This window comes from Streptomyces sp. NPDC104106, assembly GCF_055584345.1.
Map to the genome: position 1 here is coordinate 56234 of NZ_JBVJMF010000001.1, position 56054 is coordinate 112287.

At 73.2% G+C, this 56054-nt stretch carries 50 protein-coding genes, 5 pseudogenes and 1 riboswitch (2 of these 56 running past the window's edge); of the genes and pseudogenes, 34 read left to right on the forward strand and 21 right to left on the reverse strand.

What is annotated here, in order from left to right:
- The 9 genes from ACZ60X_RS00280 to cobI all read left to right on the forward strand — a co-directional run.
- A protein-coding gene (locus ACZ60X_RS00280) for an inorganic phosphate transporter (protein ID WP_469591711.1) crosses the window boundary here: on the forward strand, positions 1-484 show its end. Its footprint begins 809 nt before the window's first position; only the last 484 of its 1293 coding nucleotides appear in the window; its start codon lies off the left edge, out of view; the stop codon is at positions 482-484.
- Between the two features lie 35 nt (positions 485-519).
- Complete coding sequence (locus ACZ60X_RS00285; protein ID WP_469591714.1) at positions 520-747, forward strand: hypothetical protein; 228 nt, start codon at positions 520-522, stop codon at positions 745-747.
- Positions 748-877: 130 nt separating this feature from the next.
- A riboswitch (cobalamin riboswitch) is annotated at positions 878-1018 on the forward strand.
- Between the two features lie 104 nt (positions 1019-1122).
- Positions 1123-2085, forward strand: coding sequence for a cobalamin biosynthesis protein (locus ACZ60X_RS00290; protein ID WP_469591716.1), 963 nt, complete (start codon positions 1123-1125; stop codon positions 2083-2085).
- Positions 2082-3590: a cobyric acid synthase gene (locus ACZ60X_RS00295; RefSeq protein ID WP_469591717.1), complete on the forward strand. Its 1509-nt coding sequence runs from the start codon at positions 2082-2084 to the stop codon at positions 3588-3590. Before ACZ60X_RS00290 ends, ACZ60X_RS00295 begins: the two co-directional genes overlap by 4 nt.
- Positions 3587-7240, forward strand: coding sequence for a cobaltochelatase subunit CobN (gene cobN / locus ACZ60X_RS00300; RefSeq protein WP_469591719.1), 3654 nt, complete (start codon positions 3587-3589; stop codon positions 7238-7240). The genes ACZ60X_RS00295 and cobN overlap by 4 nt, the downstream gene beginning before the upstream one ends.
- Positions 7237-9228, forward strand: coding sequence for a putative cobaltochelatase (locus tag ACZ60X_RS00305; protein WP_469591721.1), 1992 nt, complete (start codon positions 7237-7239; stop codon positions 9226-9228). Before cobN ends, ACZ60X_RS00305 begins: the two co-directional genes overlap by 4 nt.
- Positions 9228-9836 (forward strand): cob(I)yrinic acid a,c-diamide adenosyltransferase, encoded by a 609-nt coding sequence (cobO, locus tag ACZ60X_RS00310; protein WP_469591723.1) that lies wholly within the window; start codon positions 9228-9230, stop codon positions 9834-9836. Before ACZ60X_RS00305 ends, cobO begins: the two co-directional genes overlap by 1 nt.
- The gene (locus tag ACZ60X_RS00315; RefSeq protein WP_469591725.1) at positions 9836-11185 is read left to right on the forward strand and encodes a cobyrinate a,c-diamide synthase; all 1350 of its coding nucleotides are present in this window, start codon (positions 9836-9838) and stop codon (positions 11183-11185) included. The genes cobO and ACZ60X_RS00315 overlap by 1 nt, the downstream gene beginning before the upstream one ends.
- The gene (gene cobI / locus ACZ60X_RS00320) at positions 11182-11913 is read left to right on the forward strand and encodes a precorrin-2 C(20)-methyltransferase (protein ID WP_469591727.1); all 732 of its coding nucleotides are present in this window, start codon (positions 11182-11184) and stop codon (positions 11911-11913) included. Before ACZ60X_RS00315 ends, cobI begins: the two co-directional genes overlap by 4 nt.
- 50 nt (positions 11914-11963) lie before the next feature.
- Here the strand turns inward: cobI and ACZ60X_RS00325 are convergent, their stop codons facing one another.
- Positions 11964-12698, reverse strand: a complete 735-nt coding sequence (locus tag ACZ60X_RS00325) for a ZIP family metal transporter (RefSeq protein ID WP_469591729.1) — start codon at positions 12696-12698, stop codon at positions 11964-11966.
- Between the two features lie 117 nt (positions 12699-12815).
- On the opposite strand from ACZ60X_RS00325, the gene cobM reads away from it, so the two are divergent.
- The 7 genes and pseudogenes from cobM to cobC all read left to right on the forward strand — a co-directional run bounded on the left by cobM (position 12816) and on the right by cobC (position 19796).
- Positions 12816-13658, forward strand: coding sequence for a precorrin-4 C(11)-methyltransferase (gene cobM / locus ACZ60X_RS00330; protein WP_469591731.1), 843 nt, complete (start codon positions 12816-12818; stop codon positions 13656-13658).
- Positions 13655-14134 (forward strand): annotated as a pseudogene (gene cbiE / locus ACZ60X_RS00335) (precorrin-6y C5,15-methyltransferase (decarboxylating) subunit CbiE); the annotation flags it as partial. The gene cobM and the pseudogene cbiE, both read left to right, overlap by 4 nt.
- A gap of 633 nt (positions 14135-14767) precedes the next feature.
- A pseudogene (cbiT, locus tag ACZ60X_RS00340) lies at positions 14768-15532 on the forward strand (precorrin-6Y C5,15-methyltransferase (decarboxylating) subunit CbiT); the annotation flags it as partial.
- Positions 15529-17229: a precorrin-3B C(17)-methyltransferase gene (gene cobJ / locus ACZ60X_RS00345; protein WP_469591733.1), complete on the forward strand. Its 1701-nt coding sequence runs from the start codon at positions 15529-15531 to the stop codon at positions 17227-17229. The pseudogene cbiT and the gene cobJ, both read left to right, overlap by 4 nt.
- Complete coding sequence (locus ACZ60X_RS00350; protein ID WP_469591734.1) at positions 17226-17816, forward strand: precorrin-8X methylmutase; 591 nt, start codon at positions 17226-17228, stop codon at positions 17814-17816. Before cobJ ends, ACZ60X_RS00350 begins: the two co-directional genes overlap by 4 nt.
- Entirely contained in the window at positions 17813-18751 is a 939-nt protein-coding gene (locus ACZ60X_RS00355) for a sirohydrochlorin chelatase (RefSeq protein WP_469591736.1), read from the forward strand. Before ACZ60X_RS00350 ends, ACZ60X_RS00355 begins: the two co-directional genes overlap by 4 nt.
- Positions 18741-19796 carry an Rv2231c family pyridoxal phosphate-dependent protein CobC gene (cobC, locus tag ACZ60X_RS00360; protein ID WP_469591738.1) on the forward strand — a complete coding sequence of 352 codons (1056 nt, stop codon included), beginning with the start codon at positions 18741-18743 and terminating at the stop codon, positions 19794-19796. Before ACZ60X_RS00355 ends, cobC begins: the two co-directional genes overlap by 11 nt.
- 515 nt (positions 19797-20311) lie before the next feature.
- Here cobC and ACZ60X_RS00365 read toward each other — a convergent pair.
- The 6 genes and pseudogenes from ACZ60X_RS00365 to ACZ60X_RS00390 form a co-directional block, all read right to left on the reverse strand.
- Complete coding sequence (locus ACZ60X_RS00365; protein WP_469591740.1) at positions 20312-20542, reverse strand: MmyB family transcriptional regulator; 231 nt, start codon at positions 20540-20542, stop codon at positions 20312-20314.
- Between the two features lies 1 nt (position 20543).
- Positions 20544-20774, reverse strand: a pseudogene (locus ACZ60X_RS00370) (SCO1860 family LAETG-anchored protein); the annotation flags it as partial.
- A 157-nt stretch (positions 20775-20931) separates the two neighbouring features.
- Positions 20932-22023, reverse strand: coding sequence for an amidohydrolase family protein (locus ACZ60X_RS00375; RefSeq protein ID WP_469591742.1), 1092 nt, complete (start codon positions 22021-22023; stop codon positions 20932-20934).
- 18 nt (positions 22024-22041) lie between these two features.
- Positions 22042-22836: an amino acid ABC transporter ATP-binding protein gene (locus tag ACZ60X_RS00380; protein WP_469591744.1), complete on the reverse strand. Its 795-nt coding sequence runs from the start codon at positions 22834-22836 to the stop codon at positions 22042-22044.
- On the reverse strand, positions 22833-23666 hold the full coding sequence (locus ACZ60X_RS00385; RefSeq protein WP_469591746.1) for an amino acid ABC transporter permease: 834 nt from the start codon (positions 23664-23666) through the stop codon (positions 22833-22835). The genes ACZ60X_RS00380 and ACZ60X_RS00385 overlap by 4 nt, the downstream gene beginning before the upstream one ends.
- The gene (locus ACZ60X_RS00390) at positions 23663-24511 is read right to left on the reverse strand and encodes a transporter substrate-binding domain-containing protein (RefSeq protein ID WP_469591748.1); all 849 of its coding nucleotides are present in this window, start codon (positions 24509-24511) and stop codon (positions 23663-23665) included. Before ACZ60X_RS00390 ends, ACZ60X_RS00385 begins: the two co-directional genes overlap by 4 nt.
- A 170-nt stretch (positions 24512-24681) precedes the next feature.
- Between ACZ60X_RS00390 and ACZ60X_RS00395 the strand changes: the two genes are divergently transcribed.
- The 5 genes from ACZ60X_RS00395 to thpD all read left to right on the forward strand — a co-directional run bounded on the left by ACZ60X_RS00395 (position 24682) and on the right by thpD (position 29859).
- Positions 24682-25791, forward strand: a complete 1110-nt coding sequence (locus tag ACZ60X_RS00395) for a pyridoxal-phosphate-dependent aminotransferase family protein (protein WP_469591750.1) — start codon at positions 24682-24684, stop codon at positions 25789-25791.
- Between the two features lie 887 nt (positions 25792-26678).
- On the forward strand, positions 26679-27185 hold the full coding sequence (ectA, locus tag ACZ60X_RS00400; RefSeq protein ID WP_469591752.1) for a diaminobutyrate acetyltransferase: 507 nt from the start codon (positions 26679-26681) through the stop codon (positions 27183-27185).
- A 51-nt stretch (positions 27186-27236) separates the two neighbouring features.
- Positions 27237-28508 (forward strand): diaminobutyrate--2-oxoglutarate transaminase, encoded by a 1272-nt coding sequence (gene ectB / locus ACZ60X_RS00405; RefSeq protein ID WP_469591754.1) that lies wholly within the window; start codon positions 27237-27239, stop codon positions 28506-28508.
- A 46-nt stretch (positions 28509-28554) separates the two neighbouring features.
- The gene (locus tag ACZ60X_RS00410) at positions 28555-28959 is read left to right on the forward strand and encodes an ectoine synthase (RefSeq protein ID WP_469591756.1); all 405 of its coding nucleotides are present in this window, start codon (positions 28555-28557) and stop codon (positions 28957-28959) included.
- 6 nt (positions 28960-28965) lie between these two features.
- A complete protein-coding gene (thpD, locus tag ACZ60X_RS00415) occupies positions 28966-29859 on the forward strand; it encodes an ectoine hydroxylase (RefSeq protein ID WP_469591758.1) in 894 nt (297 codons plus the stop codon).
- Positions 29860-29935: 76 nt separating this feature from the next.
- On the opposite strand, the gene ACZ60X_RS00420 is transcribed toward thpD, so the two are convergent.
- The 4 genes from ACZ60X_RS00420 to ACZ60X_RS00435 all read right to left on the reverse strand — a co-directional run bounded on the left by ACZ60X_RS00420 (position 29936) and on the right by ACZ60X_RS00435 (position 33386).
- Positions 29936-30997: an aminotransferase class V-fold PLP-dependent enzyme gene (locus ACZ60X_RS00420; RefSeq protein WP_469591760.1), complete on the reverse strand. Its 1062-nt coding sequence runs from the start codon at positions 30995-30997 to the stop codon at positions 29936-29938.
- 96 nt (positions 30998-31093) lie between these two features.
- Positions 31094-31813, reverse strand: coding sequence for a DsbA family oxidoreductase (locus ACZ60X_RS00425; protein ID WP_469591762.1), 720 nt, complete (start codon positions 31811-31813; stop codon positions 31094-31096).
- Positions 31814-31890: 77 nt separating this feature from the next.
- Complete coding sequence (locus tag ACZ60X_RS00430; protein ID WP_469592951.1) at positions 31891-32364, reverse strand: GNAT family N-acetyltransferase; 474 nt, start codon at positions 32362-32364, stop codon at positions 31891-31893.
- Between the two features lie 41 nt (positions 32365-32405).
- On the reverse strand, positions 32406-33386 hold the full coding sequence (locus tag ACZ60X_RS00435; protein WP_469591764.1) for a GlxA family transcriptional regulator: 981 nt from the start codon (positions 33384-33386) through the stop codon (positions 32406-32408).
- A gap of 70 nt (positions 33387-33456) precedes the next feature.
- Between ACZ60X_RS00435 and ACZ60X_RS00440 the strand changes: the two genes are divergently transcribed.
- A complete protein-coding gene (locus tag ACZ60X_RS00440) occupies positions 33457-34851 on the forward strand; it encodes an MFS transporter (protein WP_469591767.1) in 1395 nt (464 codons plus the stop codon).
- Here ACZ60X_RS00440 and ACZ60X_RS00445 read toward each other — a convergent pair.
- Entirely contained in the window at positions 34805-35413 is a 609-nt protein-coding gene (locus ACZ60X_RS00445; protein WP_469591769.1) for a DUF1349 domain-containing protein, read from the reverse strand. The two genes, ACZ60X_RS00440 and ACZ60X_RS00445, sit on opposite strands and share 47 nt — an antisense overlap.
- A gap of 20 nt (positions 35414-35433) precedes the next feature.
- Positions 35434-36963 (reverse strand): aldehyde dehydrogenase (NADP(+)), encoded by a 1530-nt coding sequence (locus tag ACZ60X_RS00450; protein ID WP_469591770.1) that lies wholly within the window; start codon positions 36961-36963, stop codon positions 35434-35436.
- A gap of 157 nt (positions 36964-37120) precedes the next feature.
- Between ACZ60X_RS00450 and ACZ60X_RS00455 the strand changes: the two genes are divergently transcribed.
- Entirely contained in the window at positions 37121-37894 is a 774-nt protein-coding gene (locus ACZ60X_RS00455; protein ID WP_469591772.1) for an IclR family transcriptional regulator, read from the forward strand.
- Positions 37895-38000: 106 nt separating this feature from the next.
- Complete coding sequence (locus ACZ60X_RS00460; RefSeq protein WP_469591775.1) at positions 38001-39455, forward strand: peptidoglycan D,D-transpeptidase FtsI family protein; 1455 nt, start codon at positions 38001-38003, stop codon at positions 39453-39455.
- Between the two features lie 18 nt (positions 39456-39473).
- On the opposite strand, the gene ACZ60X_RS00465 is transcribed toward ACZ60X_RS00460, so the two are convergent.
- Positions 39474-40871, reverse strand: a complete 1398-nt coding sequence (locus tag ACZ60X_RS00465) for an NCS2 family permease (RefSeq protein ID WP_469591776.1) — start codon at positions 40869-40871, stop codon at positions 39474-39476.
- A 246-nt stretch (positions 40872-41117) separates the two neighbouring features.
- On the opposite strand from ACZ60X_RS00465, the gene ACZ60X_RS00470 reads away from it, so the two are divergent.
- Together ACZ60X_RS00470 and ACZ60X_RS00475 are read left to right on the forward strand one after the other, a co-directional pair.
- The gene (locus ACZ60X_RS00470) at positions 41118-41687 is read left to right on the forward strand and encodes a SigE family RNA polymerase sigma factor (protein WP_469591778.1); all 570 of its coding nucleotides are present in this window, start codon (positions 41118-41120) and stop codon (positions 41685-41687) included.
- Positions 41684-42514 carry a hypothetical protein gene (locus ACZ60X_RS00475; RefSeq protein WP_469591780.1) on the forward strand — a complete coding sequence of 277 codons (831 nt, stop codon included), beginning with the start codon at positions 41684-41686 and terminating at the stop codon, positions 42512-42514. Before ACZ60X_RS00470 ends, ACZ60X_RS00475 begins: the two co-directional genes overlap by 4 nt.
- A 109-nt stretch (positions 42515-42623) precedes the next feature.
- Here ACZ60X_RS00475 and ACZ60X_RS00480 read toward each other — a convergent pair whose 3' ends face one another.
- From ACZ60X_RS00480 to ACZ60X_RS00500, 5 genes and pseudogenes are all read right to left on the reverse strand, one after another.
- A complete protein-coding gene (locus ACZ60X_RS00480; protein ID WP_469591782.1) occupies positions 42624-43421 on the reverse strand; it encodes an HAD family acid phosphatase in 798 nt (265 codons plus the stop codon).
- A 131-nt stretch (positions 43422-43552) separates the two neighbouring features.
- Positions 43553-43708: pseudogene (locus tag ACZ60X_RS00485) on the reverse strand (right-handed parallel beta-helix repeat-containing protein); the annotation flags it as partial.
- An 87-nt stretch (positions 43709-43795) separates the two neighbouring features.
- Positions 43796-43912, reverse strand: a pseudogene (locus ACZ60X_RS00490) (hypothetical protein); the annotation flags it as partial.
- A 386-nt stretch (positions 43913-44298) separates the two neighbouring features.
- Positions 44299-44880 carry a TIGR03086 family metal-binding protein gene (locus ACZ60X_RS00495; RefSeq protein ID WP_469591784.1) on the reverse strand — a complete coding sequence of 194 codons (582 nt, stop codon included), beginning with the start codon at positions 44878-44880 and terminating at the stop codon, positions 44299-44301.
- 7 nt (positions 44881-44887) lie between these two features.
- Positions 44888-45346 (reverse strand): DUF6010 family protein, encoded by a 459-nt coding sequence (locus ACZ60X_RS00500; protein ID WP_469591786.1) that lies wholly within the window; start codon positions 45344-45346, stop codon positions 44888-44890.
- A 156-nt stretch (positions 45347-45502) separates the two neighbouring features.
- Between ACZ60X_RS00500 and ACZ60X_RS00505 the strand changes: the two genes are divergently transcribed.
- Positions 45503-46744, forward strand: coding sequence for an MFS transporter (locus tag ACZ60X_RS00505; RefSeq protein WP_469591788.1), 1242 nt, complete (start codon positions 45503-45505; stop codon positions 46742-46744).
- Here the strand turns inward: ACZ60X_RS00505 and ACZ60X_RS00510 are convergent.
- Positions 46672-47844, reverse strand: coding sequence for a hypothetical protein (locus tag ACZ60X_RS00510; RefSeq protein WP_469591790.1), 1173 nt, complete (start codon positions 47842-47844; stop codon positions 46672-46674). The genes ACZ60X_RS00505 and ACZ60X_RS00510 overlap by 73 nt on opposite strands.
- Entirely contained in the window at positions 47841-48782 is a 942-nt protein-coding gene (locus ACZ60X_RS00515; protein WP_469591792.1) for a 5-dehydro-4-deoxyglucarate dehydratase, read from the reverse strand. The genes ACZ60X_RS00510 and ACZ60X_RS00515 overlap by 4 nt, the downstream gene beginning before the upstream one ends.
- Positions 48783-48993: 211 nt before the next feature.
- Between ACZ60X_RS00515 and ACZ60X_RS00520 the strand changes: the two genes are divergently transcribed.
- The 7 genes from ACZ60X_RS00520 to ACZ60X_RS00550 form a co-directional block, all read left to right on the forward strand.
- Positions 48994-49803 carry an NAD-dependent epimerase/dehydratase family protein gene (locus ACZ60X_RS00520; RefSeq protein WP_469591793.1) on the forward strand — a complete coding sequence of 270 codons (810 nt, stop codon included), beginning with the start codon at positions 48994-48996 and terminating at the stop codon, positions 49801-49803.
- Between the two features lie 328 nt (positions 49804-50131).
- Complete coding sequence (locus ACZ60X_RS00525) at positions 50132-50902, forward strand: DeoR/GlpR family DNA-binding transcription regulator (protein WP_469591795.1); 771 nt, start codon at positions 50132-50134, stop codon at positions 50900-50902.
- Between the two features lie 78 nt (positions 50903-50980).
- A complete protein-coding gene (locus ACZ60X_RS00530) occupies positions 50981-52351 on the forward strand; it encodes an ABC transporter substrate-binding protein (RefSeq protein ID WP_469591797.1) in 1371 nt (456 codons plus the stop codon).
- On the forward strand, positions 52348-53286 hold the full coding sequence (locus ACZ60X_RS00535) for a carbohydrate ABC transporter permease (RefSeq protein ID WP_469591799.1): 939 nt from the start codon (positions 52348-52350) through the stop codon (positions 53284-53286). Before ACZ60X_RS00530 ends, ACZ60X_RS00535 begins: the two co-directional genes overlap by 4 nt.
- Positions 53283-54110 (forward strand): carbohydrate ABC transporter permease, encoded by an 828-nt coding sequence (locus ACZ60X_RS00540; protein WP_469591801.1) that lies wholly within the window; start codon positions 53283-53285, stop codon positions 54108-54110. Before ACZ60X_RS00535 ends, ACZ60X_RS00540 begins: the two co-directional genes overlap by 4 nt.
- Positions 54107-55096, forward strand: coding sequence for a zinc-dependent alcohol dehydrogenase family protein (locus ACZ60X_RS00545; protein ID WP_469591803.1), 990 nt, complete (start codon positions 54107-54109; stop codon positions 55094-55096). The genes ACZ60X_RS00540 and ACZ60X_RS00545 overlap by 4 nt, the downstream gene beginning before the upstream one ends.
- 101 nt (positions 55097-55197) lie before the next feature.
- Positions 55198-56054: the 5' portion of a TerD family protein gene (locus ACZ60X_RS00550; protein WP_469591805.1), read on the forward strand. It continues 352 nt past the right edge of the window; 857 of the gene's 1209 nt are visible here — the first part of the coding sequence; it begins with the start codon at positions 55198-55200; the stop codon falls past the right edge of the window.

The window sequence follows — 56054 nt, forward strand, 5'->3', positions numbered from 1 at the left end:
CCACCTGGGCTTCTCGCTCTCCACCACGCACGTCGTCTCGGGCGCCGTGATGGGCACCGGCCTCGGCCGCAAGGGCGGCGTGGTCCGCTGGTCCACCGCCACCCGCATGACCGTCGCCTGGGTCCTCACCCTCCCGGCCGCCGCGCTGGTCGGCGCCGGCGCCGAGTCCGTCACGGACCTCGGTGACTGGGGCACCGCCGCGGTGCTCGTCTTCCTGGTCGCCGCGAGCGCCGCGATCTGGAGGATGTCCCGCCGCGAGGTGGTCGACCACACCAACGTCATGGAGGAGGCCGCGGAGCCGGCCGGCGTGGTGACCGCCGCCATCGCCGCGGTGGCCCCGCCCCCGGCGGGCACGATCGGGGACGACCTGACGGCCACGATGGACGACCTGACGGCCACGATCGCCGCCCCGGCCGGCACCGGGACCGCGGCGTCCGCCACCCCGGCCGCCGCCTCCGCCACTCCCCCGGCCGCCACGGTCTGACCCCGGCCGCCCCCGGTTACCAAGGAAGCATCCCCATGAAGATCGACTGGTCGGCCATCGGCTCCGTCTTCGGCGTCAGCCTGCTGTTCACGGTGGGCCTCGTGGTCCTGTTCACCCTGGGCATCAGGGGGCTGACCCGGCGCGAGCAGGCCACCGCCCAGGGCGCCTCCGCCGCCCTCGCCGTCACCGGCGCCTACGTCTGCTTCGCGGCCTGCGCGGCGGCGGTGGCGTACGGCATCTTCCTGATCGTCTCCAAGAGCTGACGACGGCGCACCCGCTCCCGGCTCCCAGCTCCCCTCCGCGGTCGCGGAGGGGAGCTTTCTCATGCCCCTCGCGCCCCGGAATGTGGGGATCGGCACACTCCCCCCTCCCAGGTCAACGGCAAGTTGACGGCCGTTCCGGACGCGTGGTGGACTGCCCAGGCCATGTACGGCGGCAGGAGAGGAAGCCGGTGCGAATCCGGCGCGGTCCCGCCACTGTCACCGGGGAAGAACCCCGGGAGCCAGGAACTCTCACCGCCGAATCTCGTCGAACCAGGGCGCGGACACCCTGAGTGAGGACATCGATCGCCATGCCCGGCTGCCGAAGGACAAGGACCCGTACCAGGCCCGCTCCTGCACCCACGGCCGGCTGAGCCGATGGGTGCCGATCGCAGTTACGCGTACGGCGCCGCCGCCGGCCTCCTCGGCGATCTGCTCCTCGGCGATCCGCGCCGCGGGCATCCGGTCGCCGTGTTCGGGCGGGCGGCCGCGGCCGTGGAAGGCGCGTTGTGGCGCGACCACCGCGGCTGGGGCACGGTGCACACGGTCGTGTGCGCGGGCGGCGCCGTCGCGCTCGGTACGGCCGCCGCACGCGCCGTACGCCCCTCCCCCACCGCCTCCGCGGCGCTGACCGCCGCCTCCGTCTGGGCGGTCGTCGGCGGTACGTCGCTCGCGCGCGAGGCCCGCGCGATCGGGCGTGCCCTGGCGGCCGGTGACGTCGAGACCGCCCGCGCGCGGCTGCCGCACCTGTGCGGCCGCGACCCGCAGTCGCTGGACGCCGACGGGATCGCCCGGGCCGTGGTCGAGTCCGTCGCCGAGAACACCTCCGACGCCGTCGTGGGCGCCCTGGTGTGGGGAGCGGTGGCCGGCGTGCCGGGGCTGCTCGGGTTCCGGGCGGTCAACACCCTGGACGCGATGGTGGGGCACAGGTCCCCCCGCCACCGCCGCTACGGCTGGGCCTCCGCGCGCCTCGACGACGTGGCCGGCTGGCCGGGGGCCCGGCTGACCGCCGTACTCGCCGCCGCGGCCGGACCCGATCCACGCGGCGCCCTGCGTGCCTGGCGGACGGACGCCCACCGGCACCCGAGCCCCAACGCCGGGCCCGTGGAGGCCTCCTTCGCGGGCGCGCTCGGCGTCCGGCTGGGCGGCACGCTCTCCTACGGCGGCCGCGTCGAGCACCGGCCCGTCCTCAACGGCGACACCGGCCGGGCGGTCCGGGTCACCGACATCGACCGGGCCGTACGGCTCTCCCGCCGCGTCGGCCTGCTCGCGCTCGGCACCACGGTCGCCGCGCGCCTCCTCGTCAAGGGTTTCCAGGGTCTGAAGGGACGTGGGAAGTGAACGGGGGACTCCTCGTCGCCGGCACCACCTCCGACGCCGGCAAGAGCGTCGTGACGGCCGGGATCTGCCGGTGGCTGGTGCGCCAGGGGGTGAAGGTCGCGCCGTTCAAGGCGCAGAACATGTCGCTCAACTCCTTCGTGACGCGCGAGGGCGCGGAGATCGGGCGGGCCCAGGCCATGCAGGCCCAGGCCTGCCGGATCGAGCCGACCGCGCTGATGAACCCCGTGCTGCTCAAGCCGGGCGGCGAGCGGAGCAGCCAGGTGGTGCTGCTCGGCAAGCCGGTGGGCGAGCTGAGCGCGCGCGGCTACCACGGCGGCCGGCAGCAGCAGCTGCTCGGCACCGTGCTGGACTGCCTGGCGGAGTTGCGGGGCACGTATGACGCGGTGATCTGCGAGGGGGCGGGCAGCCCGGCCGAGATCAATCTGCGCCGGACCGACATCGTCAACATGGGGATCGCGCGGGGCGCGCGGCTGCCCGTGCTGGTGGTCGGGGACATCGACCGCGGGGGCGTCTTCGCGTCCTTCTTCGGCACCGTCGCACTGCTCTCGCCCGAGGACCAGGAGCTGGTCGCCGGGTTCCTGGTCAACAAGTTCCGCGGGGACGTCTCGCTGCTGGAGCCGGGGCTGGAGATGCTGCACGGCCTCACCGGGCGGCGGACCTACGGCGTGCTGCCGTTCCGGCACGGGCTCGGCATCGACGAGGAGGACGGACTGAGGGTGTCGCTGCGCGGCACGGTCCGCGAGTCCACCGTGACGCCGCCCGTCGGCGAGGACGTGCTGCGCGTCGCCGTGTGCGCGATCCCGCTGATGTCCAACTTCACGGACGTGGACGCGCTCGCGGCCGAACCGGGCGTCGTGGTGCGGTTCGTGGACCGCCCGGAGGAGCTGGCGGACGCGGACCTGGTCGTGGTCCCGGGGACCCGGGGCACGGTCCGGGCGCTTCGGTGGCTGCGGGAGCGCGGGCTCGCGGACGCCCTCGTACGGCGGGCCGCCGAAGGGCGCCCGGTCCTCGGCGTGTGCGGCGGCTTCCAGATCCTCGGCGAGCGCATCGAGGACGAGGTCGAGTCGCGCGCCGGCGTGGTGGACGGGCTCGGGGTGCTGCCGGTGCGGGTGCGGTTCGCCCCCGAGAAGACCCTGACCCGGCCGGCCGGCGAGGCCCTGGGCGAGCGGGTCGAGGGATACGAGATCCACCACGGGATCGCCGAAGTCGGCGGCGGGGAGGCCTTCCTGGACGGCTGCCGCGTCGGCCAGACCTGGGGCACCCACTGGCACGGCTCACTGGAGTCGGACGGCTTCCGGCGGGCCTTCCTGCGCGAGGTGGCCGCCGCCGCGGGCCGCCGCTTCGTGCCCGCGCCGGACACCTCCTTCGCCGCGCTGCGCGAGGAGCAGCTGGACCGGCTCGGCGACCTGATCGAACAGCACGCGGACACGGACGCGCTGTGGCGGCTCATCGAGTCGGGCGCGCCGCAAGGACTGCCTTTCATCCCACCGGGAGCGCCCGCATGAGCACAGTGTTGTTGTTGTCCACCGCCGACACGGACCTGCTGGCGGCCCGTGCCTCCGGCGCGGACTACCGGATCGGCAACCCGACGCGGGTGGACGTCGAGCAGGAGCTGCCGGGGCTGCTGGAGGGCGCGGACCTCGCCGTCGTACGGCTGCTGGGCGGCAAGCGGGCCTGGGAGGGCGGGCTCGCCGCACTGAGGGCGGCCGGGATCCCGACCGTTCTGCTGGGCGGCGAGGCCGTGCCGGACGCCGAGCTGATGGCCGAGTCGAGCGTGCCGGCCGGTGTGGTGGCGGAAGCACTGAAGTACCTGGTCGAGGGCGGTCCCGCGAACCTGCTGGAGCTGTCCCGGTTCCTGTCGGACACCGTGCTGCTGACCGGCGAGGGCTTCGAGGAGCCGCGGAAGATGCCGGAGTACGGCGTCCACGGCTCGTACGAACTCCGGGACGGCCGCCCGACCGTGGGCGTGCTCTTCTACCGGGCGCACGAGCTGAGCGGCAACACCGCCTTCGTGGACACCCTGTGCGAGGCCGTCGAGGCGGCGGGAGCCAACGCGCTCGCCGTCTACTGCGGTTCGCTGCGTGGCGCGGACGCCGGGCTGTACGAGCTGCTGGGGAAGGCCGACGCGCTGGTCGCGACGGTACTGGCGGCCGGCGGCACGCACGCCTCGCAGGCCTCGGCGGGCGGTGACGAGGAGTCCTGGGACATCGGTGCCCTCGCCGACCTCGACGTCCCTGTGCTGCAAGGGCTCTGCCTCACCTCCTCGCGGGCCGCGTGGCAGGAGTCGGACGCCGCCCTCTCCCCCATGGACGCGGCGATGCAGGTCGCGATCCCGGAGTTCGACGGCCGGCTGATCACCGTGCCGTTCTCCTTCAAGGAGCAGGGTCCGGACGAGGTCCCGGTGTACGTCGCCGACCCGGAGCGGGCCGCGCGGGTGGCCGGAATCGCCCTGCGGCACGCGCGGTTGAAGCACAAGCCGAACGCCGAGAAGAAGGTCGCGCTGGTCTTCACCGCGTACCCGACCAAGCACTCCCGGGTCGGCAACGCGGTCGGCCTGGACACGCCCGCCTCGGCGGTGCGCGTCCTGGACGCCCTCCGTGACGCCGGTTACTCGCTGACCGAATACCCCTCCGGCGGCGACGAGCTGATCCACCGGCTGATCGAGGCCGGCGGCCACGACGTCGAGTGGCTGACCGAGGAGCAGCTGGCGGCGGCGCCCGCGCGGGTGCCGCTGGCCGACTACCGGGCCTGGTTCGAGGAGCTGGACCCGGGCCTCAGGGAAGCCATGGTGGAGGCGTGGGGCGAGCCGCCGGGCAGCCTGTACGTCGACGGCGAGGACGTCGTGCTGGCGTCGCTGCGGTTCGGGAACGTCGTGGTCATGATCCAGCCGCCGCGCGGCTTCGGCGAGAACCCGATCGCGATCTACCACGACCCGGACATGCCGCCCTCGCACCACTACATGGCGGCCTACCGCTGGCTGGAGAACAGCTTCGGCGCCGACGCGATCGTGCACATGGGCAAGCACGGCACGATGGAGTGGCTGCCCGGCAAGGGGCTGGGTCTGTCGCGGGGCTGCGCTCCGGACGCCGTGCTCGGCGACCTGCCGCTGATCTACCCGTTCATCGTCAACGACCCCGGTGAGGGCACCCAGGCCAAGCGGCGCGGGCACGCCACGGTGGTCGACCACCTGGTGCCGCCGATGGCCCGCGCCGACACCTACGGCGACCTGGCCAAGCTGGAGCAGCTGCTGGACGAGTACGCGCTCGTCTCCGATCTGGACCCCGCGAAGGCCCCGGCCGTGCGGGCCCAGATCTGGACGCTGGTCAAGGCGGCCGAGCTGCACCACGACCTGCATGTGGCCGAGCAGCCGGACGACGACGCGTTCGACGAGTTCGTCATGCACATCGACGGCTATCTGTGCGAGATCAAGGACGTGCAGATCCGCGACGGTCTGCACATCCTGGGCGGGGGCCCGGTCGGCGAGCCGCGCGTGAACCTGGTGCTGGCCGTGCTGCGCGCCTCGCAGGTGTGGGGCGGCCGGGCCAACGCGCTGCCGGGGCTCAGGGCCTCGCTCGCCGCTCATTTCGGGCTGGTGGAGAAGGAGTTGCTGGCCGAGCCCGGCGCCCCGGTGAAGGTACCGGTGGAGCTGACCGACCTGGTAGACGGACCGGCTCGTACCGCCTCCGACGCGATCGACCTGCTGGAGCAGCTGTGCCGGCGGATCGCGGAGGGCATGGAGGAGCGGGCCTGGGACCGCGAGGCCGTACCCGCCGTCCTCGGTGACGCGCTCGGCACCGAACTCCCGGATGCCCTGGCCGTGCTGGAGTTCGCCTGCGAGGAGGTCGTACCCCGTCTCGCGCGCACCACCGACGAGATCGGGCACATCCTGCGAGCCCTGGACGGCGGTTACGTCCCGGCCGGTCCGTCGGGTTCGCCGACCCGTGGCCTGGTGAACGTGCTGCCGACCGGCCGCAACTTCTACTCGGTCGACCCCAAGGCCATTCCCTCCCGGCTGAGCTGGGAGGTCGGTCAGTCGCTCGCGGACTCCCTGGTGCAGAGGTATCTGCAGGACACGGGCGAGTACCCGAAGTCGGTGGGCCTGACCGTGTGGGGCACGTCGGCGATGCGCACCCAGGGCGACGACATCGCCGAGATCCTGGCGCTGCTGGGCTGCCGCCCGGTGTGGGACGACGCCTCGCGCCGGGTCACGGGCTTCGAGGTGGTGCCCCTGACGGAGCTGGGACGGCCGCGCATCGACGTCACCGTCCGTATCTCCGGGTTCTTCCGGGACGCGTTCCCGCACGTCGTCGGCCTGATCGACGACGCCGTGCGAGCCGTGGCCGAGCTGGACGAGCCCGCCGGGAGCAACTTCGTGAAGGCGCACGCCGACGAGGACACCGCCGAGCACGGCGACCGGCGGCGCGCGACGGCCCGCGTCTTCGGTTCGAAGCCGGGCGCGTACGGTGCCGGCCTGCTGCCGCTGATCGACGCCCGCAACTGGCGCTCCGACGCGGACCTCGCCGAGGTGTACGCCGTGTGGGGCGGTTACGCGTACGGGCGCGGGCTCGACGGGCGCGCGGCGCGCGGGGACATGGAGACGGCGTTCAAGCGGATCGCGGTGGCGGCGAAGAACGTCGACACCCGCGAGCACGACCTGGTCGACGCCGACGACTACTTCCAGTACCACGGCGGCATGGTCGCGATGGTCCGGCACCTCACCGGCGCCAACCCGGAGGCGTACGTGGGCGATTCGGCCGTACCGGACCAGGTGAGGACGCGGACGCTCGGCGAGGAGACCCACCGCGTCTTCCGTGCCCGCGTGGTCAACCCGCGCTGGATGGCGGCCATGCGCCGGCACGGTTACAAGGGCGCCTTCGAGATGGCGGCGACGGTCGACTACCTCTTCGGCTACGACGCCACGGCCGGCGTGGTCGACGACTGGATGTACGAGAAGCTCAGCGCCGAGTACGTCTTCGACCCGGAGAACCGGGACTTCATGAAGAAGTCCAACCCGTGGGCGCTGCGCGGCATCACCGAGCGGCTGCTGGAGGCGGCGGACCGGGGCCTGTGGGCGGAGCCGGACGCGGACACGCTGGAGCGGCTGCGGGCCACCTACCTGGAGCTGGAAGGCGACTTGGAGGGCGACGACCAGTGACGACACCCTTTCCCTTTACGGCCGTCGTCGGACAGGACGACCTGCGGCTCGCGCTGCTGCTGAACGCCGTCTCCCCGGCGGTCGGCGGCGTACTGGTGCGCGGCGAGAAGGGCACCGCCAAGTCGACGGCCGTACGCGCCCTTTCGGCGCTGCTGCCCGAGGTGGCCGTCGTGCCCGGGTGCCGGTTCTCCTGCGACCCCGCGGCACCGGACCCGTCCTGCCCCGACGGCCCGCACGAGCAGGCCTCCGGTACGGCACGGCCCGCGCGGATGGTCGAACTGCCGGTCGGCGCCTCGGAGGACCGGCTGGTCGGCGCGCTCGACATCGAGCGGGCACTCGCGGAGGGCGTGAAGGCGTTCGAGCCGGGCCTGCTCGCCGACGCGCACCGGGGCATCCTCTACGTGGACGAGGTCAACCTCCTCCACGACCACCTGGTGGACCTGCTGCTGGACGCGGCGGCCATGGGCGCGTCGTACGTGGAGCGCGAGGGCGTGTCGGTGCGGCACGCGGCCCGGTTCCTGCTCGTCGGCACGATGAACCCCGAAGAGGGCGAGCTGCGTCCGCAGTTGCTGGACCGGTTCGGGCTCACGGTGGAGGTGGCCGCCTCCCGCGAGCCCGACCAGCGGGTGGAGGTCGTGCGGCGGCGCCTCGCGTACGACGACGATCCGGCCGCCTTCGCCGCACGCTGGGCGGACGAGGAGGCCGCCGTACGCCGACGGATCGTCGCCGCACGGGAGTTGCTGCCGCAGGTGCGGCTCGGCGACGGCGCGCTGCGGCAGATCGCGGCGACCTGTGCCGCCTTCGAGGTGGACGGCATGCGCGCCGACATCGTGATGGCGCGTACGGCGACGGCGCTGGCCGCGTGGGCCGGGCGGACCGACGTGCTCGCCGAGGACGTCCGGCAGGCGGCGCTGCTCGCACTGCCGCACCGCAGGCGCCGCAACCCCTTCGACGCGCCCGGGCTGGACGAGGACAAGCTCGACCAGACCCTAGAGGAGTTCTCCGGCGAGTCCCCCGACGACGATCCCGAGCCCGACGGGCCGGGGGGCGGCGGGCAGCCTCAGCCCGACCCCGGCCCGCAGGGCGGCGGGGACACCGCGGCCCGGCCCGAGGCGGGTGAGGGCGGGGAGCCGCAGGCGTCCGGCGGGCGGGAGCAGTCGCCCGCACCGGCCGCCGAGCCGTTCCGCACGAAGGTCCTCAGCGTGCCCGGGATCGGCGAGGGTGCCGCCGGTCGGCGCTCGCGGGCGCGCACCGAGCACGGGCGGACGACCGGGGCCCGCCGGCCTCAGGGCGCGCTGACCAAGCTGCACCTGGCCGCCACCGTGCGGGCCGCCGCCCCGCACCAGCGGGCGCGCGGGCGGTCCGGGCCGGGGCTGGTGATCCGCCGGGACGATCTGCGTCAGGCCGCCCGGGAGGGGCGCGAGGGCAACCTCGTGCTGTTCGTGGTCGACGCCTCGGGCTCGATGGCGGCCCGGCAGCGGATGGGCGCCGTGAAGGGTGCCGTGCTGTCGCTGCTGCTGGACGCCTACCAGCGGCGCGACAAGGTGGGTCTGGTGACCTTCCGGGGGACGGGCGCGGAGGTGGCGCTGCCGCCGACCTCGTCCGTGGACGCCGCCGCCGCGCGGCTGCGGTCGCTGCCGACGGGCGGCCGTACGCCGCTGGCGGCCGGGCTGCTCAGGGCGCACGAGGTGCTGCGCGTGGAGCGGCTGCGGGATCCGGCGCGGCGGGCGCTGGTGGTCGTGGTCACCGACGGTCGGGCCACCGGTGGCCCCGAACCGGTGGCGCTCGCCGGGCGGGCGGCGCGGCTGTTCGCGGCCGAGGGCGTCGCCTCGGTGGTCGTGGACTGCGAGTCGGGACCGGTGCGGCTGGGGCTCGCCGGGCAGCTCGCGGGTGAGCTGGGCGGTACGCCCGTGACGCTGGACGAGCTGCGGGCGGACTCGATCGCCGGACTGGTGAAGGACGTGCAGGGCAACAGGAGGGCCGCGTAATGCCGCAGGGACAGCCGAGTGTCGTACCCGACGACGGACTGACGACCCGTCAGCGCCGGAACCGGCCGCTGGTCGTCGTGCACACCGGCATCGGCAAGGGCAAGTCCACCGCCGCGTTCGGGCTCGCGCTGCGCGCCTGGAACCAGGGGTGGCCGATCGGGGTGTTCCAGTTCGTGAAGTCGGCCAAGTGGAAGGTCGGCGAGGAGAACGCGCTGCGCGTGCTCGGCGCCTCCGGGGAGGGCGGCACCGTCGCCTGGCACAAGATGGGCGAGGGCTGGTCCTGGGTCCAGCGGGACCTCCAGGGGGACAACGCGACCAACGAGGAGAAGGCCCGGGAGGGCTGGGAGCAGGTCAAGCGGGACCTCGCGGCCGAGACGTACCGGCTGTACGTGCTGGACGAGTTCGCGTACCCCATGCACTGGGGCTGGGTCGACACCGACGAGGTGATCGAGGTGCTGCGCGACCGTCCCGGCACCCAGCACGTGGTGATCACCGGGCGGAACGCGCCGGAGAAGCTGGTCGGCTTCGCGGATCTCGTCACCGACATGTCCAAGGTCAAGCACCCCATGGACGTGGGGCAGAAGGGCCAGAAGGGCATCGAGTGGTGATGTCGTCGTCGGTGCCCCGGCTGGTTCTCGCCGCGCCCTCGTCGGGCAGCGGCAAGACCACCGTGGCCACGGGGCTGATGGCCGCGTTCGCCGCGCGGGGGCTCGCCGTGTCCCCGCACAAGGTCGGGCCGGACTACATCGACCCCGGGTACCACGCGCTCGCGACGGGCCGGCCCGGCCGCAACCTCGACGCGTACCTGTGCGGGCCGGAGCTGGTCGCTCCGCTGTTCCTGCACGGGGCGCGCGGCTGCGACCTGGCGGTGGTCGAGGGTGTGATGGGGCTGTACGACGGGGTGGCGGGGGAAGGCGAGCTGGCGTCCACCGCCCATGTCGCCAAACTGCTGGCGGCGCCGGTGGTGCTCGTGGTCGACGCCTCGTCGCAGTCGCGGTCGGTGGCGGCGCTGGTGCACGGCTTCGCCTCCTGGGATCCGCGGGTGCGGGTCGGGGGCGTGATCCTGAACAAGGTGGGCTCCGACCGGCACGAGGAGCTGCTGCGGGAGGCGCTGGACGCGGCCGGGGTGCCTGTCCTCGGGGTGCTGCGCAGGATTCCCCAGGTGGACACGCCGTCGCGGCACCTGGGGCTGGTGCCGGCCGCCGAGCGGCGGGCCGAGGCCGTGGACGCGGTGGCGGCGATGGCCGGGCAGGTCGAGCGGGGCTGCGACCTCGACGCCCTGCTCGCGCTGGCCCGGAGCGCGGGCGCGTTGCCCTGCGCTCCCTGGGAGCCGCCCGTCGCCGCACCGCGCAAGCGTGAGGTGGTCGCCGTCGCCGGCGGCCCGGCCTTCACCTTCTCCTACGCCGAGCACGCCGAACTCCTCGCCGCGGCCGGCGCCGACGTGGTCACCTTCGATCCGCTGCGTGACGAGGAGCTGCCCGAGGGAACGGCAGGGCTGGTCATCGGGGGCGGCTTCCCCGAGGTGTACGCCGCCGAGCTGTCCGCCAACGAGCCGTTGCGCAGGGCCGTCGCGGAACTGGCACTCGGCGGGGCCCCGGTCGCCGCCGAGTGCGCCGGACTGCTCTACCTGTGCCGGGAGTTGGACGGCCTGCCCATGTGCGGGGTGCTGGACGCCGGCGCGCGGATGACGCAGCGGCTCACCCTCGGCTACCGGGACGCCGTGGCCGTCGGGGACAGCGCGCTGGCCGCCGCGGGGACGCGGATGCGGGGGCACGAGTTCCACCGCACGGCCGTGGAGCCCGGTGCCGGTGCCGCTCCCGCCTGGGGAGTGCGGGCGCCCGTGCGCCGGGTGGAGGGTTTCGTACAGCAGGGCGTGCACGCGAGTTACGTGCACACGCACTGGGCGTCCCGTCCTGGTGTGGCCCGTCGGTTCGTGGAGAGGTGCCGGACGTCATGAGCAGCAGGCTGGTCGGGGTCGGGGTCGGTCCCGGTGATCCGGAGCTGGTGACCGTGAAGGGGGTCAACGCCCTGCGCGCGGCCGAGGTCGTCGTCGTACCGGTGATGGACACGGGCGAGCGCGGGCGGGCCGAGGCGACCGTGGCGCACTACGTGTCCGGCGAGAGGATCGTCCGGGTGGTGTTCGCGCTGAACGAGCGGACCGACCGGGCGCGCCGGGAGGCCGCCTGGGACGCCGCGGGCGCGCGGGTCGCCGGGCTGCTGGAGCGGCACGGGTCCGTCGCCTTCGCCACGATCGGCGATCCCAACGTGTACTCGACGTTCACGTATCTCGCGCAGACGATCACGGAGCTGGTGCCGGGCGTGGTCGTGGAGACCGTGCCCGGGATCACCGCGATGCAGGATCTCGCGGCGCGCTCCGGTGCCGTGCTGACCGAGGGCACCGAGCCGCTGACCCTCGTACCGGTCACGGCCGGGTCCGCCGTGCTCAAGGAGGCGCTTGCCGGGCCGGGCACGGTCGTGGCGTACAAGTTCGGGCGGCAGGCCGCCGAGGTCGCCGAGGCCCTCGCCGAGACGGGCCGGCTCGGGGACGCCGTGTGGGGTTCGGCACTGGGCCTGCCGGAGGAGTCGGTACGCCCGGCCGCCGAGCTGGACGGGCAGCCGCTGCCGTACCTCTCGACGCTGATCGCCCCGCCGCGCCGGGACGGCGGACGGGGCGGGAAGCTGTGAACGGCCCCGCCGGCCGAGGCATCGGCCTCAGCGCCGGCCGTGGCGCCGGCTCAGCCGCCGGAGATGCCCACCACCAGCCAGATGAAGGCCGCGCCCGCCACCGTGCACAGCAGCGTGGAGCGCGCGGGGTGCTCGTGGTGGGCCTCGGGCAGGATCTCGGCGGCGGCGAGGTAGAGCAGCACGCCGCCGAAGAGGCCCAGATAGCCGCCGAGCACCGGTTCGGGGATGCGGAAGAAGGCCGTCGACAGCGCGCCCAGCACCGGTGCGCAGGCGTCGGCCACGAGCATCCCGATGGCCCGGCGGCGGGCGTTGCCGTACAGGCTGGTGATGGTGAAGGTGTTGAAGCCGTCGGCGAAGTCGTGCGCGATCACGGCGAGCGCGACGGCCGCGCCCATGCCGCCGCCCACCTGGAAGGCGGCGCCGATCGCCACGCCGTCCATGGCGCTGTGCCCCACCATCGCGCCGGCCGCCGTCAGGCCCACCTCGGGCGCCCGGTGGTTGTGGGGCTCGGCGCCGCCGTGTGCGGCCTGGCGGGCGGCCAGGGTGCGCTCCACCAGATGGGCCAGCAGGAAGCCGGCCACGAAGAGCAGCAGGGCGGCCGGTACGCCGAAGATCTCGCGGTCGGCGGCGTGCAGCGCCTCCGGCAGCAGGTCCAGGCCGACCACGCCCAGCATCAGACCGCCGGCCAGGCCCAGGACCAGGTGCCGACGGTCGGTCACGCGCTGAGCCGTCCAGCCGCCGGCCAGCGTCATCAGGAACGCGCCGAGCGCGACGAAGACCGCCATAGGGACTTGCTATCCGATCGAGGCGCCTTCGCGCACATCCGGCGCCTCCCATATCGCCACACACTCTGACATTTCACTGCTTCCGCTGTGTGTTTTCCGTACGAGAGGACCTTCCCCATGGCCGATGCCCCCACCGATGCCCCCGCCGGTGTCCCCGCCGGCAAGGTGACGTTCGTCGGTGCCGGCCCCGGCGCCGCCGACCTGCTGACCTTCCGCGCCGCGCGCGCGATCGCGGACGCGGACGTGGTGATCTGGGCGGCCAGCCTGGTCCAGGCCGAGGTGCTGGAGCACGCGCGCGCGGAGGCGGAGATCCTGGACTCGGCGGCCATGTCCCTGGAGGACGTCGTCGCCGTCTACGCGCGCGCCCACGCCGAGGGCCTGAAGGTGGCCCGGATCCACTCCGGCGACCCGGCGCTGTGGGGCGGCACGCAGGAGCAGCTGGACCGGTGCGCGCGGATCGGGATCGCCACCGAGGTCGTCCCCGGTGTGTCGTCCTTCTCGGCGGTGGCCGCCCTCGCGCAGCGCGAGCTGACCATCCCCGAGGTCGCGCAGTCCGTGGTCCTCACCCGGCTGGGCGGCGGCAAGACGCCGATGCCGCCCGGCGAGGAGGTCCGCGAGTTCGCCCGGCACGGCACGACCATGGCGGTCTTCCTCTCGGCCGCCCGCAGCGGCCAGCTGGTGCGCGAGCTGCTGGAGGGCGGCTACCCGACGGACACCCCGGTGGTCGTCGCCTACCAGGCGACCTGGCCGGAGGAGCTGATCGTGCGGTGCACGGTCGGCACGCTGGAGGAGACGGTCAAGGAGCACAAGCTCTGGAAGCACACCCTCTTCCTGGTCGGCCCGGCACTGGCCGCGCACGGCACCCGCTCGCACCTGTACCACCCCGGCCACTTCCACGGCTACCGCAAGGCCGACCCGGAGGCCCGCCGGGCCCTGCGTGAACAGCGGGCGAAGAGTTGATCACGGTCGTCGGTACGGGGACGGGGGCGGGGGCGCCGGTTCCCGAGGAGGTCCTCGCGGGCGCGGCGCTGGTCGTCGGCGGACGCCGGCACCTGGACGCCGTACGGCTGCCGGACGGCGCCGAGCGGGTCGTCCTCGGGCCGCTGGCGCCGGCGCTGGACGTCATCGGGCGGCACCTGGACAAGGCGCACCGGGTCGTCGTGCTGGCCTCCGGCGACCCCGCGTTCTTCGGGATCGTGCGGGTGCTGGCCGAGCGGTTCGGGCCGCAGCGGCTGGCCGTGCGGCCAGGGGTCTCGTCCGTCGCCGCCGCGTTCGCGCGGGTGGGGCTGCCCTGGGACGACGCCGTGGTCGTCAGCGCACACGGCCGGGACCTCCGTACGGCGGTCAACGTGTGCCTGGCCCGCCCGAAGGTGGCGGTACTGACCGGCCCGGGCACGGGACCGGCGGAACTGGCCGCGGCACTGCTGCGGTACACACGAGTGCCGGACACCGCCTGCGGCGAACGGGCGACCCCACCGGCCCCCGGCCCCACCGAGCCGCCGGCCGCATCCGCCCCCGGCTCCCCCGAGCCACCCCGGCCACCGGAAACCACCCCCCGCGATCCCGCACCCGGACCCGGCCCCGCGGAGCCGACGACCGACCCCGCGCCCGGACCCATGGAACCGACAACCGACACCGCGCCCCGCCGGCCCGGGCCGCCGACCGCACCCGCGTCCGGCCGGCCCGCATCGCCACGGACACCGGACACCACCTGCGGCGAACCCATGCCCACACCCGCGCCCGCGCCCACCGAGCCATCCGCCGCGCCCGCACCCGGACCCGGCCTGGCGGAGCCGACAACCGACCCCGCGCCCGGACCCATGGAACCGACAACCGACACCGCGCCCCGCCGGTCCGGGCCGCCGACCGCACCCGCGTCCGGCTGGCCCGCATCGCCACGGACACCGGACACCACCTGCGGCGAACCCATGCCCACACCCGCGCCCGCGCCCACCGAGCCACCCGCCGCGCCCGCACCCGGACCCGGCCTGGCGGAGCCGACAACCGACCCCGCGCCCGGCCGGCGTGAGCCCGGTGTTCCCGGGCCGGAGGCCGCGGCGCGCCCGGTGCTCGGCCGGGTGCTCGTCGTCGCGTCCGGGCTCGGTACCGCGGAGGAGCGCGTCGAACGGGTCACGCTCGCCGAGGCGGCCGTCCGGGACTGGGGCGGGCAGGTCAGCGTGGTGCTGTGCCTCGACGGGACACGTGCGCTCGGCGGGGTGCGGACGATCGCCGGGGCGCCGGCCGGGCCGGCCGGATGGGCCCTGGACGAGGACGCGTTCGCGCACCGCGACTCGATGATCACCAAGTTCGAGGTGCGGGCGCTCGCCCTGGCCCGGCTCGGGCCGCGCCTCGGCGACCTGGTGTGGGACGTGGGCGCCGGCTCGGGCTCGGTGGCGGTGGAGTGCGCGCGGCTCGGCGCGGCCGTCGTCGCCGTCGAGAAGGCGGCCGACGGGGTCGAGCGGGTCCGGGCCAACGCCCGTGCCCACGGCGTCGACGTGGCCGTGGTGCACGGCTCGGCGCCACGGGCGCTGGACGGACTCGACGACCCCGATGCGGTGTTCGTCGGCGGAGGCGGCCGGGAGCTGCCGGACATCGTCGGCGCCTGCGCGCGGCGCGCGCGGCGGACCGTCGTCGTCGCCATGGCCGCGCTCGACCGGGTGCCGGCGGCGCGCGCCGCGCTCACGGCCGCCGGGTTCGCCTGCGACGGCGTACTGCTGCAGTCCTCGCGACTGGCACCGCTGCCCGGGGACGTGACCCGGCTCGCGGCCACCAATCCGGTTTTTCTGCTCTGGGGCGTGCGAACCCCGGTATCGAGTAAGGGAGTTGACGAGTGATCGGCCTCATTTCCGCCACCGCGGCGGGGGCGGCGGCGCGAGACCGGCTGGCCGCGGCGTGGCCGGAGCGGACGCGGGTGTACGAAGGCGGCGTCGCCGAGGCGGTGCGGTCCGCGTTCGCGGAGTGCGAGCAGCTGGTCTGCTTCCTCGCCACGGGCGCCACCGTACGCCTGCTCGCGCCGCTGCTCGGCGACAAGAGCACCGACCCGGGCGTGGTGTGCGTGGACGAGGGCGGCCGGTACGCGGTCTCGCTGGTCGGCGGACACGAGGGCGGCGCCAATGAACTCGCCCGCCGAGTGGGAGAGTTGCTGGGCGCGGAACCCGTGGTGACGACCGCGACCGACTCCGTCGGGCTGGCGGGACTGGACACGCTCGGGCTGCCGTACGAGGGCGCGGTGGCCGCGGTCTCGCGTGCCCTGCTGGACGGCGAACCGGTCGCGCTGGAGGCCGAGACGGCGTGGCCGCTGCCGCCGCTGCCCACCTCGCCCCAGGGGGCGTACACCGTGCGGCTCACGGACCGGGCCGTGGCTCCCGGCGAGCGCGAGGTGCTGCTCAGGCCGCCGTCGCTGGTGGTCGGGGTCGGCGCGTCCAAGGGGGCGCCGGCGCGGGAGGTCCTCGGGGTGATCGAGGACGCGCTGCGGGAGGCGGGGCTGTCGCCCCGGTCCGTCGCGGAACTGGCCACCGTGGATGCCAAGTCGGCGGAGCCCGGCATCGTCGCGGCCGCCGAGCGGCTGGGCGTGCCTGTGGTGACGTACTCCGCCGAGGAGCTGGCGGCCGTCGAGGTGCCCAACCCGTCCGAGGCACCGCTCGCGGCCGTCGGCACCCCGTCGGTCGCGGAGGCGGCCGCGCTGGTCCGGGGCGGTGAACTCCTCGTGCCCAAGCGGAAGTCGGTGCGCGCCGACGGGCAGCCCGCCATGGCGACGTGTGCCGTGGTGCGGCGGCCGGGACGCGGGCGGCTCGCGGTGGTCGGCCTCGGGCCCGGCGCCCGCGACCTGCTCACCCCGCGGGCCGCGGCCGAACTGCGGCGCGCCTCGGTGCTGGTGGGGCTCGACCAGTACGTCGACCAGATCCGCGACCTGCTGCGGCCCGGCACCCGGGTGCTCCAGTCGGGACTCGGCGCCGAGGAGGAGCGGGCCCGAACGGCCGTCGCCGAGGCACGCAAGGGGCACGCGGTGGCGCTGATCGGCAGCGGGGACGCCGGTGTGTACGCGATGGCCTCCCCGGCGCTCGCGGAGGCGTCCGACGACATCGACGTGGTCGGGGTGCCCGGGGTGACGGCCGCGCTGGCCGCCGGGGCGATCCTGGGCGCGCCGCTGGGCCACGACCACGTGTCCATCAGCCTGTCCGACCTGCACACGCCGTGGGAGGTCATCGAGCGGCGGGTGCGGGCGGCGGCCGAGGCGGACCTCGTCGTCACCTTCTACAACCCGCGCTCGCGGGGCCGGGACTGGCAGCTGCCGAAGGCGCTCGCGATCCTCGCCGGGCACCGCGAGCCGACGACGCCGGTCGGTGCCGTGCGCAACGCGTCCCGGCCGGACGAGTCGAGCCGGGTGACCACGCTCGGCGCCCTCGACCCGGCGACGGTCGACATGATGACCGTCGTGACCGTGGGCAACACCGCGACCCGGATCATCGCGGGCCGCATGGTGACCCCGCGCGGCTACCGCTGGCAGACGTCACAGCAGGAGGCCGAGTGAACCGCGTCGTCCACCCCATCGAGCAGGAGTCCTTCCGGCGGCTGCGTGCCCGGCTGGACACCTCGCACTTCCCTCCGCTGACCCGGGCGGTCGTGGAACGGGTCATCCACTCCGCCGCCGACCTGGACTACGCGAGCGACCTCGTGACCGACGAGGACGCGCTGGTGAGGGCGCATGCCGCGCTGCACGCCGGGGCGCCGGTCGTCGTGGACGTGGAGATGGTCGCCGCCGGCATCACCCGGCGCGAGACCGTGTGCCGGCTCAGGGACGCCACGTCCGGCCCGGGCCTGACCCGCTCCGCCCACGCGATCCGGCTGGCGTACGAACAGGTCGGGCCCGGCGCCCTGTGGGTGATCGGCTGTGCGCCGACCGCCCTGGAGGAGCTGCTCACCCTGGACGCCTCCCCCGCGCTCGTCATCGGGCTGCCCGTCGGCTTCGTCGGGGCGGCCGAGTCCAAGGCCGCGCTGCGCGAGAGCGGGCTGCCCGCCGTGAGCAACGTGTCCGAGAAGGGCGGGTCGGCGGTGGCCGCCGCCGCGCTCAACGCCCTGCTGTACCACCCCACTTCATCCGAGGAGACCCCCCAGTGACCACCCCGCCGCCCGCCCTGCTCATCGCCGGTCACGGGACCCGGGACGAGGCCGGAGCCGAGGCGTTCCGCGACTTCGTGCAGGAGCTGGCCCGCCGCCGCCCCGAACTGCCCGTCGCGGGCGGCTTCATCGAGCTGTCCCCGCCGCCGCTCGGCGACGCCGTGACCGAGCTGGTCGAGCGGGGGGTGCGGCGGTTCGCCGCGGTCCCGCTGATGCTGGTGTCCGCCGGGCACGCCAAGGGCGACATCCCGGCCGCGCTGGCCCGCGAGAAGGAACGGCACCCGGGGATCTCGTACAGCTACGGCCGCCCGCTCGGCCCGCACCCGGCGCTGCTGGGCGTGCTGGAGCGGCGGCTGGACGAGGCGCTCGGGACGTCCGCGCGCGGCCCCGAGGACCGGGCCGATGTGACCGTGCTGCTGGTCGGGCGCGGCTCGACCGACCCGGACGCCAACGCCGAGGTGCACAAGGCGGCGCGGCTGCTGTGGGAGGGGCGCGGGTACGCCGGTGTGGAGACGGCGTTCGTGTCGCTGGCGGCGCCGGACGTGCCGAGCGGTCTGGACCGGTGCAAGGCCCTGGGGGCGCGCAGGATCGTGGTCCTCCCCTACTTCCTGTTCACCGGCATCCTGCCGGACCGGGTACGGCAGCAGACCGAGGGCTGGGCCGCCGCGCACCCTGAGGTCGAGGTGCGCTCCGCCGACGTGATCGGGCCCGAGCCGGAGCTGCTGGACCTGGTGATGGAGCGGTACGAGGAGGCGGTCAAGGGCGATCTGCGGATGAACTGCGACTCGTGCGTGTACCGGATCGCGCTGCCCGGCTTCGAGGACAAGGTGGGGCTGCCGCAGCAGCCGCACTTCCACCCGGACGACGACGGCCACCACCACGGGCACGGACACGGCCACCACCACGGGGGGCATCCGCACAGCCATGCGCACTGAGGACACCGGGCACGATCTGCGGCATCACGGCGACGCCGAGGTGCGGGACGACGGCTCCGCGCTGGTCGACCTCGCCGTCAACGTGCGCGCGGACACTCCCCCGGCCTGGCTGCGGGAGCGGATCGCCGCGTCGCTGGGCTCGCTCGCGGCCTACCCGGACGGGCGGGCCGCTCGGGCGGCGGTGGCGGCGCGGCACGGACTGCCGGTGGAGCGGGTGCTGCTGACGGCGGGGGCGGCGGAGGCGTTCGTCCTGCTGGCCCGCGCCCTGAAGGTGCGCCGGCCCGTCGTCGTGCACCCGCAGTTCACCGAGCCGGAGGCCGCGCTGCGGGACGCCGGGCACACCGTGGACCGGGTGCTGCTGCGCGAGGCGGACGGGTTCCGCCTGGACCCGGGAGCGGTGCCGGAGGGGGCCGATCTGGTGGTGGTCGGGAACCCGACCAATCCCACGTCGGTCCTGCACCCGGCGGAGACGGTCGTCCGACTCGCCCGCCCGGGGCGGACCCTGGTGGTCGACGAGGCGTTCATCGACGCGGTGCCGGGCGAGCGGGAGTCGCTGGCCGGGCACATGGACGTCCCCGGGCTGGTCGTGCTGCGCAGCCTGACCAAGACCTGGGGCCTGGCCGGGCTGCGGATCGGCTACGTGCTGGCCGCGCCGGAGATCATCGCGTCGCTGGAGCAGGCCCAGCCGCTGTGGCCGGTGTCCACCCCGGCCCTGGCGGCGGCGGAGGCGTGTGTGGCGCCGCGGGCGCTGGCCGAGGCGGGGCACGCGGCGCACCGCGGCGCCGGGGACCGGGCGCATCTGGTCGCGGGCCTCGCCGCGTTCGCCGACCGGGGCGTACGGGTCGCCGGTCCGGCCGAGGGGCCGTTCGTACTGGTCCGCATGCCGGGGGCGGCCGCGGTGCGACGCCGACTGCGCGAGCTGGGCTACGCGGTGCGCCGGGGTGACACGTTCCCGGGGCTCGGCGAGGAGTGGGTACGGGTGGCGGTACGGGACCGGGCCACGGTGAACGGGTTCCTCGCGGCCCTGTCCGTCGCGCTTCCGTAACCGGAGCGGCCCCGCCTCACCGGCACAGTCGGACCGGGTCGGCTCGGCGCAACCGGCACCGCCCGGCTCGGACAGGTTCGGCCGACCGCGCCCGGCCAGCTCCGGCAGGTTCGGTCGGCTCTCTCGGCCCGGCGGGAACCGGCCGGCTCTGTCGGCCCGCTCGGATCGGCCGGCCCGGCGGGGCCCGGCCTGGCCCGGCCTGGCCCGGCCTGGCCCGGACAGGATCGGTGGGCCCGGCAGGGCTCGGCGCTGTCAGCTCGGTCGGCACGGCCCAGCGCGGCTCGCTCGCCCCGGTTGTCCGGTCAGCCCAGCCCGGCCCGGCGCAACCAAAACCAGCCCGGCACGGCGCGGCCCGGCGTAACCAGGACCAGCCCGGCACGGCCCGGCCCGGCGCAACCAAAACCAGCCCGGCACGGCGCGGCCCGCTGCGGTCGGCCGGCGCGCGTGGCCCGGCGTAGTCAGGCCCGGCGATGCGCGGCGCGCCCCGGCCGGGGAGGCGAGGCCGGGCGGGGCGGCTACGAGATCGCCCTGAGTCCGCCCCGGGTCCGTGCCCTCAGTTCCGCGACCGCCTCGTCCGTCGCCTCGTCCGCCGGCAGGTGGACCACGATCTGCTGGCCGTCCGCCGTCGCGTCCAACGTCTCGCGGGTGAACCGGAGTTCGCGTCCCGTCGGGTGGCTCAGCCGCAGCACCCCCCGCTGCGGCACCACATGGCGGTTCAGGCGGCTCGTGGACTCCGGCCCCGCCACCGGCGCGCGGCGCCTGGACCTCGTTGAGGGAGGCGGCGAGCGGGACGTCGACGGTCTTGTCGAGCAGGGACACGTCGAGCCCGGTGCGCAGGACGACGGCGGAGGCGCGGCCCTGGCCGCCGGTCGCGTGCGCGGCGCCCGCGCCGAGGACGGCGGGCGCCGCGGCGAGTGCGGTGACCGTCGCCGCGGCGGCGAGACGGCGCGCGGGCATGCGGAAGTTTTCGCTGTTCAAGGTGGTGGGACCCCCAGAAGGCACATGCTTGGGACCCGTCAACCTTGTACGCGGTACGAGTGAACGGTCAGCGTTCCCCGGTTACTTCACTCGATCGAGCCGTTTCAGCACGTCTCTTCGAATCGTGAAGCACACGCGTTCCCTTGGGGCCGGTCCGTCACTGCACGATCCGCCCGTTCAGCACCACCCGCTGCGGTGCCGTCAGCACCCGTACGTCCGCGCGCGGATCGGTCTCGTACACCACCAGGTCTGCCGGGGCGCCCTCGTCCAGGCCGGGACGGCCCAGCCAGGTGCGGGCGCCCCAGGCCGTCGCCGACAGGGCGGCCACCGGCGGGATGCCGGCGGTGACCAGCTCGGCGACCTCGGCGCCGACCAGGCCGTGGGCCAGCGAGCCGCCGGCGTCCGTGCCGACGTAGACCGGGACCCCGGCGTCGTAGGCGCCCCGCACGGTGTCGTAGCGGCGCTCGTGCAGCCGGCGCATGTGCGCGGACCAGCGCGGGAACCTGGTCTCGCCGCCGGCCGCGAGCTGCGGGAAGGTGGCGATGTTGACGAGGGTGGGGACGATCGCGACACCCCGCTCGGCGAAGAGCGGGATCAGCTCGTCGGTCAGGCCGGTGGCGTGCTCGACGCAGTCGATGCCCGCCTCGACCAGGTCGCGCAGGGAACTCTCGGCGAAGCAGTGCGCGGTGACGCGGGCGCCGAGCCGGTGGGCCTCGGCGATGGCGGCCTCGGCGGCCTCACGCGGCCAGCAGGCGGACAAGTCGCCGAGGTCGCGGTCGATCCAGTCGCCGACGAGCTTGACCCAGCCGTCGCCGCGCCGCGCCTCCTGGGCGACGTAGGCGACCAGTTCCTCGGGCTCGATCTCCCAGGCGTAGTTGCGGATGTAGCGGCGGGTGCGGGCGATGTGCCGGCCGGCCCGGATGATCTTCGGCAGGTCGGCCCGGTCGTCGATCCAGCGGGTGTCGGAGGGCGAGCCGGCGTCCCGCAGCAGCAGGGCGCCCGCCTCCCGGTCGGTGAGCGCCTGCTTCTCGGCCGTCCCGGCGTCGACCGGGCCGTGTGCGTCCAGGCCGACGTGGCAGTGCGCGTCGACCAGTCCGGGCAGCGCCCAGCCCTCGACGGTGGTGACGTCCCGGGCCCCGGCGGGGCGGTCGTAGGCGATCCTGCCCCCGACCACCCACAGCTCGTCGCGGACGTCCTCGGGCCCGACGAGGACCCGCCCCTTCACGTGCAGCACGGCACCATCGCTCATGTACTGCACCTTAGTGAGCTACTGCCCGGACCCGCCCACCTGGTCGGAGGTCTCCTCCTCCACCTCGGCCATCGCCGGGTCGAGCAGCCGGGACAGGAAGTGGCGGGTGCGCTCGTGCCGCGGGGCGCCGATGACCTGGTCCGGGGTGCCGTCCTCGACGATCACGCCGCCGTCCATGAAGACGACCCGGTCGGCGACCTCGCGGGCGAAGGTCATCTCGTGTGTGACGACCATCATGGTCATGCCCTCCCGGGCGAGCCGGCGCATCACCGCGAGGACGTCCCCGACCAGTTCCGGATCGAGCGCGGAGGTCGGCTCGTCGAAGAGCATCACCTCGGGGCCCATGGCGAGGGCCCGGGCGATGGCCACGCGCTGCTGCTGGCCGCCGGAGAGCGAGGACGGGTACGCCTCCGCCTTCTCGGCGAGGCCGACGCGGGCCAGGTTCTCGGCGGCGACCTCGGCGGCGCTCGCCTTGTCCCGGCCGAGGACCCGGCGCTGGGGCAGGGTGAGGTTCTCGGTGACGCTGAGGTGCGGGAAGAGGTTGAACTGCTGGAAGACCATGCCGATGCGGCGGCGTACGGCGTCGATGTCGACGTCCGGGTCCGTGATCTCGGTGCCGCCGACGAAGACCTGGCCCCCGGTGGGCTCCTCCAGCAGGTTCACGCACCGCAGCAGCGTGGACTTGCCGGAGCCGGAGGGGCCGATGACGCAGACGACCTCGCCCTGGCCGATCTCCAGGTCGATGCCGCGCAGGACGTGGTTGTCGCCGAAGGACTTGTGCAGGTCCCGTACCTGTATCTCCGGGTGGGTCACCGGATCGCCTCCTGCTGCTTGGACTCCATGCGGCGCACGACGTAGCTGAGCGGGATGGTGACCAACAGGTAGCACAGGCCCGCGACGAGGATCGGCGTGGAGTTGGCGGTCGTGCTGGCCAGGTCGCGGCCGAACTTGGACAGTTCCCGCTCCTCCAGGGTGACGCCGAGGAACAGCACCAGCGAGGAGTCCTTGAAGAGCAGGACGAGTTCGTTGGTGAGCGGCGGCAGGATGATCCGGAAGGCCTGCGGGACGATGATGGAGATCATGGCCTTGGCGGGCGAGAAGCCCAGCGAGCGGGCCGCCTCCATCTGCCCCTTGGGCACGGCCTGGATGCCGGCGCGGATGGTCTCCGCCATGTACGCGGCAGAGACCAGGCCGAGCGCGAGGGCGACCTTGCCGTAGGTGCCGCCGGGGATCTCCGTGCCCGGGAAGGCGAGCGGGACGGCCACGCCGACGAAGATGAAGATCAGCAGGGCGGGCAGGCCGCGGAAGATCTCGATGTAGATCGTCGCGAGCCAGCGGTACGGCCCCACGGAGGACAGCCGCATCAGCGCGATGACCATGCCGAGGACCAGTCCGACGACGAAGCCGGACAGGGTGTAGAGCACGGTGTTCTTCAGCGCCAGCGTGATGACGTCGGGGAACATCTGCCGGGCGATGCCGCCCTGGGCGAACTGGTTCTGCAGCCGGCCCCAGTCCGCCGTGACCGCGAAGGCGAGCACGGCGGCGACGAAGACGACGTACTGCGCGCCCCGGGACACGGCGCGCTTCTGACGGCGCGTCAGGCCCTTCTTCTTCGGCTGGAGTCGTGTGTCCGTGTCGGTCATGAGGCGGCCGGGGAGGCGACGGAGGCGTCGTACGGGCCGATCCACTGCTCGTAGATCTTCTTGTAGCTGCCGTCGGCCTTGGCGTCCTTGAGGGCCTTGTTGATGGCGTCCAGCAGGGGCTTGTTGCCCTTCTTGACCGTGAAGCCGTACTGCTCGCCGGTCTTGAGGTTGTCGACGACCTTGAACTTGTCCGCGTTGGCCTTGTCCTTCAGCCAGCCCTGGACGACCGGGTAGTCGATGACGACGGCCTGGACCTGGCCGGTGCGCAGGCCGTTGAGGACCGCGTCGGAGGACTCGAAGGAGATCGGGTCGTAGCCCTTGCTCTTGGCGTAGTCCTCGCCGGTGGTCTGCGCCTGGGAGCCGAGCTTCTTGCCCTTGGCCTTGAGGTCGGCGAGCGAGGTGACGCCGCTGCTCTTGTCGACCAGGACGGCCTGGGTGGCCTCGAAGTACGGGTCGGAGAAGTCGACGTTCTTCTTGCGCTCGGGCGTGATCGTCATGCCGGCGGCGGCCAGGTCGCACTCGCCGGAGTTCAGGAAGGCGCCGGTCTTGAAGTTCTCGAAGGGCGTGTCGAGGATCTGCTGCTTCACACCGAGGTTCTTGGCGACGAGGTCGATCAGGGAGACGTCGAAGCCCTGCACCTTGCCGCCCACCTCGGACTGGAACGGCGGGTACGGCAGGTGCGTGCAGGTGGTCAGCTGACCGGCCTTGACGACGTGGACGCCCTTGACGGTGGCACCGCTCCCCCCGCTGCCGCTCGAGGAGCAGCCGGCGACCACGAGGACCAGCCCGGCGGTCGCGGCGGTGGCAGCCAGGAGGCGGGAGCGGCGCCCGAAGAACGTTTTCATGGGGGGTGATCTTCTCTGTGGGGGAACTTTGAGTTCCGATTATAAGGATCGGTTTGAGTCTCTCAAATCAAACCGATGGTTACGAAGGCGTTGCACCTAAGATCGATGGAGTCGCCCGCCGCCGATCCCGCCGAACCCCGGGAACGAAGAAGAAGAGAGAGATCACCGCCGTGACGCACCCCCTCCTCGACCTGCCCCCGCTGAGCGCCGAGCGCTTCGCCGCCATCGAGGACGGGGTGGCCCGGCTGCTGGGCACCCGCCAGGACGTGCTGATCACCCAGGGCGAGGCGCTGCTGCCCCTGGAGGGCGCGATCCGCGCGGCGGCCGGTCCGGGCACGGTGGCCCTGAACGTGATCACCGGCCCCTACGGGCAGACGTTCGGTGACTGGCTGCGCTCCTGCGGCGCGACCGTGCACGACGTCTCGGTCCCCTTCCACACGGCGGTCACGGCCGGGCAGATCCGCCGGGCGTTCGCCGAGCACCCCGGCATCGACTTCGTCTCCCTCGTCCACGCCGAGGCGGCGACCGGCAACACCAACCCGGTCGCGGAGATCGGCGAGGCGGTACGGGAGCAGGGCGCGCTCTTCTACCTGGACGCGGTCGCCTCCGTGGGCGCCGAACCGGTGCTGCCGGACGCCTGGGGCGTGGACCTGTGCGTGATCGGCGCGCAGAAGGCGATGGGCGGCCCGGCCGGTGTGTCGGCGATCTCGGTGAGCCAGCGGGCCTGGGCGCGGATGGCGGCCAACCCGAACGCGCCGCGCCGCTCCTACCTGTCCCTGCTGGACTGGAAGGAGCGCTGGATCGACGCGGGCCGCACGGTGCTGCCGCACGCCCCGGCCCAGCTGGAGATGCTGGCGCTGGAGGCGTGCCTGGAGCGGATCGAGTCGGTGGGGCTCGACACGGTGATGGCGCGGCACCGCGGCGCCGCGCTGGCCACGCGGGCGGGTGCGTCGGCTCTCGGGGCGGGCCTGGAGCCGTACGTGTACGAGGAGAAGGACGCGGCGCCGGTCGCCACGACGCTGCGGGTCCCGGCGGGCGTGGTGGCCTCGGACGTGGTGGCCCGGGCGCTGGAGAGCGACCCCGGGCTGCCGCTCGCCGCCGGTGGCGGTGCGCTGGCCAAGGAGATGATCCGGGTGAACCACTACGGGGCAAACGCCACGCCGGAGACGGTCCAGGACTCGCTCACGGCCCTGGGCGCCGCGCTCGCCGAGCACGGCCTGTCCGTGGACCCGGAGGCCGCCCGGCGGGCCGTCGCCACGGCGTGGGCGCAGGGGCGTTAGCCCTCAGCTACTTCGCGGGGCGTCCCGAGACCCTGTCGAACGGCCGGGTCCGCGCCGCACCACCCACGAGCCCGGCCGCCCGCGCCCGGGCGAGGAGAGCTCCCTCGGTCCGCCACCACTCCCGCTCGGCCCCGACCGGCAAGGCCCCGGGGCGACCACCGCACACGGGCGCGCGGCTCCGCCACCAGAATCCGGCGTCCGCGCGGCGGCATGGGACGCCCGGCTGGGAAGGGCCTTCTTCGGCACGGCCGCGGTGCCGTTCGAGCGGCAGGAGGCTCGACCCGCAGGCGGCGTCGGGAAGCTCGCCGGACAGGGCCGCCTGCCGGTGTCCTGCCGCCGCCATGGGGACACCCCAGGCGCCGCGGACCCTCCCCGACGGTCGCCGCGTTCCCCTCATGACGGGACCGGAGCCGCCCGTACCGGAGAGCCGGCCGGCCTTCCACCGGGGCACGCTGGAGCTGAAGTGCCGGGGCTGGGGGACGCGCAGGTGCGCAGGACCTCGGCGGAGCCGTCGGCGCTGACGCCCTCGGCCTCGTGCGGCGTCCCGCCGAGGCTTCAGGAGGCCCTGACGGCCATGCCGACATTCCGCGGGAAGGAATCGACGGAATCGCCGGGGCCTGAATTCAAGGCGATTTCACAATTCTCTCCTATTTCCCGGACGACAGCTTCCCATCTTCTTCTGCCCGCTTTTTTCGAGCCTAAACCGGGGACTTTTCCAACGTGTTTCCAGCGCACCCTCGGCGGTTTCCGAGCTGTGACACACTCCACAATCTCTTTGATTTGTCCCGATTCACCCTGGGGCAAACAGGACAAATCACGGTTCTCTCTGTGCAGCCCACCCGCGGCGGCCGTGCATTTCCTAATTCACCTCGCTAAATTCGTGCCGCATGACTGCCGCACCCGCAGACCTGCTCATCGACCAGCCGGTGGTGACCGACGGAGCCGCGCTCTGGCGTATCGCCAAGGATTCGAAAACCCTCGACCTGAACTCCTCGTACAGCTATCTGCTGTGGTGCCGGGACTTCGCCGGCACCTCGGCGGTGGCGCGCGGTGCGGACGGGGAGCCGGTCGGATTCGTCACCGGCTACGTGCGGCCGGACCGCCCGCACACCCTGCTCGTCTGGCAGGTGGCCGTCGACTCCGCCCACCGCGGTCTCGGCATCGCCGCCGCGCTGCTGGACGGGCTGGTCGCCCGGCTGGCCGCCGAGCGCGGCGTCACCGGCGTGGAGACCACCATCACCCCCGGCAACACGGCCTCCGAGCGGCTGTTCACCTCGTTCGCCGACCGGCACGGGGCACGCCTCGAACGCGAGGTGCTGTTCCCGGCCGAGATGTTCCCCGACGGCCCGCACGATCCCGAAGTCCTTTACCGCATCGGCCCGTTGACCCACTGACCGACCCGACCGACTTCACCGACCACCTCGCCCACTGAGGAGCGATTCACCGTGACCATCACCCAGCCCGACCTCAGCGTCTTCGAGACCCTCGAGTCCGAGGTGCGCAGCTACTGCCGCGGCTGGCCCACGGTCTTCGACCGCGCGCAGGGCAGCCGGATGTACGACGAGGACGGTCATGCCTACCTCGACTTCTTCGCCGGGGCCGGCTCACTCAACTACGGCCACAACAACCCCGTACTCAAACGGGCGTTGATCGACTATCTGGCGCGTGACGGGGTGACCCACGGCCTGGACATGTCGACCACTGCCAAACGGGCCTTCCTCCAGGCCTTCCAGGACCTGGTGCTGCGCCCGCGCGACCTGCCGTACAAGGTCATGTTCCCGGGGCCGACCGGCACCAACGCCGTGGAGTCGGCGCTGAAGCTGGCCCGCAAGGTCAAGGGCCGGGAGGCGATCGTGTCGTTCACGAACGCCTTCCACGGGATGTCGCTGGGCTCCCTCGCCGTCACCGGCAACGCCTTCAAGCGGGCCGGCGCCGGCATCCCGCTGGTGCACGGCACGCCGATGCCGTTCGACAACTACTTCGACGGCACGGTCCCGGACTTCCTGTGGTTCGAGCGGCTGCTGGAGGACCAGGGCTCGGGGCTGAACAAGCCGGCCGCGGTGATCGTGGAGACCGTGCAGGGCGAGGGCGGCATCAACGTGGCCCGGCCCGAATGGCTGCGCGCACTCAAGGAGTTGTGCGAGCGGCAGGACATGCTGCTGATCGTCGACGACATCCAGATGGGCTGCGGCCGCACCGGCGCGTTCTTCTCCTTCGAGGAGTCGGGCATCACGCCGGACATCGTCACCGTCTCCAAGTCGATCAGCGGCTACGGCCTGCCGATGTCGCTGTGCCTGTTCCGGCCCGAACTGGACGTCTGGGAGCCGGGCGAGCACAACGGCACCTTCCGCGGCAACAACCCCGCGTTCGTCACCGCGACGGCGGCCCTGGAGACGTACTGGACCGACGGCTCGGCGATGGAGAAGCAGACCCGCGCCCGCGGCGAGCAGGTCGAGCAGGCGCTGATCTCGATCACCGAGGAGAACCTCGCCGACGTCAAGGAGTACCGCGGCCGCGGGCTCGTGTGGGGCATGGAGTTCCACGCGAAGGAGCGGGCCGGCCGGATCGCCCGGCGGGCCTTCGAACTCGGGCTGCTGATCGAGACGTCCGGACCCGAGGGCGAGGTCGTCAAGCTGCTGCCGGCCCTCACCATCACGCCGGACGAGCTGGACGAGGGCCTGCGGATCCTCGCCCGCGCCGTCCGCGAGACCGCCTGACGAGCACGTCGGCGAAGAGCACTCAGCAAGGAGGAGACACAGCACCGTGATCGTGCGATCGTTCAAGGACATCGAAGGCACCGACCGGCATGTGAAGGCCAGGTCCGGCACCTGGGAGAGCAAGCGCATCGTCCTCGCCAAGGAGCGGGTCGGTTTCTCCCTGCACGAGACCATCCTGTACGCCGGTACGGAGACGTCGATGTGGTACGCCAACCACATCGAGGCCGTCGTCTGCACCAAGGGCGAGGCCGAACTCACCGACCACGAGACCGGGACGTCGTACACGATCACGCCCGGCACCATGTACCTCCTCGACGGCCACGAGCGGCACACGCTGAAGGTCAAGGAGGACTTCCACTGCCTGTGCGTGTTCAACCCGCCCGTGACCGGACGGGAGGACCACGACGAGAACGGCGTCTACCCGCTGCTCACCGAGCCCGAGGAGGTGTGACACACGATGACCACCGCCACCGTGACCGACCTGTACCCCAGCCGCGGCGCCACCGAGGTGGCCGTCCCCCGGCAGGACCCGGTCGTCTGGGGCTCCCCGGACACGCCGGGCCCGATCCCGACCGGCGACCTGCAGGCGTACGAGCGTGACGGCTTCCTCGCGATCGACCAGCTGATCACGCCCGACGAGGTCGAGGTCTACCGCCGGGAGCTGGACCGGCTGGTCGGCGACCCGGCGATCCGCGCCGACGAGCGCTCGATCGTGGAGCCCAAGTCCCAGGAGATCCGCTCGGTCTTCGAGGTGCACCGGATCAGCGAGGTGTTCGCGAAGCTGGTGCGGGATCCGCGCGTGGTCGGCCGGGCCCGGCAGATCCTCGGCTCGGACGTCTACGTCCACCAGTCGCGGATCAACGTCAAGCCCGGTTTCGGCGCCAGCGGCTTCTACTGGCACTCGGACTTCGAGACCTGGCACGCCGAGGACGGTCTGCCGCACATGCGCACGGTGTCCGTCTCGATCGCGCTGACCGAGAACTACGACACCAACGGCGGCCTGATGATCATGCCGGGCTCGCACCGGACGTTCCTGGGCTGTGCCGGTGCCACGCCCGAGGACAACTACAAGAAGTCCCTCCAGATGCAGGACGCGGGCACGCCGTCCGACGAGGCGCTGACCAAGATGGCGAGCGAGTACGGCATCAAGCTCTTCACGGGCCGGGCCGGCTCGGCGACCTGGTTCGACTGCAACTGCATGCACGGCAGCGGGGACAACATCACCCCCTTCCCGCGCAGCAACGTGTTCATCGTGTTCAACAGCGTCGAGAACGCGGCGGTGGAGCCGTTCGCGGCGCCGGTGCGGCGCCCCGAGTTCATCGGCGCGCGGGACTTCACGCCGGTGACGTGACCGCCGGCGTACCTCGCTGAACCGCGGGCCGGGGGCCTCCCGTGCGGTACGGGAGGCCCCCGGCCCGGTCGTGCCGTCAGCGGGACAGGGCCTGAAGCAGGCGGTCCACGTCGGCGGCCGTGTTGTAGAGGTGGAAGGCGGCGCGGAGGTTGCCCGCGCGGTCGGAGACCTCGATGCCGGCGCGGCCCAGCTCCGGCTGGCGGCCGCCGAGTCCGGGAACGGAGACGATCGCCGAGCCGGGGGCGGGCACCGGCGCGTGACCGAGGTCCGCGAGCCCGGCCCGGAACCGGTCGGCCAGCGCCAGGTCGTGGGCGCGGACGGCGGCCACGCCCAGCTCCTCGATGAGTTCGAGGGAGCGGCGCAGCCCGGCGTAGGTGAACAGGGCGTGGGTGAGGTCGAACCGGCGTGCGGAGCGGGCGAGTTCGGCGACGGGGCCGTAGCAGCTGTCCCAGGGTTGCTCGCCCGCGACCCAGCCCGACAGCAGCGGGGTGAGGCCGCCGAAGTCCTCGGGGACGGTGAGGAAGGCCGCGCCGTGCGGGCCGAGCAGCCACTTGAAGGAGACGGCGGCGGTGAAGTCGTAGCCGTCCGCGTCCACCGGCAGCCAGCCCGCGGCCTGGGAGAAGTCGACGTAGGTGCGGGCGCCGTGCGCGCGGGCCGCCGTGCGCAGGGCGGCGAGGTCGGCGAGCCGGCCGTCGGCGGACTGGGCGGCGCTGACCGCGACCAGCGCGGTGCCGGGGCGGACGGCCTCGGCGATCCGGTCCAGCGGCACCGCCCGCACCTTGAGGTCGCCGCGGACGTGGAAGGGGTTCAGTACGGAGGTGAAGTCGTCCTCGGCGGTGAGGACTTCGGCGCCCGCGGGCAGGGAGGCGGCGATCACGCCGGTGTGGGCGGCCACGGAGGCGCCCGCCGCGACCCGGGTGGCCGGAACACCGGCGAGCCGGGCGTACGCGGCCCGGCAGGCCTCGACGTCGTCGAAGAGCGGAAGCAGCGGCCGGCCCTCGGCCCGCAGCAGCGCCGCCTCGTGCAGCGCGGTGACGGTGCGGGCCGGGAGCAGGCCGCTGCTCGCGGTGTTCAGGAAGATGCTCTGCGGGGCGAACTCGGCGCGGACGAGGCGGTCGAACGTCTCCGTGGTCTCCATGGGTCCCACTCTGCGGCCCTCAGAAGTCCCCGTCCATTGCGGAAAAGTGAGTGGGTCTTCTCAGCAGTCCTTATACATCCGCCCGGACCTGCGGTTTCATCCCTGCTGCGGCACCGCGCAGCCGTCCGGGCCGCATGCCTCGGCGTCTTGCTGGTCGACCAGCGTCAGCGGGGGCCGCTCTGCCCACGCCTGGCCGAGCGCGCGGGTGAAGACCTCGGCGGGCTGGGCGCCGGAGACGCCGTACTTGCGGTCCAGGACGAAGAACGGCACGCCGTTCGCGCCGAGCTGGGCGGCCTCGCGCTCGTCGGCGCGCACGTCGTCGGCGTAGCGGGACGGGTCGGCGAGCACCGCGCGAACGGCCCGCTCGTCGAGCCCGGCCTCGACGGCCAGTTCCACGAGCCGCTCGTCGCCCTCGGTGAAGACGGAGCGCTCCTCGGCGAAGTTCGCCCGGTACAGGATCTGGATCAGCTCGTCCTGCCGGCCCCGCTCCTTGGCGAAGTGCAGCAGGCGGTGCATGTCGAAGGTGTTGCCGTGGTCGCGGCCGCGGGTGCGGTAGTCCAGGCCCTCGGCGGCGGCCTGGGCGCCCAGGTTGTCCTCACCGGCCTCGGCCTGCGCCTCGCTCATGCCGTACTTCCGCGTGAGCATGGTGATCACCGGCTGGACGTCGCCCTTGGCCCGGCCCGGGTCCAGTTCGAAGGAGCGGTGCACCACCTCGACCTCGTCACGGTGCGGGAAGGCGGCGAGCGCCTTGTCGAACCGCGCCTTTCCTACGTAGCACCAGGGACAGGCGATGTCCGTCCAGATCTCGACGCGCATGCTCTCGGCTCTTCTCCAGGTCTGCGGGCGCGGAGGCTCTCTCCACCGCCAGTACCTGAACGTTCAAACAACCGGTTTCATTCCGTCGGCACGGACAAGCGCAGGCCGAGGTGGTGGTCGCCGTCGGCGGGTGGGCTGTCCGGGTCCGGTAGCCAGCCCTGGCGGGCGTAGAAGGCCTGGGCGCGCCGGTTGCCGATGTGCACGTCGAGGACGGCGGTCCGACTGCCGTCGGCCCGCCACTGCTCCACGCAGGCCGCGTGCAGGGCGCTGCCGATGCCGGACCGCCAGTGGCCGGGGTCGACGTGGAACTGGAACAGCTTCACGGTGCCGGCGGGAGCGGCCTCGGGGCGCCGGAAGGAGGCGACGGCGGCGATCGCGCCCCGCTCGACCACGCACAGCACCTGGCCGTCCGGCCGCTCGATCGCGCCGCGCCAGGCGGCGGTCCAGTCGGTGCCGTCGTCCGGGAGGCCGTCCGGGTAGTACGTCGAGCGCGCCCGGCGGTGCAGCGCGGCGAGCGTCTCCGCCTCCGCGGGCAGGGCGGTGCGGATCACGCGGGCGCCTGTCAGCCGGTCGCCGGTCGTGCGGTGGGGGATCACGCCACCGAGGACGCGGCCGGCTGCTGCCCGGTTCCGTGCCTGCTGAACTGGGCGCGGTACGCGCTCGGCGTCAGGCCGGTGCGGCGGACCAGGTGGGCGCGCAGGGAGTCGGCGGTGCCGAGGCCGCAGGCGGTGGCGACCTGGTCCATGGGCAGGGTGGTGGTCTCCAGGAGTTCCTTGGCGCGCTCGATGCGCTGGTGGAGCAGCCACTGCAGGGGGCTGACCCCGCTCTCGGCGTGGAAGCGGCGGGTCAGGGTGCGCACCGATACGCCCGCGTGCCGGGCGAGGTCGGTGAGGGTGAGCGGCTTGTCCAGGTTGCGCATGGCCCAGCCCCGGGTGTCGGCGCACGCGGTGCCGCGCTCGGGCGGCAGCGGGGTCTGGGTGAACTGCGTCTGGCCGCCGGGGCGGACCGGGGCGACCAGGGCGAGGCGGGCGACGGCGTTGGCGACGGCGGCGCCGTAGTCGGTGCGGATGAGGTGCAGGCACAGGTCGATGCCGGCGGCGTAGCCGGAGGAGGTGATGTACGGCCCGTCCTGGACGTACAGCACGTCGCCGCGGAGTTCGACCTCGGGATACCGCTTGCGCAGCTCGTCGGCGTGCGCCCAGTACGTGGTCGCCTTGCGGCCGTGCAGCAGGCCCGCCTCCGCGAGCTGGAAGGCGCCGGTGCAGATGGAGGCGATGCGCTTGCCGGACCCGGCCGCCTCGCGGACGGCGGCCACGATCCGCGGGTCCGGCTCGAACGGCTCCCCGGTGCCCGCCACGACGACGGTGTCGGCCTCCCGCAGAGCGTCGAGTCCGCGGCCGACGTGCAGGTCGAGCCCGGCGGTGGTGGGGACCGGGCCGGGGACCGCCGTGCAGACGATCACCTCGTAGCCGGGCCGGCCGTCCACCTCGACCTTGCCGAAGAGCATTTCGGGGATCGCGAGGTTGAACATCGACACGGGCGAGGGCGCGATGACGACGATGCGGTGCGGCATGACCAGAACCTCCGGACACCTGGCATTCAGGCCACTACTGTACGACGGTCCGGGCCCGCAGCATGGGGACATGTCAACGAACCAGACGCACCGCGTCGGTCAACTCGCCGCCAGGACAGGCGACTTGGAGCCCCACGGGTCCTCCGCCGCGCTCACCCTCACCGCCTCGCTGCTCGGCTTCGCGCTGATCTGCCTCGACGCGTCCGTGGTGAACGTGGCGCTGCCCGCGATCGGCACCTCCATGGACGCCGGGCTGTCCGGCCTGCAGTGGGTGGTGGACGCCTACACGCTGGCGTTCGCGGCGCTGATGCTGTCCACCGGGGCCTTCTCGGACCGGACCGGGGCGAGCCGGGCGTTCGCGCTCGGGACGGCGGTGTTCACGCTCGCCTCGGCGGCCTGCGGACTGGCGCCGGACCTGGCCGTCCTGATCGGCGCCCGGGTGGTGCAGGGCGTCGCGGCGGCCGTGGTGCTCCCGGCCTCGCTGGCACTGGTGCGCCAGGCGTACCCGGAACCGGCCCGGCGGGCCCGCGCGGTGGCCGCGTGGGCGGCGGGCGGCTCGCTGGCCGTGGCACTCGGACCGGTGGCGGGCGGCGCGCTGACCACGGCGTGGGACTGGCGCGGCATCTTCTTCGTCAACCTGCCGCTGGGCGCGGCGATCCTGGCGCTGCTGGTGCGCGCCCCGCGCTCCCGCCCCCGTCCGGCGCCGCTGGACCTGCCCGGCCAGCTGACGGCCGTGACGGCCCTGGTGGCCCTGACCTTCGCCGCGATCGAGGGCGGCACGGCGGGCTGGGCCGCGCTGCTCGTGGCCGTCGTCGCGGGCGCGGCGTTCCTGCGCGTCGAGGCGCGGCAGGCCCACCCGGTGGTGCCCCTCGGCCTCTTCCGCGACCGCACCGTGGCCACGGCGGTCGCGGCGGGAGCCGCGGTCAGTGTGGCCTTCTACAGCCTGGTGTTCGTCTTCTCCCTGTTCTTCCAGCAGGTGCAGGGCCACTCCGCGCTGTACGCGGGGCTGATGTTCCTGCCGATGACCGGCCTGATCGCGGTGACCAACGTGGTGGCGGGCAAACTCGCCGGCCGCTACGGGCCCAGGCTGCCGATGCTGGTCGGGCAGCCGCTCGCCGTCGTCGGGCTGCTCGCGCTGCTGTACGTGGACGCCGGCACGCCGTCCGTCCTGGTGGCCGTGCTGCTGATCCCGCTGGCGCTGGGCTGCGCGCTGACCGTCCCGCCGCTCACGGCCGCGATGATGGACGCCGTCCCCGCCGAGCGGGCGGGGCTCGCGGCCGGGGTGCTCAACGCGGCACGGCAGGTGGCCGGCGGGCTGGGCATCGCCGTCTTCGGGGCGCTGCTCGGCCATGGCTTCGAGACCGGCATGCGGCTGAGCCTGGCCGTCGGCGCGGGTCTGCTGACGGTGACGTTCGCCCTCAGCTTCCGTCTCGCAGGTCGTCCGGCCAGCCGTGCCGGAAGGTGAGGTGGTCGTACGTCACCACGCACCCCTCCCCCAGCGGCGACTGGGCCATGAAGCCGACCAGCGCGCCCGCGGTCTCCTTCTCGTCGCCGAGGGTGAACAGCCGGACGAAGGTCCAGCGCTCGCCGTCCCGGGAGGCGTGGAAGGCGAGGGCCCGCCCGGTCCGGCTGATCCGCAGCCACACGGAACTGCCGTCCACCGTGAAGGAGTTGGCGTCGTCGGAGTGTCCCCGGGTGACCACCGTGCAGACGGTGGGCACGTCCGGGGAGTACTCCAGGCAGAGCTTGGCCCAGTCCCGCTCGCCGACGTGCGCGTACAGCACGCCGGCGTCGAAGGCCGCCCGGAAGCCCACGGTCACCCGGGCGATCAGCTGGAAGTCGCCCTCGGGCGCCCCGAGCAGCCGGGGCGCGTCGGAGGCGGGATCGAGGGCCTCACCCGTGGGCGTGACGAACCGGTCCTGCCGGGGACCGGCCCATCCGGTGAGCACGCCGTCCTCGTAGGACCAGTGCCCTTCGGGGCCGTACGTGCGCAAGGGGAAAGGGAGTTCGGGGAGTTCCACGTCCATCGGCCGATTGTGCCAGTGCCCTACCGTTCCAGGACCCCGTTGAACCGGCGCGGCAGTCCGAGGGGGTTGTCGTCCCGCAGCTCGGCGGGCAGCAGGGCGGTGGGCGCGTTCTGGTAGGCCACCGGCCGCAGCCACCGCTCGATGGCCGTACCGCCCACCGAGGTCGAGGTGGACGTGGTCGCCGGGTACGGCCCCCCGTGGTGCTGGGCCGGCGCCACGGCGACACCCGTCGGCCACGCGTTGACGACCACCCGCCCGGCGAGCGGCGTCAGTTCGGCGAGCAGCTCCGGTCCGCGGCCCTGCCCCGCGGCTTCCTCGGCGGACAGCTGGACGGTGGCGGTGAGGTTGCCCGGCAGCCGCGACAGCACGGTGGCCGCCTCCTGCTCGGAGGCGTAGCGGGCGACCACGGTGACCGGCCCGAAGCACTCCTCGAGCAGCAGGTCGTACGCCCCCTCCTCGGCCAGCTTCCCGGCCGGCACCGTGAGGAACCCGGCACTGACCGTGTGCTCGCCGCCCGCGCCGGGTGTGACGGGCGTCTCGACGTCCGCCAGGCGGGCCCGCTCCGCGACCCCGGCGACGAAGTTGTCCCGCATGCGGTGGTCGAGCAGGACCCCCGCGTCGGTGTCGCCGACGGCGTCGGTGAGGGACTTCACCAGCTGGTCGCCGCCCGCCCCGGAGGGCACGAGCACGAGGCCGGGCTTCACGCAGAACTGCCCGTCGCCGAGCGTCATCGAACCGGCCAGCCCGGCGCCGATCTCCTCGGCCCGCTCGGCGACGGCCGCCTCGGTCACCAGGACCGGGTTGAGGGAGCCGAGTTCGCCGTGGAACGGGATCGGCACTTCCCGCGCGGCGGCCTCATCGAACAGCGCGCGCCCGCCGCGCACGGAACCGGTGAAGCCCGCGGCGGCGATCAGCGGGTGCCTGATCAGCTCGATGCCCGCCTCGAAGCCGTGCACGAGGCCGACGACGGCCTCGGGGATGCCGTGCTCGGCGGCGGCCCGGCGCAGCACCTTGGCGACCAGCTCGGACAGGGCCGGGTGGTCGGGGTGCGCCTTGACGACGACCGGGCAGCCCGCGGCGAGCGCGCTCGCGGTGTCGCCGCCGGCCACGGAGAAGGCGAAGGGGAAGTTGGAGGCGGAGTAGACGGCGACGACGCCCAGCGGCACCTTGTAGCGGCGCAGGTCCGGGATCGGCGGGGTCGCGGTGTCGTCGGGGTGGTTGATGACGACGTCGAGGAAGGCGCCCTCCTCGACGATGTCGGCGAAGGCCCTCAACTGGTATCCGGTGCGGGCGAGTTCCCCGGTCAGCCGGGCCGGGCCGAGGGCGGTCTCGGCGTCGGCGGTCTCGACCAGGCCGTCCTTGGCCGCGTCCAGGCCGTCGGCGGCCGAGCGCAGGAAGGCCGCGCGGACCGTGCGGTCGGCGAGGGCGCCGCGCGCGGCGTGGGCCGCCCGGACCGCGGCGTCCACCTCCTGGGCTGTGGCCTCCACCGCAACCTGCTCACGCTGCTTCCCGGTGCGCGGGTCGACGCTCCAGACTGGTGCTGCTGCCACCGCGGGTTCCCTCCAACGAGTGTGCGCTTGACTGGGTCACCCATCAGCCGCGTTCGATATACTGAACACTGTCTCTGATGATGAATTCGCTGCTCGGAGACTACCTACCTCGGGTCCTGAATATCCAGGCCCTCGCCGAACGAAGGGGTCACGCGCGATGACGGCAGGCGACACAGGGGGCGGCGCGCAGGTCAAGTCCGCGGTACGGACCGTTGAGCTGCTCGAGTACTTCGCCGGCCGCCCTGGTATGCACTCCCTCGCGGCCGTGCAGGAGGCGGTGGGGTACCCCAAGTCCAGCCTGTACATGCTGCTGCGCACGCTCGTCGAACTGGGCTGGGTCGAGACGGACGCGACGGGCACGCGGTACGGCATCGGGGTGCGGGCCCTGCTGGTCGGCACGTCGTACATCGACGGCGACGAGGTGGTCGCGGCGGCCCGACCGACGCTGGACCGGCTGTCGGACGACACCACGGAGACGATCCACCTGGCGCGCCTCGACGGCACGAACGTCGTCTATCTCGCCACCCGCCAGTCCCAGCACTATCTGCGCCCGTTCACCCGGGTCGGCCGCCGCCTGCCCGCCCACTCCACCTCCCTCGGCAAGGCGATCCTCGCCACCTACACCGACGAGCAGGTCCGGGGGCTGCTCCCGGAGGCCCTCCCGGCGCTCACCGAGCACACGACCACCGACCGCGAGAAGCTCATCGAGGAGCTGCACCAGGTGCGCGAGCAGGGCTTCGCGGTCGACCGCGAGGAGAACACGCTCGGCCTGCGCTGCTTCGGCGTGGCGATCCCGTACCGCACCCCGGCCCGGGACGCGGTCAGCTGCTCGGTGCCGGTGGCCCGGCTGACCCCCGCGCACGAGCAGATGATCAAGGACGCGCTGTTCGACGCCCGCGACCGGCTGACGCTGGCGACCCGCAGGCTCTGACCGGACGCCCAGGGGGCCGTTCCCTCCTGATCCTTCCTGAGCGTCCGATGAGAAAACGGGCGTTACGGGAACGATCGACCCCATCCCGGTCGTCTTCCTGACCGGGATGAACAAGACGATCAGGCGGGCGTCCGTCTTCGTGATGCTGCTCGTGCTCGCCCTGCTGGTCAGGGCGACATGGGTGCAGTTCTACGACGGCAAGGCCCTCGCGGACGACAACGACAACCGGCGGAACGCGATCGAGACGTACTCGCGGCCGCTCGGGAACATCATCGTGGCCGGGAACGCCATCACCGGCTCCACGCGCACGAAGGGGGGCGACCTCGCGTACAGGCGCACGTACACGGACGGCAGGCTCTACGCCGCGGTGACGGGCTACGCCTCGCAGGCCTACGCCCCCACCCAGCTGGAGGGCATCTACCAGGACCTGCTCAACGGCACGGACCCCAGGCTGAAGACGGTCATGAACACGCTCACCGGTGAGCGCGCCGACCCCGGCAACGTGCTCACGACGATCGACCCTGCCGTGCAGAAGGCCGGCTACCAGGCCCTCGGTGACAAGAAGGGCGCGGCCGTCGCGATCGACCCGAAGACCGGCAGGATCCTCGCCGTGGTGTCGACGCCGTCGTACGACCCCTCGTCGCTCACCGACGCGGGCACCGCCGGGACCGCCTGGAAGCAGCTGGGCGCCGACCAGGACAAGCCGCTGACCAACCGCGCGCTGCGCCAGCCGCTGCCGCCGGGGTCCACGTTCAAGCTGGTCGTGGCGGCGGCCGCGCTGGAGGACGGGCTGTACAAGAACGTGGACCAGGCCACCGACAGCCCCAACCCCTACACCCTGCCGGGCACGGTGAGGCCGCTGGCGAACGAGAACGCGTCGGCCCCGTGCGCGAACGCCTCGATCCGGGTCGCCCTGCAGTACTCCTGCAACAACGTCTTCGGCAAGATGGCCGTCGACCTCGGGCAGGACAAGGTGCGGGCCATGGCCGAGAGGTTCGGGTTCAACGACGACGCGTTCGACGTGCCGGTGCGGGCCTACGCCAGCGTGTACCCGTCGAAGATGGACAAGGCCCAGACCGGGCTGTCCGGCATCGGGCAGTTCGACGTCACCGCGACCCCGCTCCAGATGGCCATGGTCTCCGCGGCCATCGCCAACGGCGGCAAGCTGGTCTCGCCGCACATGGTGTCGCAGATCACCGACAGCGGCGGTGGCGTGTTGCACGACTACGACAAGGACGCCGGGACGAAGCAGGTCGTCAGCTCCTCCACCGCCGACCAGTTGCAGTCGGCGATGGAGACGGTGGTCGAGAAGGGCACCGGTACCAACGCCCTGATCCACGGCGTCACGGTCGGCGGCAAGACCGGCACCGCCCAGCACGGCGAGAACAACAGCAAGACGCCGTACGCCTGGTTCACGTCCTTCGGGAAGTCCGGCGGCACCGGCAAGGAGATCGCCGTGGCGGTCATGGTCGAGCAGTCGGACGCGGCGCGCTCCGAGGTCAGCGGCAACGGGCTGGCCGCGCCGGTGGCCAGGGCGATGATGCAGGCGGCCTTGAAGTGAGGCTCCCCATGGGCGCCCTCACTTCACGCCGAGGATCTGCTCCACCGGGTCGATCGCGAAGTACACGAGGAACAGCGCCGAGACGCCCCACAGCAGCCAGTTGACCTCGCGCGCCTTGCCGAGCACCGCCTTGACGATCACGTAGGACAGGAACCCGGCCCCGATGCCGTCGGTGATGGAGTACGTGAACGGCATGACGGCGATGGTGAGGAACGCCGGGACGGCGATCTCGTAGCGGTCCCAGTCGATGTGCTTGACGTGGGTCATCATCAGGAAGCCCACCGCGATCAGCGCGGGGGCCGCGGCCTGGAGCGGGACGATGGTGAGCAGCGGGCTGAGGAAGAGGGCGAGGCCGAACAGGCCGCCGGTGACGAGGTTGGCGAAGCCGGTGCGGGCGCCCTCGCCGACGCCGGCCGCCGACTCGATGTAGGCGGTGTTGGAGGAGGCGGAGCCGAGACCGCCGGCGACGGCGGCGGCCCCGTCGATGAACAGCACCCGGCCGATGCCGGGCACCTGTCCCCGCTCGTCCAGCAGCCCGGCCTCGGCGCTGATGCCGACGATCGTGCCCATGGCGTCGAAGAAGTCGGACAGGATCAGGGTGAAGACGAGCAGCACGGCGGTGAGCGCGCCGGCCTTGCCGAACCCGCCGAACAGGCTGAAGTGACCGATCAGCCCGAAGTCCGGGGCGGCGACGAGCTTGTCGGGGACCTTGGGCGTGGTCAGGCCCCAGCTCTTGATGTCGGCGAGTGCGTTGATGACGATCGCGACGACGGTCATCGTCACGATGCTGATGAGGATCGCGCCCTTCACCTTCCTCGCCAGCAGCGCGATGGTCAGGAGCACGCCGAGGCAGAAGACGAGCACGGGCCAGCCGGTGAGCCGCCCCGCGGCGCCGAGCTGCACGGGCACGGTGGTGCCGGCGGCGTCCGGGACCCGGCTGACGAACCCGGCGTCGACGAAGCCGATGAACGCGATGAACAGCCCGATGCCCACACCGATCGCCTGCTTCAGCTGGTGCGGGATCGCGTTCATGATCGCTTCCCGTAGTCCGGTGAGGACCAGCAGGCAGATGACGAGGCCCTCCAGGACCACCAGGCCCATCGCGTCGGCCCAGCTCATGAGCGGCGCCAGCTGGAAGGCGACGACGGCGTTGAGGCCGAGTCCGGCGGCGATCGCGAGCGGCAGGTTGCCGCCGACGCCCATGATGATCGTCATCACACAGGCCACCAGCGCGGTGGCGGTGACGAGTTGGCCGGTGTCGAGCGTGTGCCCGAACTTGTCCTTGGCACTTCCCAGGATGATCGGATTCAGGACAAGGATGTAGGCCATCGTGAAGAACGTGGCGAAGCCGCCGCGTATCTCCCGGCCGATGGTGGATCCCCGTTCGGAGATTCTGAAGTACCCGTCGACGGACATGGGTCGACTCCTTGTCGCCTGGTGAGCGGTGCGCGGATGCTGGCTGGATTGTTCCCCTGTCGAACCCGGTTCAGGTTTTCCCCGTGTTACGGAATCTGGTTCGGCGGGTCATACACCGTCCGAACCCCCGTACGCCTTCACCAAATGATCACTGCTACGCTTCCGGATCTCCGCCCGGGCACCCCCTCCCGGTGCCCTATGTCATTCGCATGACACTCACAGAGCCGTACCGAGAAGAGGTCACCCGTGGGCACAGTCGTCGACGACGCCGCCTCCGTGGAGTTCCATGCCTTCTTCGAACGGCACTACGCCGAACTCTCCCGCCTCGCCCATCTGTTGACCGGCGAGTCCGATGCCGCGGACGATCTCGCGGCGGACGCGCTGCTCGCGCTGTGGCACCGCTGGGACCGGGTGCGCGGCGCCGACCACCCGGTCGCGTACGCGCGGGGCGTGGTCGCCAACCTGGCCCGCACCCGGATCCGCAGCGCGGTGCGCGAGCGGCGCCGGATGGCACTGTTCTGGTCGCACCGCGAGGAGAGGACCGAGAACCCGGACGTGGCCGGCGTGGTGGACGTGCAGGAGGCGCTGCGCAGGCTGCCGTTCCGCAAACGGGCCTGCGTGGTGCTGCGGCACGCGTTCGACCTCTCGGAGAAGGACACCGCGCTCGCGCTCGGGGTGTCGGTGGGTACGGTGAAGAGCCAGACGTCCAAGGGCATGGCCGAACTGCAACGCCTGCTCGGCCCCCAGGGCGAACCGCGGCGGATGCACGCGGCGATGGCGGCCCGGGGCGGCGAGAGCGGAGGAAGGAACCGATGAGGCGGCAGGACGTGCACGACGAGCTGCGCGCCCGGCTGCACGAGGCGGCCGAGGCCCACGAACCCGACCGCGCGCGCATCCTGGCCCGCGTGGAGCGCGGCATGGCCCGGGCCTCCGGCTCCGCCCGCTCCGGCCACCGGGCCACGGGACCGCGAGTGGTGGGCTGGGCGCGGGTGCTCGGCGCCACCGCGGCGGTCGCCGGGGTGCTCGCCGTGGGCGGGTACGCCGTGGCGTCCGCCGTGCGGGACAAGCCTCCCACGGGGCAGACGGTGGCGGTCTCTCCGACGCCCACGCCCCCGGCGCCGGACGCGACGACGCGCCCGCCGGCGCACACCGCCGCTCCCACGCCCCGCGCGGGCGTCCCGTTGCCCTCGCACACCGCGGCCGCCCCGCGGGCCACCGCCTCCGCACAGCCGCCCGCCGCCCGCCACGAGCAGGACGGCCCCCTGTGGTCCGACGGCTCGGTGGACCCGCACGGCAACGAGTTCTGGGCGCAGAGCGATCTGACCCTGAAGACCTCGCAGCAACTCTCCGCGCTGACGGTGGAGTTGAAGGTCGCCCAGACCGGCGGGGTGGCGTCCACGGGCGCGTGGTGCTCCCTGCCCGAGGACGACTTCACGCAGACGGTCACGGAGCGGGACGGTTTCGTCGTCTACACCTGGACGCTGAAGGAGGGGCGCACCGTACCGACGGGGCGATGGGTGTTCGCGGGGCAGTACGACCACGCGCGGGGCGGGCGGGACGCGCGGAACGACAGCTACACCTTCGCCGGTACCGCGGGCGGCGCTCCGTACGCGGTGCAGGGCGACTTCGCCCGGCACGGCTGACGGCGCCGCGCGAAGACGACCGAAGCCCTCGTCCGCCCCCGCCACGGCACGGTGCCGCCGGCGACGGGGGCGGAGTACGACCGCCTGCCCAAGTCCTACGGCTGGGCGGTCAGGCGACGAAGTACGTCGGGTTGGGCAGCTTGTACGTCCGGTCGGCGTAGCCGCCGTCCAGGTCCGAGTACTGGTCGCCGAAGCTGGCGATGATCTCGTAGCCGAGGTCGTCCTCGATGTGCCTGCGGGTGCCGGACTTGTACTGCACGGTCGTGCACTTCCAGGCGCCGGCGGTGGCGCAGTCGCCGAGGTAGGCCGGCGGGTTGGCCGCGTTCTTGAGGAACATGTGGTCGGCGTCGAGGTTCACATCGGCGCCGACCTTCTTCAGGTTGGCGACGGCGGCGCCGCGCTGGGCCTCGGTGAGCCCGGAGTTGTAGAAGACCTCGACGCCCTTGGACGCGGCGTAGCGCACCAGCTCGGGGCTGCCGAAGACGGCGGGCCGGTCGGCGCGGTTCACGTAGTCGTTCCAGGTGGTGGAGTTGTACGTGTAGTTGGAGCGCTTCTCGTAGTCCAGGCTGAGCAGCAGGGTGTCGTCGATGTCGAACATGACGGCCGGCCTCTCACCGTGCCGGTGCGCCTTGCGGGCGGCCTTGTCGATGTAGGCCTTCGCGTCGGCGTCGATCCGGGCCAGGTCCTTGGCGTACGGGCTGTCCGGGGACGCCTGGTAGACGCCGCTGCTGTCGGCGTGGGTGCCGTAGTAGGTGTCGATGTCCTTCGCCAACAGCCCGATGTTGGCGGGCTCGTGGGTGGAGTTGGCCGTCGACTGCCCGGCGGTGGCCGCGCCCGCGCCGTACAGCGCGGCACCGGCGAGCACGCAGGCGGCGCCGGCGGCAAGGGCTCTGTGGGACTTCCGCATGGATTCTCCGGATCTGGTGGTGGGGAGAGACGTACCAGGTCACGGATTGTCTACGCGCATCACGCCCCGCGGGGCGAGCGCTGTTATCCGATCGATACGCGGCGCCCACCCCTTCGGCGGCCCCCGGGCGGTCAGTTCATAGTCGCGCCGATCGTCGTGCTCCCCGTCGTCAGGAACGTGGTGTCCGGCAGGGAGCCGTCCGCCGTACGGGCGTTGTGCACCGTGCTCGCGTCCGTGGCGACGAAGGGCGGTGCGGAGACGTTCGGGTCCCCGTTGCCACCGGCAGCCGGAAGCAGGCGTCACGGGGGCGCCCGCGACGCCGCGTATCGTCAACGCGCGCTTGTCGCCGGGACGTCGACGACCTCCCGGTACGTCCCCGGGTGCGGGAGGATCGGCCGGCGGGGCCGTCCGGCGATGTGCTTGATGACCGCGCCGTCCGGGCAGAGGTTGCCGCGCAGTACGGCGACCCCGCCCTCGCTCGCGACCGGGTTGCCGCTTCCGGCGACGGCAGCCGGGGGAAGCCGTGTTGCCGGGCTGGGACGTCTCAGAAGGCCCGACATGGGTGACGAGCGGTTCCCGCACCCGTGTCGATGCCGGCCTCGCGCGGGAACAGGCGGGCGCGGGCGGCGAGTTCCCGCAGTGCGCCGCACGGGCGGTCAGCCGCAGGTTCCCGTGCCGGACGTCGTGGCCGTCGGACAAGGACCGGAAGCCGAGGACGGCTGCGGGGACGGTGGGGGTCAGGGAGAGGGGAGGGAGCGTACGGCGCCCTCGGGAGGAGGGGCGCCGCGACTCCGCCTGCGCCGACGCGACGCCCCGTCTCCGGCGGCCCTGTCTCCGGTGGCCCCTTGTCTCCCTGTGTCTGCCTGTCCGGCGGGGCCTACGGCCGCCACCCGGGATCCCGGCCGCTCAGTCCCACCGCCCGGTCCAGCAGGGGCGAGGAGTCCGGCACCGGGACCACCGGTCCGAACAGGCCGCTGCCCCGGTTCGGATCGTCCGCGGCGGCGCGCAGGAAGGTGAGCGCCGAGCCCAGGGCGGCCGGGTCCGGGACGTACTCCTGGCCCGTGGCGCGGGCCAGGTCCCATCCGTGGACGACCAGTTCGTCGGCGACGACGGCGCCCGCGACCGCCGCCGGCAGGTCCACCCCGCCCGCCCGGGTGCCGCCGGTCCACGCGGCCGGGTCGCGCCAGGCGTCGGCCAGTTCGTCCAGCACCTTGGGCAGCTCCTCGCGCCAGCCCGGCCCGATGTCCGGGACGGCGGCGTTCGGGCTGGTGTCGGTCGTGGGGCCGAGGTCCTTGCGGGCCGCGTCGCGGAAGGCGACGGACAGCCCCAGCAGATGGCCCAGCAGGTTGCGCACCGGCAGGTCCGGGCACGGTGTCGGGCCCGTCAGCTGCTCGTCGGTCACGGACTCGGCGAGCCGCGCCACGATCCTGGTCTGGGGTCCAAGGTCCAGCGTGGTCATGCCTGTCTCACTCCTTCAGGGTCGCACTACCCGTACGGAGGGCTGACCGGCCGGCGACCGGGAACTCATCGGTACCGGGCGCGCGCGTACGCGTGCGCCGCCACGGCGACCGGCCGCCGCCCAGGCACCACACGGCGATCACGGGGTCGCACAGTGCGCAGCCGAACGAGGAGTCGTGGGCGAAGGGGACGATCGGGTGGCCCTTGAGGTGGTGGACGACGTCCCAGGCCGTGTGCAGCAGCCAGCCGACGCCGGTCCAGGCCCAGGAGTCGAGGCCCTTGTAGGCCACGTAGGTGGCCGGCACGGTGAACGCGAACTCCCAGCCGCCGAGACCCCCGCCGCTGAGGTAGGCGGCACCCGCGCCGCCGACCATGACGGCGTTGAAGCGGCGCCGGTGGGGTTCGGGGAGGAGGGACATGAGCAGGACGTAGACGAGACCGATGAGAATCGGGGCGACGTAGCGCATGCGGTCGACCGTAGGCTCCGCTCCCCCTGTGCCCCAGGGGCACAACTGACAGGTTCCGACGGATTGCCGCCGACGCCGGGGCGCCGTGCGACGCCGTGGGGAACAGGGCACCTCACCGATCCCCGCGCACCCCCCTTAGGCCCACGATGACCGGGCATGACGACTTCGTGGACCCTGCTGCGCGTCCTGCGCGACCGCAACGCGGGGCTGTACCTCACGGGCCTGACGGTGTCCGCCTTCGGCACGTCCTCGCTGTGGCTGGCGGCCGGCGTGTGGGTCAAGGACCTCACCGGTTCCGACGGCCTGGCCGCCCTGTGCATGCTCGCCATGTGGGCGCCCGCCCTCGCGGGTCCGGTGCTGGGCACGATCGCCGACCGGGTGCGCCGGGGGCCCCTGCTCATCGCGCTGGACCTGGGGCTCGCCGCCGCCCTCCTCACCCTCTTCGGCGTCCGCTCCCCCGGCGGACTGTGGCTGCTGTTCACGGTCCTGCTCCTGTACGGCGCCGTCGCCGTCGTCGCCGAGGCCGCCGTGTCGGCCCTGGTCACCGTCGCCGTGGACGCGGACGTCCTCGGCGACTTCAACGGGCTGCGGATGACCGTCACGGAGGGCATGAAACTGCTCGCGCCGCTGACCGGGGCGGGCCTGTACACGCTGTTCGGCGGTCCGGCCGTCGCCTGTCTGGACGCGGCCACCTTCGTGCTCTCGGCCGGGATGTACGCGCTGCTGCGCGTGCGGGAGGAACGCCCCGTGCGCTCCGGCGGCCACTGGCGCACACAGACCGCCGAGGGCGTACGGCACCTGTGGGGCCACCCCGGCCTGCGCCCGCTGGTCGCGGCCGGCGGTACGACGATGCTGCTCGGCTCGCTGAGCGCCACGACCGTGTACGCCGTCGTGGACCGGCTCGGCCACTCCCCCGCCTACACGGGCGTGCTCTACGCCGTGCAGGGCGCCGGTTCGGTGGCGGCCGGGCTCACGGCGGGAGCCGCGCTGCGGCGGCTCGGCGGGCGCCGGCTCGCGGCGGCGGGCATCGCGCTGAACGCGCTCGCGGTGGCCGCACGGGCGGTGCCCTCGGACGCGGTGGCCCTGGTGTCCGCCGCGGCGGTCGGGCTGGGCCTGCCGTGTGTGCTCGTCGCGGTGTTCACCGCCGTGCAGCGCGAGACGCCCGGCCCGCTGCTGGGCCGGGCGACGGCCACCGCCAACACGCTCGTGTTCACGCCCAACGTCGTCGGGCTGGGCGTCGGGGCGGGCCTGGTGGAATTGGCCTCCCCGGCGCTGCTGCTGCCCCTCTACGGCCTCGCGATGCTGCTGACGGCGGCCGTGCTCGCTCAGCGCGCGGACAGCTCGGACAGCGCCTCGCCCACCGCGGCGAGGTCGTCGTCCGACGCCAACCCGGCGTGATACAGCCGCAGTTCGGTGGCGCCCTGGGCACGCACGCGTGCCGCGTCCCGCGCGAGCGTGCCGGGGCTGCCGCCCATGCCGGAGACCACCGTCAGGTTGGCGGCCAGCACCGTCTCCGGCCGGGCGTGTGCGACGAAGGGCGCCAGCAGCTGCGTACCCCCCGCGCAGGGCACGACGACGCCGTCGGCGACGGCGAGCACGCGCGCGGGGTCGACACCGGGGTTGGCGCCGCAGTGGTAGGGGACCGGGTCGGCGTGCAGCAGGATCTGGAAGCCGGTCGGCGCGGCGGCGCGTACGGCGGCGACGGCCTCCTCCTGGAGGGCGCCGGCGGTCTCCTCGCGCCACGCGCGCGTGCGGGTCGCCGTCTCCGCCCCGAGCAGCTTGACGACCGTGGGCCAGCCCTCGTCCTGCGCCGCGCCCCGCCACAGCGGCTCCAGCGCGTCGCGCACGGCGGCCGCCAGCGCGTCCGGATCGAGGCCCTGTTCGCCGTATCCGGCGCGGCAGGACGGGCAGAAGCACAGGGCCATCAGGTACTGCCCGGCGTCCCCGAGGCCGACCCCGCCGATCTTGTCGTGGGCGTGCAGATGCTGGAGGCCGTACCAGCCGAGGGACTCCAGCTCGGTGCCGCGCGCACCGGGGCGCACGGCGGCCTCGGCGGCGAGGTCGACGAGGTACGCGCGCGTGGCGGGCTGCGCGACACAGGGCGCCCACGGGTAGCGGTCGCCGTAGGCGTTGACGACGGAGGTGTCCGGATGCTCGGCGCCCAGGCGGGAGTTGTGGGCGAGCACGACCCAGGTGTGCACCTCCAGCCCGGCCGCCGTAAGGGCCCGCGCCGCCTCGCCGTAGGCGTCCGCGGGGGCCCAGCGGCCGGCGGGGTACGGCCGCAGGCCCCGGCCCGCCCAGCGGTCGCCCGGCGGGTAGAGGACGGCCGCGTACTCGGCGGTGACGATGCGGTGGCGGGGGTGGCGGGGGGTCAGGGCGCGGGTGGAGTGGTAGGCGGCGGCGAGGGTCACCTGCGCCACGCCGAGCCCGGCCACGCGCGCGGGGGCCCCGGGGTCCCCGTTGACGTCCCAGGGGTAGACGAACGCCGAGGCCTTCACGCGTACGCCTCCAGCAGCGCGTGTCCCCGCTCGATCAGCTGGGCGAGCTGCTCGACGTGGTCCTGCGACGGTTCGTGCAGCGGGGGCCGGACCTCGCCGACGTCCAGGCCGCGCAGCCGTACGCCCGCCTTGACGAGGGAGACGGCGTAGCCGCGGCCCTGGGCGCGCAGTTCGACGAACGGGCGGTAGAAGCCGTCCAGGAGGCGCCGTACGGTCCCCGTGTCGCCTGCCGCGAGGGCGCGGTGGAAGGCGAGCGCGATCTCGGGGGCGAAGCAGAAGACCGCCGAGGAGTACAGGGTGATGCCGAGGGCGCGGTAGGCGAGCTGGGTCTGCTCGGCGGTGGGCAGGCCGTTGAAGTACAGGAAGTCGCCGGGGGCCTCGGTGCGTACGGCGCTGACGACGCGCTGCATGAGGTCGAGGTCGCCGAGTCCGTCCTTGAGGCCGATGACGCCGTCGCTGCGGGCGAGTTCGACCACCGTGGACGGGGTGAAGACGGCGTTGTCGCGCTGGTAGACGATGACCGGCAGGGCCGCGGCGGCGGCGAGCTCGCGGTAGTGGCGCAGCAGGCCCTGCTGACCGGCCCGGACGAGGTAGGGCGGCATGGCGAGCAGGCCGTCGGCGCCCGCCTCCTCGGCCAGGCGCGCGTAGCGGACGGCGAGCGCGGTGCCGTATCCGGCGCCCGCGACCACCGGCACCCGGCCCTCGGCGGCCTCCACGGCCGCCCGGACGCAACGGCCGAACTCCTCGGGCAGCAGCGCGTGGAACTCCCCGGTGCCGCAGGCGGCGAACACCGCGGCGGCGCCGGCCTCGACGCCCCGGCGCACATGGGCGCGGTAGACGTCGAGATCGAGGGCGCCGCCTCGGCCGTAGGCCGTGACGGGGAAGAAGAGCGGCCCGCGCGGATCGCTGAGCCGTTCGGTGAGAGGGGCTGGCGTCACGGGCTCTCCCTTGGAACACGCCGGTGCATGTTTCTGATTAGCGTCCATATTTCTGAACTCGACCACGCTAAGGGCCCTTCTTGTGGCGGGTCAAGCCGCAACCGCGCGACTCCGGTGCGGATCCACAAGGAGCGGGCGAGACGTGACGGTGTACGGTGAAACCCTTGCGCCAGTCCATGTATATGAATGCCGGCTACAAGGAGAACCGAGGATGCCCGCTCCCCGCACCGTTCTGCTCACCGGCGCCGCCGGCGGACTCGGCACCCTGATGCGGTCCCTGCTGCCGGAGTACGGCTACGCGCTGCGCCTGTTCGACGCCCGCCCGGTCGACGGCGAGCCGGACGCGATCACCGCCGACCTCTGCGACACGGCTGCGGTGCGCGAGGCGGTGCGGGGCGTGGACGCGGTCCTCCACCTCGCGGGCATCTCCCTGGAAGCCCCCTTCGAGAAGATCCTGAGGTCGAACATCGAGGGCACCTACCAGCTGTACGAGGCGGCCCGCCAGGAGGGCGTGCGCCGGATCGTGTTCGCCTCCTCCAACCACGCCGTGGGCTTCACCCCCGCCCCGCGCCCGGGAGACCCGCTCATCCCGATCGGCACCCCGCGCCGCCCGGACACCTTCTACGGCCTGTCCAAGTCCTTCGGCGAGGACCTCGCCCAGCTGTACTGGGACAGGCACGGCCTGGAGACGGTCTCGGTGCGCATCGGCTCCTGCTTCCCGGAGCCGACCAGCGTGCGCATGCTCTCGGTCTGGATGAGCCCGGCCGACGGCGCCCGCCTCTTCCACGCCGCCCTGACCGCCGAGGGGGTCGGCCACACGGTGGTCTACGGCTCCTCCGCCAACACCCGGCTGTGGTGGGACCTGAGCACCGCGCGGGCGCTCGGCTACGAGCCGCGGGACGACTCCGAGCCGTACGCCGGGAAGCTGATCGCCGAGCAGGGCGAGCTGGACCCCGGGAACCCGGCGCACAGCCACCTGGGCGGGCCCTTCGTGACCGACCCGCCGATCTGGCCGTACTGACCCCTGAAGGGAACCGCGGGCGGCGGAGAACTGCCCGCCCACGCGCGCGGGCGGGCACCGAACGGGCCCGCCCGCGGCCGTGTTCGGGCGTGCGCGGCGCCCGTTCCCACTCCGCCGGGCACGGCCTCGCAGGTCCGCGCCGGGCACGGCGCTTCGCAAACGGGCCCACACGGGCAGGAACGGGCCCGGGACAGGCCTGGTCAGGGCCGCGCACCCGCTGTAGAACTTCCCCCATGGGCCCGAACGGGCAGCGCGCGACCGATTCGCGCGGACCGAGCGCCCCGAAGGCGGACGAGCCGCGGACCACAGCGGGAGAGCGGGTGACGGCATGAGTGCGAGGACGGCCGAGGAACGCCAGCGCGAGATCGTGCGCGTGGCGCGCGCCACCGGCTCGGTCGACGTCAGCGCGCTCGCCGCCGAGCTGGGCGTGGCCAAGGAGACCATCCGGCGCGATCTGCGCGCCCTGGAGGACCACGGCCTGGTCCGCCGTACGCACGGCGGCGCCTATCCGGTGGAGAGCGCCGGGTTCGAGACGACCCTCGCCTTCCGCGCCACCAGCCACGTGCCCGAGAAGCGCCGGATCGCGGCCGCCGCGGCGGAGCTGCTCGGGGACGCCGAGACGGTCTTCGTGGACGAGGGCTTCACCCCGCAGCTCATCGCCGAGGCGCTGCCCACGGGCAGGCCGCTGACCGTCGTCACCGCCTCGCTGCCGGTCGCGGGCGCCCTGGCGGAGGCCGACCACATCTCGGTGCTGCTGCTCGGCGGGCGGGTGCGGCCGGGCACGCTGGCCACCGTCGACCACTGGACGACGAAGATGCTCGCCGGGTTCGTCCTCGACCTCGCCTTCATCGGCGCCAACGGCATCTCCCGCGAATACGGCCTGACCACGCCCGACCCGGCGGTCAGCGAGGTCAAGGCGCAGGCGATGCGGGCCGCGCGGCGGACCGTGTTCGCCGGCGTGCACACCAAGTTCGGCGCGGTCAGCTTCTGCCGGTTCGCGGAGGTCGGCGCGCTGGAGGCGATCGTGACGAGCACCCTGCTCCCGGCCGCCGAGGCCCACCGCTACTCCCTGCTGGGCCCACAGGTCATCCGGGTCTGAAAGACGAACTCGCCCACCTATAGGGCCTCGCCATACCGACGAGCACCCTTTATGTCCCTATATCTCCAGGAGCGATCCATGCGCACCCCGAGCCGACGGAGGCCGCGAGCCACGCTCGCCCTGGCCGCCGCGGGAACGCTGCTCGCCCCGCTGCTCTCCGGCTGCTGGGCCGGCGCGGGCGGGGCCGGTTCCGGCGGCGACTCCATCAACGTCCTGATGGTCAACAACCCGCAGATGACCGAGCTGCAGAAGCTGACCGCCGCGCACTTCACCAAGGAGACCGGCATCAAGGTCAACTTCACGGTCCTGCCCGAGAACGACGTCCGCGACAAGATCAGCCAGGACTTCGCCAACCAGGCCGGGCAGTACGACGTGGCGACCCTGTCCAACTACGAGATACCGATCTACGCCCGCAACGGCTGGCTGCACGAGATGAACGCGTACGTCGCGAAGGACCCGTCGTACGACGAGAACGACGTGCTCGCCCCCATGCGCCAGTCCCTCACCGGCGACGACGGCAAGCTCTACGGGCAGCCCTTCTACGGCGAGTCCTCGTTCCTGATGTACCGCAAGGACGTGTTCGCGGCGAAGGGCATCACCATGCCCGCCCACCCCACCTGGCAGCAGGTCGCCGACCTCGCCGCGCAGGCGGACGGCGCGCGGCCCGGGATGAAGGGCGTCTGCCTGCGCGGGCTGCCCGGCTGGGGCGAGCTGATGGCGCCGCTGACGACGGTCGTGAACACCTTCGGCGGCACCTGGTTCGACAGGAAGTGGAAGGCGCACCTGGACTCCCCCGAGTTCGAGAAGGCGACGAAGTTCTATGTCGACCTCGTCCGCGCGCACGGCGAGTCCGGTGCCGCGCAGTCCGGCTTCGCCGAGTGCCTGAACGACATGACCCAGGGCAAGGTCGCCATGTGGTACGACGCCACGAGCGCCGCCGGGCTGCTGGAGGCGAGCGGCTCACCGGTCAGGGGCAAGCTCGGCTACGCCCCGGCCCCCGTCGAGAGGACCCCGTCCTCCGGCTGGCTCTACACCTGGGCCTGGGGCATCCAGAAGGCCTCCCGCAACCCCGACAAGGCCTGGAAGTTCGTCTCCTGGGCCTCCGGCAAGGGCTATGAGCGGCTGGTCGGCGAGACCAGCGGCTGGCCGAACGTGCCCGCGGGCAAGCGGGCCTCGACGTACGAGAACGCCGACTACCGCAGGTCGGCCGCCTCGTTCCAGGAGATGACCCGCGAGGCCATCGAGAGCGCCCGCCCGAACGACCCCGGCGTGCAGCCGCGGCCCGCGCCCGGCATCCAGTTCGTCGGCATCCCCGAGTTCACCGACCTCGGCACCAAGGTCTCCCAGGAGATCAGCGCGGCCATCGCCGGACGCCAGTCCGTCGGCTCGGCCCTGAAGAAGTCGCAGGCGCTCGCCGAGAAGATCTCCAAGGAGTACGAGGGACGATGACAGCGACGACCGCGGCCCCGCTGACGGCCGCCCACCCGAGGACAGCGAAGCAGCCCCCGGCCCGGCTGCGCGCCTGGGCCACCCGCGCCCCACTGCTGCCGGCCCTCGTCTTCATGATCGCGGTCACCCAGCTGCCGTTCGTGGCCACGCTGGTGATCTCCTTCTTCGACTGGAACGCCCTCTACCCCAAGGCCCGCCGCTTCACCGGTCTCGACAACTACCGCCAGGTGCTCACCGACGCCGACCTGCGCCACTCGGTGTGGACGACCGTGCTGCTCACCGTCGCCGTGGTACTGGCCAGCCTGGTCCTGGGACTGGCGCTCGCGCTGCTGCTGGACCGCAGGTTCCGCGGCCGGGGCATCGTGCGCACCCTGCTCATCGCGCCCTTCCTGGTGGTGCCGGTCGCCGCGGCCCTGCTCTGGAAGCATGTGCTCTACAACCCTGAATACGGCCTGTTGAACGGGTTGTTGCACTATGTGGGCGGCCCACAGCCGGACTGGATCTCCAACACCCCGCTCCTCGCGGTCGAGGCCTCCCTGGTGTGGCAGTGGACGCCGTTCATGATGCTGATCCTGCTCGCCGGGCTGCAGAGCCGGGACCAGCAGCAGATCGAGGCCGCGCGGGTCGACGGCGCGAACGACTGGCAGGTCTTCCGCCACCTCACCCTCCCCCACCTGCGCCGCTACCTCGAACTGGGCGCGCTGCTCGGCTCGATCTACATCGTGCAGAACTTCGACGCCGTCTTCACGATCACCTCGGGCGGGCTCGGCACGGCGAACCTGCCGTACACCGTCTACCAGAGCTTCTACCAGGCCCACGAGAACGGCCTCGCCTCGGCCGCCGGCGTCCTGGTCGTCATCGGCTCGATCGTCATCGCCACCTTCGCGCTGCGCGTGGTGTCGTCCCTGTTCCGCGAGGAGGTGTCCCGCGCATGACCGCCGTACTGCGCCGGCACGGACCGGGCCTCGTGGCCTGGCTGGCCGGGATCGTGTTCTTCCTGCCGATCGCCTGGATGGCGCTCACCTCCTTCCACTCGGAGACGGACGCGGCCACCAACCCGCCGTCCTTCACGGCGCCGTTGACGCTCGGCGGCTACCGCGAGTTCTTCGGCAGCGGCGGCGGGGCGAGCCCGTGGCCCGCGCTGATCAACTCCACGGTGGCGTCGGTGGCCTCCACCGTCTGCGTCCTCCTGCTGGCCCTCCCGGCGGCGTACGCGCTGTCGATCCGGCCGGTTCGGAAGTGGACGGACGTGCTGTTCTTCTTCCTGTCCACCAAGATGCTGCCCGCCGTGGCCGGCCTGCTGCCGATCTACCTGTTCGCCAAGAACACCGGGATGCTCGACAACATCTGGCTCCTGGTCATCCTCTACACCTCCATGAACCTGCCGATCGCGGTGTGGATGATGCAGTCCTTCCTCGCCGAGGTGCCGGTCGCCGTCATCGAGGCCGCGCGCGTCGACGGCGCGCGGCTGCCGGTGATCCTCGCGCGCGTGGTCGCCCCGATCGCCCTTCCCGGCATCGCCGCGACCGCCCTGATCTGCTTCATCTTCAGCTGGAACGAGCTGCTGTTCGCCCGGGTCCTGACGGGCGTGGTCGCCGAGACCGCCCCCGTCTTCCTGACCGGCTTCATCACCAGCCAGGGCCTGTTCCTGGCCAAGGTGTGCGCCGCGTCGCTCGTCATCTCCCTGCCGGTGCTCGCCGCGGGGTTCGCCGCCCAGGACAAGCTGGTCCAGGGCCTGTCGCTTGGAGCCGTGAAATGAAGGCCGCCGTCATCGAGTCCGTGGGCCGCGCCGTCGTCACCGAGGTGCCGGACCCGACACCGGGTCCGCGCGAGGTCGTCGTCGAAGTGGCCGCGTGCGGCCTGTGCGGCACCGATCTGCACATCCTCCAGGGCGAGTTCGCGCCGAAGCTGCCGATCGTCCCCGGGCACGAGTTCGCCGGCGTGGTGGTCGGCGTCGGCGGCCAGGTCACCGAGGTCGCGGTCGGCGACCGGGTGGCCGTGGACCCCTCGCTGTACTGCCACGAGTGCCGGTACTGCCGCAGTGGCCACAACAACCTGTGCGAGCGCTGGGCCGCGATCGGCGTCACCACGGCGGGCGGGGCGGCGCGGTACGCGCTCGCCCCCGTGGCCAACTGCGTGAAGCTGCCCGAGCACGTCCGCACCGAGGACGCGGCCCTGGTGGAGCCGCTGTCCTGCGCGGTGCGCGGCTACGACATCCTCAACAGCCGCCTCGGCGCCCATGTCCTGATCTACGGCTCCGGGACCATGGGGCTGATGATGCTGGAGCTGGCCAAGCGCACGGGCGCGGCGAGCGTGGACGTGGTGGACGTGAACCCGGCCCGGCTGGAGACGGCCCGCCGGCTCGGTGTGTCGGCGGCGGCGGGCAGCGCGGACGAGCTGGAGCGGCCGCAGGGCTGGGACGTGGTCGTGGACGCGACCGGCAACGCGGCGGCGATCCAGGACGGCCTGGACCGGGTGGCGAAGGCGGGCACGTTCCTGCAGTTCGGGGTGGCCGACTACGCGACCCGGGTGACGATCGACCCGTACCGGATCTACAACCAGGAGATCACGATCACCGGTTCCATGGCGGTGCTGCACAGCTTCGAGCGGGCGGCGGAGCTGTTCGCGAACGGGGTGCTGGACCCGCAGGTCTTCATCAGCGACCGGATCCCGCTGGAGCGCTACCCGCAGGCACTGGAGCAGTTCGCGGCGGGCGTGGGCCGCAAGATCGTGGTGGTGCCCTGAGCCGGCTCGGGGTCCGGCTCGGGGTCGGGGACCCTGACACGAACGGGGGTTGGGTAAGGGAACGGTAAAGCGGTGTCGTTCGTTCATCCGGCATGACAGCGATGACCCCTGGCTCGAACATCCCTCTGCCGGCCGCCCGCGTCACGGTGGACGTGGCCGCGCCCGTGCGGCTCGACGTGTCGGGCCTGCTGCTCACGGGCGACGGCAAGGTGCGCTCGGACGACGACTTCATCTTCTACAACCAGCCGACGGGCCCGGGCGTGACCTACACGTCCGGCGAAGGCGCGGCCCCCGACGCGGTGACGGTCGACACCCCCGCCGTCCCGCCGGACATCGAGAAGATCGTGGTCACCGCCAGCCCGGACGCGGCGGGCCAGACCTTCCAGGGCGTCGAGCCGACGGCCACGATCCGGGACGCCGGCACCGGCGCGGTGCTGGCCACGTTCACCCCGCCCCGGCTCGGCGCGGAGACGGCCCTGGTCGTCGTGGAGATCTACCGCAGGGGCGGCGCCTGGAAGGCCCGTGCGGTGGGCCAGGGGTACGCCGAGGGCCTGGCCGGCATCGCGACGGACTTCGGGGTGACGGTGGAGGAACCGGCCGCGGCACCGCCGGCCCCGCCGCGGCCCACGGCTCCGCCCGCCCCGCCGGTGTCCACCCCGCCGGTGTCCACCCCGGCGGCTCCCCCGGTGCCCCCGGCACCGCCCGCGCCGCCGGCCCCGGTGCCGGGCGCCGGGAAGGTGAACCTGGACAAGGGCCGGGTCAGCCTCCAGAAGAACCAGACGGTGTCCCTGGTCAAGGCCGGCCGCCCGCTGCTGTCCCAGGTCAGGATGGGCCTCGGCTGGGAGCCGGCGTTCCGCGGCGCCGACATCGACCTGGACGCCTCGGTCATCGCCTACGGCCCGCGGCGCAACCACATCGACAGCTGCTACTTCGGCAAGCTGACGATCCTGGGCGGCGC

Excerpts from the sequence above, each read along its gene's own strand:
- ACZ60X_RS00285 (WP_469591714.1), top strand. The coding sequence starts at position 520 with ATGAAGATCGACTGGTCGGCCATCGGCTCCGTCTTCGGCGTCAGCCTG.
- ACZ60X_RS00290 (WP_469591716.1), top strand. The coding sequence starts at position 1,123 with ATGGGTGCCGATCGCAGTTACGCGTACGGCGCCGCCGCCGGCCTCCTC.
- cobN (WP_469591719.1), top strand. The coding sequence starts at position 3,587 with ATGAGCACAGTGTTGTTGTTGTCCACCGCCGACACGGACCTGCTGGCG.
- cobO (WP_469591723.1), top strand. The coding sequence starts at position 9,228 with ATGCCGCAGGGACAGCCGAGTGTCGTACCCGACGACGGACTGACGACC.
- ACZ60X_RS00315 (WP_469591725.1), top strand. The coding sequence starts at position 9,836 with ATGTCGTCGTCGGTGCCCCGGCTGGTTCTCGCCGCGCCCTCGTCGGGC.
- cobI (WP_469591727.1), top strand. The coding sequence starts at position 11,182 with ATGAGCAGCAGGCTGGTCGGGGTCGGGGTCGGTCCCGGTGATCCGGAG.
- ACZ60X_RS00325 (WP_469591729.1), bottom strand. The coding sequence starts at position 12,698 with ATGGCGGTCTTCGTCGCGCTCGGCGCGTTCCTGATGACGCTGGCCGGC.
- cobM (WP_469591731.1), top strand. The coding sequence starts at position 12,816 with ATGGCCGATGCCCCCACCGATGCCCCCGCCGGTGTCCCCGCCGGCAAG.
- cobC (WP_469591738.1), top strand. The coding sequence starts at position 18,741 with ATGCGCACTGAGGACACCGGGCACGATCTGCGGCATCACGGCGACGCC.
- ACZ60X_RS00375 (WP_469591742.1), bottom strand. The coding sequence starts at position 22,023 with ATGAGCGATGGTGCCGTGCTGCACGTGAAGGGGCGGGTCCTCGTCGGG.
- ACZ60X_RS00385 (WP_469591746.1), bottom strand. The coding sequence starts at position 23,666 with ATGACCGACACGGACACACGACTCCAGCCGAAGAAGAAGGGCCTGACG.
- ACZ60X_RS00390 (WP_469591748.1), bottom strand. The coding sequence starts at position 24,511 with ATGAAAACGTTCTTCGGGCGCCGCTCCCGCCTCCTGGCTGCCACCGCC.
- ectA (WP_469591752.1), top strand. The coding sequence starts at position 26,679 with ATGACTGCCGCACCCGCAGACCTGCTCATCGACCAGCCGGTGGTGACC.
- thpD (WP_469591758.1), top strand. The coding sequence starts at position 28,966 with ATGACCACCGCCACCGTGACCGACCTGTACCCCAGCCGCGGCGCCACC.
- ACZ60X_RS00420 (WP_469591760.1), bottom strand. The coding sequence starts at position 30,997 with ATGGAGACCACGGAGACGTTCGACCGCCTCGTCCGCGCCGAGTTCGCC.
- ACZ60X_RS00425 (WP_469591762.1), bottom strand. The coding sequence starts at position 31,813 with ATGCGCGTCGAGATCTGGACGGACATCGCCTGTCCCTGGTGCTACGTA.
- ACZ60X_RS00435 (WP_469591764.1), bottom strand. The coding sequence starts at position 33,386 with ATGCCGCACCGCATCGTCGTCATCGCGCCCTCGCCCGTGTCGATGTTC.
- ACZ60X_RS00440 (WP_469591767.1), top strand. The coding sequence starts at position 33,457 with ATGTCAACGAACCAGACGCACCGCGTCGGTCAACTCGCCGCCAGGACA.
- ACZ60X_RS00445 (WP_469591769.1), bottom strand. The coding sequence starts at position 35,413 with ATGGACGTGGAACTCCCCGAACTCCCTTTCCCCTTGCGCACGTACGGC.
- ACZ60X_RS00455 (WP_469591772.1), top strand. The coding sequence starts at position 37,121 with ATGACGGCAGGCGACACAGGGGGCGGCGCGCAGGTCAAGTCCGCGGTA.
- ACZ60X_RS00460 (WP_469591775.1), top strand. The coding sequence starts at position 38,001 with ATGAACAAGACGATCAGGCGGGCGTCCGTCTTCGTGATGCTGCTCGTG.
- ACZ60X_RS00465 (WP_469591776.1), bottom strand. The coding sequence starts at position 40,871 with ATGTCCGTCGACGGGTACTTCAGAATCTCCGAACGGGGATCCACCATC.
- ACZ60X_RS00475 (WP_469591780.1), top strand. The coding sequence starts at position 41,684 with ATGAGGCGGCAGGACGTGCACGACGAGCTGCGCGCCCGGCTGCACGAG.
- ACZ60X_RS00480 (WP_469591782.1), bottom strand. The coding sequence starts at position 43,421 with ATGCGGAAGTCCCACAGAGCCCTTGCCGCCGGCGCCGCCTGCGTGCTC.
- ACZ60X_RS00495 (WP_469591784.1), bottom strand. The coding sequence starts at position 44,880 with ATGACCACGCTGGACCTTGGACCCCAGACCAGGATCGTGGCGCGGCTC.
- ACZ60X_RS00500 (WP_469591786.1), bottom strand. The coding sequence starts at position 45,346 with ATGCGCTACGTCGCCCCGATTCTCATCGGTCTCGTCTACGTCCTGCTC.
- ACZ60X_RS00505 (WP_469591788.1), top strand. The coding sequence starts at position 45,503 with ATGACGACTTCGTGGACCCTGCTGCGCGTCCTGCGCGACCGCAACGCG.
- ACZ60X_RS00520 (WP_469591793.1), top strand. The coding sequence starts at position 48,994 with ATGCCCGCTCCCCGCACCGTTCTGCTCACCGGCGCCGCCGGCGGACTC.
- ACZ60X_RS00525 (WP_469591795.1), top strand. The coding sequence starts at position 50,132 with ATGAGTGCGAGGACGGCCGAGGAACGCCAGCGCGAGATCGTGCGCGTG.
- ACZ60X_RS00530 (WP_469591797.1), top strand. The coding sequence starts at position 50,981 with ATGCGCACCCCGAGCCGACGGAGGCCGCGAGCCACGCTCGCCCTGGCC.
- ACZ60X_RS00535 (WP_469591799.1), top strand. The coding sequence starts at position 52,348 with ATGACAGCGACGACCGCGGCCCCGCTGACGGCCGCCCACCCGAGGACA.
- ACZ60X_RS00540 (WP_469591801.1), top strand. The coding sequence starts at position 53,283 with ATGACCGCCGTACTGCGCCGGCACGGACCGGGCCTCGTGGCCTGGCTG.
- ACZ60X_RS00545 (WP_469591803.1), top strand. The coding sequence starts at position 54,107 with ATGAAGGCCGCCGTCATCGAGTCCGTGGGCCGCGCCGTCGTCACCGAG.